At 30.8% G+C, this 57671-nt stretch carries 53 protein-coding genes, 2 tRNA genes and 2 pseudogenes (1 of these 57 only partly in view); 35 read left to right on the forward strand and 22 right to left on the reverse strand.

The features are described from left to right. Nucleotides 1–167: 167 nt before the first annotated feature. Nucleotides 168–332, reverse strand: a complete 165-nt coding sequence (locus RHP49_01015; protein WNH12850.1) for a hypothetical protein — start codon at nt 330–332, stop codon at nt 168–170. Between the two features lie 372 nt (nt 333–704). On the opposite strand from RHP49_01015, the gene thrS reads away from it, so the two are divergent. The 4 genes from thrS (at nt 705) to rplT (ending at nt 3951) form a co-directional block, all read left to right on the forward strand. After that, complete coding sequence (gene thrS / locus RHP49_01020; GenBank protein WNH12851.1) at nt 705–2639, forward strand: threonine--tRNA ligase; 1935 nt, start codon at nt 705–707, stop codon at nt 2637–2639. 68 nt (nt 2640–2707) lie between these two features. Next, nucleotides 2708–3217 (forward strand): translation initiation factor IF-3, encoded by a 510-nt coding sequence (gene infC, locus RHP49_01025; protein ID WNH14360.1) that lies wholly within the window; start codon nt 2708–2710, stop codon nt 3215–3217. Between the two features lie 85 nt (nt 3218–3302). Further along, nucleotides 3303–3500 (forward strand): 50S ribosomal protein L35, encoded by a 198-nt coding sequence (gene rpmI, locus RHP49_01030; protein WNH12852.1) that lies wholly within the window; start codon nt 3303–3305, stop codon nt 3498–3500. A 106-nt stretch (nt 3501–3606) separates the two neighbouring features. Then, a complete protein-coding gene (gene rplT / locus RHP49_01035; protein WNH12853.1) occupies nt 3607–3951 on the forward strand; it encodes a 50S ribosomal protein L20 in 345 nt (114 codons plus the stop codon). Nucleotides 3952–4021: 70 nt separating this feature from the next. Here the strand turns inward: rplT and RHP49_01040 are convergent, their stop codons facing one another. After that, the gene (locus RHP49_01040; protein WNH12854.1) at nt 4022–4444 is read right to left on the reverse strand and encodes a secondary thiamine-phosphate synthase enzyme YjbQ; all 423 of its coding nucleotides are present in this window, start codon (nt 4442–4444) and stop codon (nt 4022–4024) included. A 124-nt stretch (nt 4445–4568) separates the two neighbouring features. On the opposite strand from RHP49_01040, the gene RHP49_01045 reads away from it, so the two are divergent. Next, nucleotides 4569–5003, forward strand: a complete 435-nt coding sequence (locus tag RHP49_01045; protein WNH12855.1) for a hypothetical protein — start codon at nt 4569–4571, stop codon at nt 5001–5003. 2 nt (nt 5004–5005) lie between these two features. Here the strand turns inward: RHP49_01045 and RHP49_01050 are convergent. The 6 genes and pseudogenes from RHP49_01050 to tgt form a co-directional block, all read right to left on the reverse strand. Then, nucleotides 5006–6192, reverse strand: a pseudogene (locus RHP49_01050) (asparagine synthetase B). A 203-nt stretch (nt 6193–6395) separates the two neighbouring features. After that, nucleotides 6396–7937 carry a replicative DNA helicase gene (gene dnaB / locus RHP49_01055; protein WNH12856.1) on the reverse strand — a complete coding sequence of 514 codons (1542 nt, stop codon included), beginning with the start codon at nt 7935–7937 and terminating at the stop codon, nt 6396–6398. Between the two features lie 168 nt (nt 7938–8105). After that, nucleotides 8106–9059 carry an acetyl-CoA carboxylase carboxyltransferase subunit alpha gene (locus RHP49_01060; protein WNH12857.1) on the reverse strand — a complete coding sequence of 318 codons (954 nt, stop codon included), beginning with the start codon at nt 9057–9059 and terminating at the stop codon, nt 8106–8108. Between the two features lie 71 nt (nt 9060–9130). After that, on the reverse strand, nt 9131–10027 hold the full coding sequence (locus tag RHP49_01065) for a DMT family transporter (protein WNH12858.1): 897 nt from the start codon (nt 10025–10027) through the stop codon (nt 9131–9133). Then, nucleotides 10014–11090 carry an LptF/LptG family permease gene (locus RHP49_01070; protein ID WNH12859.1) on the reverse strand — a complete coding sequence of 359 codons (1077 nt, stop codon included), beginning with the start codon at nt 11088–11090 and terminating at the stop codon, nt 10014–10016. Before RHP49_01070 ends, RHP49_01065 begins: the two co-directional genes overlap by 14 nt. Further along, entirely contained in the window at nt 11091–12221 is a 1131-nt protein-coding gene (gene tgt / locus RHP49_01075) for a tRNA guanosine(34) transglycosylase Tgt (GenBank protein ID WNH12860.1), read from the reverse strand. A gap of 125 nt (nt 12222–12346) precedes the next feature. Here tgt and RHP49_01080 point away from each other — a divergent pair, with 125 nt between their 5' ends. Beyond that, nucleotides 12347–12982 (forward strand): outer membrane beta-barrel protein, encoded by a 636-nt coding sequence (locus RHP49_01080; GenBank protein WNH12861.1) that lies wholly within the window; start codon nt 12347–12349, stop codon nt 12980–12982. A 69-nt stretch (nt 12983–13051) separates the two neighbouring features. Here the strand turns inward: RHP49_01080 and RHP49_01085 are convergent, their stop codons facing one another. Continuing rightward, nucleotides 13052–13984, reverse strand: coding sequence for a hypothetical protein (locus RHP49_01085; protein ID WNH12862.1), 933 nt, complete (start codon nt 13982–13984; stop codon nt 13052–13054). A gap of 169 nt (nt 13985–14153) precedes the next feature. On the opposite strand from RHP49_01085, the gene RHP49_01090 reads away from it, so the two are divergent. Further along, nucleotides 14154–14537: an RNA-binding S4 domain-containing protein gene (locus RHP49_01090; GenBank protein ID WNH12863.1), complete on the forward strand. Its 384-nt coding sequence runs from the start codon at nt 14154–14156 to the stop codon at nt 14535–14537. A 114-nt stretch (nt 14538–14651) separates the two neighbouring features. Then, nucleotides 14652–15146, forward strand: a complete 495-nt coding sequence (locus RHP49_01095; protein ID WNH12864.1) for a phosphoribosyltransferase family protein — start codon at nt 14652–14654, stop codon at nt 15144–15146. Here the strand turns inward: RHP49_01095 and RHP49_01100 are convergent. Continuing rightward, nucleotides 15138–15659: a shikimate kinase gene (locus tag RHP49_01100; GenBank protein ID WNH12865.1), complete on the reverse strand. Its 522-nt coding sequence runs from the start codon at nt 15657–15659 to the stop codon at nt 15138–15140. The two genes, RHP49_01095 and RHP49_01100, sit on opposite strands and share 9 nt — an antisense overlap. A 144-nt stretch (nt 15660–15803) precedes the next feature. Here RHP49_01100 and RHP49_01105 point away from each other — a divergent pair. The 9 genes from RHP49_01105 to RHP49_01145 all read left to right on the forward strand — a co-directional run bounded on the left by RHP49_01105 (nt 15804) and on the right by RHP49_01145 (nt 24597). Further along, nucleotides 15804–15876, forward strand: a tRNA-Lys gene (locus RHP49_01105). Nucleotides 15877–15935: 59 nt separating this feature from the next. Further along, nucleotides 15936–16021 (forward strand) — tRNA-Leu (locus RHP49_01110). A gap of 480 nt (nt 16022–16501) precedes the next feature. Continuing rightward, nucleotides 16502–18886: a TonB-dependent receptor gene (locus tag RHP49_01115; GenBank protein ID WNH12866.1), complete on the forward strand. Its 2385-nt coding sequence runs from the start codon at nt 16502–16504 to the stop codon at nt 18884–18886. A gap of 66 nt (nt 18887–18952) precedes the next feature. Then, the gene (locus RHP49_01120) at nt 18953–20023 is read left to right on the forward strand and encodes a PepSY-associated TM helix domain-containing protein (GenBank protein ID WNH12867.1); all 1071 of its coding nucleotides are present in this window, start codon (nt 18953–18955) and stop codon (nt 20021–20023) included. A gap of 173 nt (nt 20024–20196) precedes the next feature. After that, on the forward strand, nt 20197–21096 hold the full coding sequence (locus tag RHP49_01125) for a MerR family transcriptional regulator (GenBank protein ID WNH12868.1): 900 nt from the start codon (nt 20197–20199) through the stop codon (nt 21094–21096). A gap of 46 nt (nt 21097–21142) precedes the next feature. Beyond that, on the forward strand, nt 21143–22606 hold the full coding sequence (crtI, locus tag RHP49_01130) for a phytoene desaturase family protein (protein WNH12869.1): 1464 nt from the start codon (nt 21143–21145) through the stop codon (nt 22604–22606). A gap of 1 nt (nt 22607) precedes the next feature. Then, nucleotides 22608–23447, forward strand: a complete 840-nt coding sequence (locus RHP49_01135) for a phytoene/squalene synthase family protein (GenBank protein WNH12870.1) — start codon at nt 22608–22610, stop codon at nt 23445–23447. A gap of 10 nt (nt 23448–23457) precedes the next feature. Next, nucleotides 23458–23910, forward strand: a complete 453-nt coding sequence (locus RHP49_01140; protein WNH12871.1) for a sterol desaturase family protein — start codon at nt 23458–23460, stop codon at nt 23908–23910. Further along, a complete protein-coding gene (locus RHP49_01145) occupies nt 23911–24597 on the forward strand; it encodes a lycopene cyclase domain-containing protein (GenBank protein WNH12872.1) in 687 nt (228 codons plus the stop codon). It abuts the gene before it with no gap. A gap of 3 nt (nt 24598–24600) precedes the next feature. Here RHP49_01145 and RHP49_01150 read toward each other — a convergent pair whose 3' ends face one another. The 8 genes from RHP49_01150 to RHP49_01185 all read right to left on the reverse strand — a co-directional run bounded on the left by RHP49_01150 (nt 24601) and on the right by RHP49_01185 (nt 29964). Further along, nucleotides 24601–25566 carry a D-2-hydroxyacid dehydrogenase gene (locus RHP49_01150; protein ID WNH12873.1) on the reverse strand — a complete coding sequence of 322 codons (966 nt, stop codon included), beginning with the start codon at nt 25564–25566 and terminating at the stop codon, nt 24601–24603. A 34-nt stretch (nt 25567–25600) separates the two neighbouring features. Beyond that, nucleotides 25601–26161, reverse strand: coding sequence for a redoxin family protein (locus RHP49_01155; GenBank protein WNH12874.1), 561 nt, complete (start codon nt 26159–26161; stop codon nt 25601–25603). Nucleotides 26162–26249: 88 nt separating this feature from the next. After that, nucleotides 26250–27107 (reverse strand): anti-sigma factor, encoded by an 858-nt coding sequence (locus RHP49_01160; protein ID WNH12875.1) that lies wholly within the window; start codon nt 27105–27107, stop codon nt 26250–26252. Nucleotides 27108–27192: 85 nt separating this feature from the next. Next, on the reverse strand, nt 27193–27864 hold the full coding sequence (locus tag RHP49_01165) for a Crp/Fnr family transcriptional regulator (GenBank protein ID WNH12876.1): 672 nt from the start codon (nt 27862–27864) through the stop codon (nt 27193–27195). Between the two features lie 119 nt (nt 27865–27983). Beyond that, a complete protein-coding gene (locus tag RHP49_01170) occupies nt 27984–28409 on the reverse strand; it encodes a DUF5606 domain-containing protein (GenBank protein WNH12877.1) in 426 nt (141 codons plus the stop codon). A gap of 57 nt (nt 28410–28466) precedes the next feature. Then, entirely contained in the window at nt 28467–29057 is a 591-nt protein-coding gene (gene def, locus RHP49_01175; protein WNH12878.1) for a peptide deformylase, read from the reverse strand. Nucleotides 29058–29126: 69 nt separating this feature from the next. Next, on the reverse strand, nt 29127–29537 hold the full coding sequence (gene ruvX / locus RHP49_01180) for a Holliday junction resolvase RuvX (GenBank protein ID WNH12879.1): 411 nt from the start codon (nt 29535–29537) through the stop codon (nt 29127–29129). A 109-nt stretch (nt 29538–29646) separates the two neighbouring features. After that, entirely contained in the window at nt 29647–29964 is a 318-nt protein-coding gene (locus RHP49_01185; GenBank protein WNH12880.1) for a hypothetical protein, read from the reverse strand. Nucleotides 29965–30294: 330 nt separating this feature from the next. Between RHP49_01185 and RHP49_01190 the strand changes: the two genes are divergently transcribed. From RHP49_01190 to RHP49_01205, 4 genes are all read left to right on the forward strand, one after another. Next, entirely contained in the window at nt 30295–31110 is an 816-nt protein-coding gene (locus RHP49_01190) for a 2,3,4,5-tetrahydropyridine-2,6-dicarboxylate N-succinyltransferase (protein ID WNH12881.1), read from the forward strand. A gap of 112 nt (nt 31111–31222) precedes the next feature. Next, the gene (locus RHP49_01195) at nt 31223–31903 is read left to right on the forward strand and encodes a phosphocholine cytidylyltransferase family protein (GenBank protein ID WNH12882.1); all 681 of its coding nucleotides are present in this window, start codon (nt 31223–31225) and stop codon (nt 31901–31903) included. Then, nucleotides 31903–32949 carry a CDP-glycerol glycerophosphotransferase family protein gene (locus tag RHP49_01200; GenBank protein WNH12883.1) on the forward strand — a complete coding sequence of 349 codons (1047 nt, stop codon included), beginning with the start codon at nt 31903–31905 and terminating at the stop codon, nt 32947–32949. The genes RHP49_01195 and RHP49_01200 overlap by 1 nt, the downstream gene beginning before the upstream one ends. Before the next feature lie 54 nt (nt 32950–33003). Then, a complete protein-coding gene (locus tag RHP49_01205; GenBank protein ID WNH12884.1) occupies nt 33004–33735 on the forward strand; it encodes a glycosyltransferase family 2 protein in 732 nt (243 codons plus the stop codon). On the opposite strand, the gene RHP49_01210 is transcribed toward RHP49_01205, so the two are convergent. Beyond that, nucleotides 33732–34493 carry a lipopolysaccharide kinase InaA family protein gene (locus tag RHP49_01210; protein WNH12885.1) on the reverse strand — a complete coding sequence of 254 codons (762 nt, stop codon included), beginning with the start codon at nt 34491–34493 and terminating at the stop codon, nt 33732–33734. The two genes, RHP49_01205 and RHP49_01210, sit on opposite strands and share 4 nt — an antisense overlap. 114 nt (nt 34494–34607) lie before the next feature. Between RHP49_01210 and RHP49_01215 the strand changes: the two genes are divergently transcribed. From RHP49_01215 to RHP49_01235, 5 genes are all read left to right on the forward strand, one after another. After that, entirely contained in the window at nt 34608–35168 is a 561-nt protein-coding gene (locus RHP49_01215) for an L-threonylcarbamoyladenylate synthase (GenBank protein ID WNH12886.1), read from the forward strand. Nucleotides 35169–35194: 26 nt separating this feature from the next. Next, nucleotides 35195–35569 (forward strand): GxxExxY protein, encoded by a 375-nt coding sequence (locus RHP49_01220; protein ID WNH12887.1) that lies wholly within the window; start codon nt 35195–35197, stop codon nt 35567–35569. A 55-nt stretch (nt 35570–35624) separates the two neighbouring features. Continuing rightward, entirely contained in the window at nt 35625–37043 is a 1419-nt protein-coding gene (locus RHP49_01225) for an HD domain-containing protein (GenBank protein WNH12888.1), read from the forward strand. Between the two features lie 86 nt (nt 37044–37129). Beyond that, nucleotides 37130–38146 (forward strand): COX15/CtaA family protein, encoded by a 1017-nt coding sequence (locus RHP49_01230; GenBank protein ID WNH12889.1) that lies wholly within the window; start codon nt 37130–37132, stop codon nt 38144–38146. A gap of 36 nt (nt 38147–38182) precedes the next feature. Further along, complete coding sequence (locus RHP49_01235; GenBank protein ID WNH12890.1) at nt 38183–38698, forward strand: hypothetical protein; 516 nt, start codon at nt 38183–38185, stop codon at nt 38696–38698. A gap of 7 nt (nt 38699–38705) precedes the next feature. Here RHP49_01235 and RHP49_01240 read toward each other — a convergent pair. Further along, nucleotides 38706–39768 (reverse strand): annotated as a pseudogene (locus tag RHP49_01240) (hypothetical protein). 123 nt (nt 39769–39891) lie between these two features. Here RHP49_01240 and RHP49_01245 point away from each other — a divergent pair. The 5 genes from RHP49_01245 (at nt 39892) to uvrB (ending at nt 51470) form a co-directional block, all read left to right on the forward strand. Next, nucleotides 39892–40788, forward strand: a complete 897-nt coding sequence (locus RHP49_01245) for an ABC transporter ATP-binding protein (protein WNH14361.1) — start codon at nt 39892–39894, stop codon at nt 40786–40788. A 20-nt stretch (nt 40789–40808) separates the two neighbouring features. Next, on the forward strand, nt 40809–41633 hold the full coding sequence (locus RHP49_01250) for an ABC transporter permease subunit (protein WNH12891.1): 825 nt from the start codon (nt 40809–40811) through the stop codon (nt 41631–41633). A gap of 24 nt (nt 41634–41657) precedes the next feature. Further along, complete coding sequence (locus tag RHP49_01255; GenBank protein WNH12892.1) at nt 41658–44390, forward strand: T9SS type B sorting domain-containing protein; 2733 nt, start codon at nt 41658–41660, stop codon at nt 44388–44390. A 129-nt stretch (nt 44391–44519) separates the two neighbouring features. Further along, nucleotides 44520–49439 (forward strand): choice-of-anchor L domain-containing protein, encoded by a 4920-nt coding sequence (locus RHP49_01260; protein WNH12893.1) that lies wholly within the window; start codon nt 44520–44522, stop codon nt 49437–49439. A 27-nt stretch (nt 49440–49466) separates the two neighbouring features. Continuing rightward, nucleotides 49467–51470 (forward strand): excinuclease ABC subunit UvrB, encoded by a 2004-nt coding sequence (gene uvrB, locus RHP49_01265; GenBank protein ID WNH12894.1) that lies wholly within the window; start codon nt 49467–49469, stop codon nt 51468–51470. A 71-nt stretch (nt 51471–51541) separates the two neighbouring features. Here uvrB and RHP49_01270 read toward each other — a convergent pair whose 3' ends face one another. Further along, complete coding sequence (locus RHP49_01270; GenBank protein ID WNH12895.1) at nt 51542–51955, reverse strand: TerB family tellurite resistance protein; 414 nt, start codon at nt 51953–51955, stop codon at nt 51542–51544. Between the two features lie 370 nt (nt 51956–52325). Between RHP49_01270 and RHP49_01275 the strand changes: the two genes are divergently transcribed. Beyond that, nucleotides 52326–52586 (forward strand): DUF1456 family protein, encoded by a 261-nt coding sequence (locus tag RHP49_01275; protein WNH12896.1) that lies wholly within the window; start codon nt 52326–52328, stop codon nt 52584–52586. Between the two features lie 36 nt (nt 52587–52622). Here the strand turns inward: RHP49_01275 and sucC are convergent, their stop codons facing one another. Beyond that, the gene (gene sucC / locus RHP49_01280) at nt 52623–53813 is read right to left on the reverse strand and encodes an ADP-forming succinate--CoA ligase subunit beta (GenBank protein WNH12897.1); all 1191 of its coding nucleotides are present in this window, start codon (nt 53811–53813) and stop codon (nt 52623–52625) included. A gap of 199 nt (nt 53814–54012) precedes the next feature. Here sucC and lysA point away from each other — a divergent pair, with 199 nt between their 5' ends. The 3 genes from lysA to RHP49_01295 form a co-directional block, all read left to right on the forward strand. Beyond that, the gene (lysA, locus tag RHP49_01285; GenBank protein ID WNH12898.1) at nt 54013–55248 is read left to right on the forward strand and encodes a diaminopimelate decarboxylase; all 1236 of its coding nucleotides are present in this window, start codon (nt 54013–54015) and stop codon (nt 55246–55248) included. Nucleotides 55249–55377: 129 nt separating this feature from the next. After that, nucleotides 55378–56313 (forward strand): sterol desaturase family protein, encoded by a 936-nt coding sequence (locus RHP49_01290; GenBank protein ID WNH12899.1) that lies wholly within the window; start codon nt 55378–55380, stop codon nt 56311–56313. A gap of 298 nt (nt 56314–56611) precedes the next feature. Then, nucleotides 56612–57671: the 5' portion of an MFS transporter gene (locus RHP49_01295; protein WNH12900.1), read on the forward strand. Its footprint extends 293 nt past the window's final position; only the first 1060 of its 1353 coding nucleotides appear in the window; the start codon lies at nt 56612–56614; its stop codon lies off the right edge, out of view.

Consider the following 57671-nt stretch of genomic DNA (forward strand, 5'->3'; position numbering starts at 1 on the left):
CCTTTCAAACAACCTTTTTTTATTCTTTTTTTTTGCCTTTTTTTTCTCCGCTTTTAATTAGCTTGTTTTCTGTACTTTATAACTCAAAATATTTTGGATTTTTTAAAAAAAGAAACTCTAACTTTTATAATAAAGAGATTTGTTTAATTACTCGTGCTTGATGATCCTTATTTCTCTTTATAAATAGATGCCGTTTTCTTTCTTTTTATATAAACATAACACCCCTTATTTATTACATCGTTTGTTTTGTTATCTATATATAGGTTGCTACACAATACCTCCTCCTTATTATATAGTATGACTTCTATTGTTGGAGTCTTGAGATCTTTCATTATTTAGGGAACAGATTACTTGTGCTATCTTACTTTATAAAGTTACCTGTTGACATATTTAATCTATCTATTGGAATCATACACATTATATATACAACATGGTTAGTAAAACAACTCTGGGTTTTTTTCTCCCTAACCTTGAAGCTAAACCAATGCTTAAGGATTATACAGGTTCCACTGCGCTATCCAAAAGTTATATATTTAAACTCTTTTAATAATAACCAGCTGCTGATAGCAAAGGGAGTAGTGAATGCCTAACACACACAATAGCTATCGAAGAAGAACAACATAATACTTCAAATTATAACTACATATATATTGTATGTGTTTGTTTATACTATTATCTTTGCAAACTGAATTTAATATATTTTAATGATACATATAACTTTACCTGACGGCAGTGTTAAAACGTTTGAAGAAAACGTTACTCCTATGGATGTTGCTAAGAGCATTAGCGAAGGATTTGCTAGAAATGTAATTTCGGCTAATTTTAATGGTACAACGATTGAAACAGTTACACCTTTAACCACTGACGGCTCTTTAGTTTTATACACCTGGAACAATGACGAAGGTAAAACTGCTTTTTGGCATAGTTCTGCTCACGTATTAGCTCAAGCCATTGAAGAGTTATATTCTGGAGCAAAACTTACTATTGGTCCTGCTATTGAGAATGGATTTTATTATGATGTAGATTTTGGTGAGCATACTGTTTCTGAAAAGGACTTTAAGGCTATTGAAAACAAAATGATTGAAATCGCTCGTGGAAAGCATGAGTTTAAAATGCGTGCTGCTAGTAAAGCTGAAGCCTTATCCTTATATAAAGGTAATGAGTTTAAAACGGAGCTAATTGAAAATCTAGAAGATGGCACAATTACTTTTTGTGATCATTCTACGTTTACAGATTTATGCCGTGGCGGTCATATACCAAATACTGGTATTATTAAAGCCGTAAAAATACTAAGTGTTGCGGGTGCTTATTGGAGAGGAAATGAAAACAATCCACAACTTACTCGTGTTTATGGTATTTCGTTTCCTAAACAAAAAGAGCTTACCGAATATTTAGAAATGCTTGAAGAAGCTAAAAAACGAGACCACAGAAAACTTGGTAAAGAGTTAGAACTTTTTACATTTTCTAAAAAAGTTGGACAAGGTTTACCGCTTTGGCTACCAAAAGGTGCTGCTTTACGTGAACGTTTAGAAAACTTTTTAAAAGCTGCACAAAAAAAAGCAGGTTACGAAATGGTGGTTACACCGCATATTGGCCAAAAAGAATTATATGTAACCTCTGGGCATTATGCTAAATATGGTGAAGACAGTTTTCAACCTATTAAAACACCTAAAGAAGATGAGGAGTTTTTGTTAAAACCGATGAACTGCCCGCATCACTGTGAAATTTATAACAGCGCTCAATGGAGTTACAAAGATTTACCAAAGCGTTATGCAGAATTTGGTACAGTTTATAGATACGAACAAAGTGGCGAATTACATGGTTTAACTCGTGTTAGAGGATTTACTCAAGATGATGCGCACCTTTTTTGTATGCCAGAACAATTAGACAAAGAATTTAAAGATGTTATTGATTTGGTTCTTTATGTATTTGGATCGTTAGGATTTGAAAACTTTACAGCACAAGTTTCTGTAAGGGATCCTGAAAATCCAGACAAATATATAGGTGATGTCGCAAATTGGGAGAAAGCAGAACAAGCCATTATTAATGCTGCCGAAGATAAAGGATTAGATTATGTTATAGAAACTGGTGAAGCTGCCTTTTATGGACCTAAGTTAGATTTCATGGTGAAAGATGCATTAGGGAGACGTTGGCAATTGGGAACAATTCAAGTAGATTATAACCTTCCTGAGCGTTTTGATTTGACATACAAAGGTAGTGACAATGAGCTACACAGACCAGTTATGATTCACCGTGCACCTTTTGGAAGTATGGAGCGTTTTGTGGCATTATTACTAGAACATACAGGTGGAAATTTCCCGCTTTGGCTCATGCCAGTGCAGACTATTATATTGTCAATTAGCGAGAAATATGAAAAATACTCTGAAAAAGTTTTAAATTTGCTAGAAAATGACGAAATTCGCGCCCTTGTAGACCATAGAAATGAAACTATAGGGAAGAAAATTCGTGAAGCAGAAATGCAGAAGCATCCTTATATGATTATTATAGGGGAACAAGAAGAAAAAGAAAATAAAATAACTGTGCGTAAGCATGGTGGAGAAGATTTAGGGATGATTTCAATAGAAGCATTCTCTGAAATTATAAAAACAGAAATAAAGAAAACGTTAAAATCGTTTTAAAAATAAGTCTAACTTAAAAACATAAAGTCATAGCAATACGTAGAAGAAGACAACCCAATAGAAGGGTAATACAAGAAGATAAACACAGGATTAACTCTAAAATTTCATCACCAAAAGTACGTCTAGTTGGAGAAAATGTTGAAATTGGTGTATATGATACTCGCGATGCATTAAAAATAGCAGAAGAGCAAGGATTTGATCTTGTAGAGATTTCTCCTAATGCCGATCCTCCTGTTTGTAAAGTTATGGACTATAAAAAGTTTCTTTACGAACAAAAGAAACGAGACAAGGCTATTAAGTCCAAGGCTACTAAGGTAATTGTTAAAGAAATTCGTTTTGGACCTCAAACTGATGACCATGATTACGAATTTAAAAAGAAGCATGCCGAAAAGTTTTTAAAAGAAGGTGCTAAATTAAAAGCATTTGTTTTCTTTAAAGGACGTTCTATTATTTTTAAAGAACAAGGACAAATTTTATTATTGCGTTTAGCGCAAGACCTTGAAGAATTAGGAAAAGTAGAGCAAATGCCAAGACTAGAGGGGAAACGTATGACTATGTTTATCACTCCAAAAAAATAATTAAAATATATCTTATATAAATAAGATGCTGAAATAAATTCAGCACAAAGTAATTAAGCGAAATAATTAAAACTAGGAGAAGAAAATGCCTAAAATGAAAACCAAATCTAGTGCCAAAAAACGTTTTAAGTTAACAGGTACTGGTAAGATTAAAAGAAAGCACGCTTTTAAGAGTCACATCTTAACAAAGAAATCGAAAAAGCGTAAGCTAGCTCTAACCCATGATGGCTTAGTCCACAAGGCAGATGAGAATAACATTAAAACAATGATGCGTTTAAAATAAACGTTTGTTTTAATCGGTTAAATTAAATTATAAACCCTGGAGTTAGGCAAAAAATAAAAAGTGTCTATTATTATAGATCGCCTACTACAAAAAAACAATTAAAATTATGCCAAGATCAGTAAATTCTGTAGCAAAAAGAGCCAGAAGAAAAAAGGTTCTTAAACAAGCAAAAGGTTACTTTGGACGTCGTAAAAACGTTTGGACAGTAGCAAAAAATGCGGTTGATAAAGCGATGCAATACTCGTACAGAGACCGTAGAAACAAAAAGAGAACATTCCGTGCTTTATGGATTACGCGTATTAACGCTGGAGCCAGAGAACATGGTTTATCATATTCTCAATTCATGGGGAAATTAAAAGCTAATGATATTGAATTAAACCGTAAGGTTTTAGCAGATTTAGCTATGAATAACCCAGAAGCTTTTAAAGCTGTAGTAAATAAAGTAAAATAAGGCGTTTCGCCTATTGTTAAACATATTATTCGCTTAATTAAAAAATCCGATTCGAAAGAGTCGGATTTTTTTATGTTCCAAAAACTGTAATAACAATATTTCGGCTACCTCCATAATTTCTATGCTCACATAAATAAACACCTTGCCAAATTCCTAAATTTAATTTTCCATTGGTAATTGGTATTTGTACTGAAGAACCAAGTAATGAAGATTTTATATGTGCAGGCATATCATCAGAGCCTTCATAAGTATGTTCGTAATAATCCGCATTTTCTGGAATCATAACATTAAAATGACTTTCAAAATCGCTTCTAACGGTATAGTCGGCGTTTTCGTTAATCGTTAAGCTTGCCGAAGTATGCTTAATAAATACTTGTAGCTGACCAATATTTATTTGACTAATCTCGGAAATTGCTTCCACAATAGTATCTGTTATTAAATGAAACCCTCTAGGAAATGCCTTTAATTTAATTTGCTTTTGAAAAAATTTCATGTTGTATTTACAATTTAGTTCCAATTTAAAAATTTCAAGATAATAATAACTATTTTTTCTTTTATAATGCGCAACCTTTTTAAATCTACTGTATCTAATATAAAAAACTAAAACTACAAGAAAGATGAAAAATTATATACTAATAGCCTTTTTTACTCTTATTACTTTTACAAACTGTAGCATTGATGGGAATGAGACTTCTGAAGTAATAACAAAAACGTATTGGCATTTAAGAAATGTTAGCGGTGGCATAGCAGGCGTTGACAATAACTTTAACCTTGACGAAATAATTTGGTCTTTTAATGAGCTAACTGGAAATTTAACAGTTACAAATAACAATACAGATGATACTGTTGAAGATGCTTTAGAATCTGGTAACTATTCCTTTTCTGTTACTACTGATAACACAAATAAGTACCTAATAATTAATGATAATGAATATGGTGGTTTATTATTTTCTGAAACTGAATTAATAATTGATCAAAACATAACATCAAGTGGATCTGGTGCAGATGGTTTTATTTACACCTTCCAAAGAGTACTCGTTATTGAAGATTAAAATTATGTTTTCTGCTTCTTTTTCTTTGCCGCAGGAAATAAGACATTGTTTAAAATAAGCCTGTATCCAGGAGATGTTGGATGCAAATCTAATTCGGTTTTTGCATCCCCTACTCTATGCTGATAATCTTCTGGATCATGGCCACCATAAAAAGTAAAAAAACCTTTTCCTTTTATACCGTGAATATATTTTGCTTCACCGTTAGATTTTGTTTCTCCTAGCACTAATACATTCGATTTTATTTCATCTCTAGTAAACGACGTGGTTTGTCCCATAAATCCTTTAACCAAAGCTGTATGATTTTGACATAACATGGTTGGAATAGGATCCCATTTTGCAGAAAATTCCATAAGAGAAAAATAGTCTACTGTTTTAGAAATCATCATTCGTTTTCTTGTCATATCTATAGAAGAAAACTCATAAACTGTAGGACTAGCTTCTAATCTATAATTAATAAATGCAAATGTTTTATTGTAATCTATTTTGTTTTGATACCCTGGATCACTTCCATCGCCATCAAACATAGGCTCACAAATATCAATACCTTCAGCTGATAGCGCAATATCAAAACTATCAGTAGCACTACACATTGCAAACATAAAACCACCACCAACAACATAGTTTCTAATTTTTAAAGCCACAGCTAGCTTCTCTTCCGAAACTTTAGTATAACCTAATTTTGTTGCTAAACCTTCAGCTTCTTTTTTTCTTTAATATACCATGATGCCGCTTTGTATGCGCCATAAAACTTCCCATATTGTCCTGTAAAATCTTCATGATGCAGGTGTAACCAATCATAAAGTAGCAAGGCATCATTTAAAACTTCTTCATCATAAACAGTCTCGTAAGGTATTTCAGCATACTTTAAAACCATAGTTACTGCATCGTCCCAAGGCTGTTTGCCTGATGGCGTGTACACAGCAATTTTAGGTGCTTTTTCTAAAACTACAGCTTCCATATTTTTACTTGGACTACTTATTTCTTCTAAAATATTTTCGGCTTTAGCATTAGAAATAACTTCAAATGAGACTCCTCTAATTTGGCATTCTCTCTGAATAATATCAGTATCCGGCAACAGAAAAGAACCACCTCTGTAATTAAGTAACCATTTAACTTTTAATTCTTTACTAAGTGTCCAATAAGTTATTCCATAAGCTTTTAAATGATTATTTTGACCTTCTACATCCATTGGGATAAGTACATAGGAAGCGTAGGTTTTAAAACCAAAACAAATAAATAGTAATGTGATGAATATCTTTTTCAATTGAGGCTATACTTTATGTGATTTCACAGTCGTTCCTTCTTCGAAATGACTAAGAAATTATAATTACTGATTTTGAAAGATACTTAAAAAATAGTTTTATGTAATAGTGTTTAACAGGAGTTTAGTTATTAAAATGGGACATCATTATCGTCATCATCATTAAAAGAACTACCAAAAGCTTGATCTGGACTTGCTTTAAAGTTATCAGCTTTAAACGTATCATCATTAGCAGCAGCATTCATTTTAGAATGAAACTCGAAAGGCGAATCAAAATCGTCCAAATTATCAAACTTACCTAAGTTTCCAATGAACTTTAAACGAATATTTTCCAAACCACCATTACGGTGTTTAGCCACAATAAACTCACCTTGCCCTTCAGTAGGAGAACGTTCATCATCATCCCATTCATCAATTTTATAATATTCTGGTCTATAAATAAAACTCACAATATCGGCATCTTGTTCTATTGCTCCAGATTCACGTAAATCTGAAAGCAAAGGACGCTTACTTCCTCCACGAGTTTCAACAGCACGCGATAATTGTGATAATGCAATTACGGGAACCATCAACTCTTTTGCTAAAGCTTTTAAGTTTCTAGAAATCATTGAGATTTCTTGTTCACGATTTCCTCCATGATTACTACCACCTGTCATCAATTGCAGGTAATCAATCATAATTAATTTTATACCATGTTGTGATGATAAACGACGTGCTTTTGCACGTAAATCAAAAATGGAAAGTGATGGTGTATCGTCAATAAATAAAGGTGCTTTTTCTAAGCCTTTCACTTTAACGTTAAGCTGCTCCCACTCGTGCTTTTCTAATTTACCTGTACGCAATTTTTCAGAAGACAAACCTGTTTCACTTGAAATTAAACGTGTGATTAGCTGTACTGATGCCATCTCTAATGAGAAAAAAGCAACAGGAATGTTTTGATCTACAGCAATATTTCTTGCCATAGATAGCGTTAAAGCTGTTTTACCCATACCAGGACGAGCAGCGATAATAATTAAATCGGATGGTTGCCAACCCGAAGTTAATTTATCTAATTTTGTAAACCCTGTTGGTATACCACTTAAACCTTCTTTATTAGAAATTTCTTCAATTTTCTTTTTAGCTTGGATTACTAAATCTTGTGCAGTTTCACTTGATTTTTTTATATTACCTTGAGTAACTTCATATAATTTAGATTCTGCTTGGTCCAGCAAATCAAAAACATCTTTGGTTTCGTCATAAGATGCTTCAATAATTTCATTTGAAATTTTAATTAAACTACGCTGAATAAATTTTTGCAGAATAATACGTGCATGAAATTCTATATGGGCTGAAGAAGATACTTTTTGAGTTAAGGAAATAAGATAAAAATCGCCTCCTGAAAGTTCTAATTTTGCGTTTTTCTTTAATTGAGTAGAAACGGTTAATAAGTCGACTGGTTCGCTGTTTTCAAACAATTGAAAAATAGCATCAAAAATATGTTGATGCGCTTCTTTATAAAAAGCATCAGGACTTAAAATATCAATAACTTCATCCACCCCTTTTTTATCAATCATCATTGCTCCAAGAACAACCTCTTCTAAATCAATAGCTTGAGGAGGTATTTTTCCTTTTTCTAAACTAATAATAGTACTTTTATCTACTTTATATCCTTGAACGGGGTTGGGTTGTTTCATGACTACGAAGTTAATTAAAATTGAAACCTATTTAAATATTAATGCCCTTATGATTGTTAACCACTAGTTAACAATTTAACTGTTAATAACTTAAAAATATTGTCGATAAGCATAAAAAAATCTGAAGTTAAAAAACTCCAGATTTCTTATGATATGGTTTTAAATGGATTACCCTTTATAGACACCCATTTGAGTATATTTTTCCATACGTTGAGATACTAAATCCTTTGGTGATAAGTTTTTAAGTTGGTCAAAAGATTTAGAAATAGCATTTCTTACTGCTAAAAATGTTTTCTCTCTATTTCTATGTGCACCACCTAATGGCTCTTTTATAATTTCATCAACTAACTTAAGCTTCTTCATGTCTATAGCTGTTAATTTTAAAGCTTCTGCAGCTTGTTCTTTATATTCCCAACTACGCCATAAAATTGACGAACAAGATTCTGGAGAAATAACAGAATACCAAGTATTTTCTAGCATAAGTACCCTATCTCCAACTCCTATACCTAATGCGCCACCAGAAGCTCCTTCTCCTACAACTATAGTAATAATAGGAACTTTTAATCGTGCCATTTCTAATATATTCCTAGCAATAGCTTCTCCTTGTCCGCGTTCTTCAGCTTCCAATCCTGGGTATGCACCTGGTGTATCTAATAGTGTTACAACAGGAATCCCAAATTTCTCGGCAGACTTCATTAATCGTAATGCTTTACGATATCCTTCTGGATTAGCCATTCCAAAATTTCTATATTGACGTGTTTTTGTATTATAGCCTTTTTGCTGACCAATAAACATATAACTTTGGTCTCCAATTTTACCTAAACCACCAATCATGGCTTTATCATCTTTAAAACTTCTATCGCCGTGTAATTCTAAAAAAGATTCACCACATAGTGCTTTAATATAATCTAAAGTATAAGGTCTATCTGGATGGCGAGACATTTGTACACGTTGCCAAGCAGTCAAGTTTTTATAAATATTTTTTTGAGCTTCTTTAAGCTTTAAGGCTATTTGTGCACATGTTTCTGTAACATCTACTTCACTCTCTTCCCCAATTACTTTACATTTTTGAAGCTGATCTTCAAGTTCTTTTATAGGGAGTTCAAATTCTAAATATTCCATAAGAATTTTGTTTTGCTATTTAAATCATTTGGTTAGCCTACAAATATAAAAACTTTAATTTTGATTCACGGCTAAGATTGTTTTCTTTTTACAATACTACTATTTTTTATCAGACCATTTAACAAAACAATAGCAATGATAATGCTTGCGCCATAGTAAAAAGCTGCACTCATTCTTTCTTTTTCGGGAAATAGTATAAACGCTATTATTATACCATAAACAGGTTCTAAATTATAAGTTAAAACAACTGTATATGGGCTAATTAACTTCATTACATATACGGAAGCAATAAAAGCATAGGCCGTACAAATAGATGCCAATATAAAAAGGTAAACAAAGTCTAATTGACTTAAATTAAAGAATTCAAATGAAAAACCTTCTCCAAAAAACAATATATAAAGAGAAATAAATAAAACACCACTTAAGAACTCATAAAACGAAATAACTGTCGCAGTATGACGTTTTAAAAACACACCATTAAGTACTGCAAATAATGATGAAAAAAAAGCTGATAAAATACCTAACATAATGCCTTTTAGATATCTTATTTCACTTTGTAATATTATAAACACTCCGATAATTACAATAATTCCGAAAAGAATTTCATACCAAATAATGGTACGTTTATATATAATTGGCTCTATCAATGAAGCAAAGAAAGCACCAGTTGAAAACATAGCTAAAGCAATAGATATATTGGACTCCTTTATTGAAGCAAAAAAAGTAATCCAATGCAAGGCTATAATTACACCCGCAATAGATAACCTAAGAACAGATTTTAAATTAATTTTTAATTTAATGCTAGATATTTTAATATAAATAAACATTAAAACAAAAGCAATAACCATTCTAAACCACACTAAAGGGATCGCTTCTAGAGAAATAAGATCTCCTAAAATGGCTGTAAACCCAGCAATAAAAACCAGAAAATGTAAGTGAAAATAATTTTTAAGCTTAGCGTTTAGCATTATACAGAAGGTAAGCTGCTAAAATACCAAAAATGACATTAGGAAACCAAACAGCTACCAATGGTGAAAAATCAGATTGTTCTGCCATAACCCCAAAAATTTTATCGAAAAACACAAAAACCATAGCAATACAAATACCAACAGCTAAATTAACCCCCATACCTCCTCTTCTTTTCATTGAAGATACTGCGACTGCTATAATTGTTAAGATAAATACCGATGCAGGTAAACTCCATTTTCTATATAAAACTAATTGAAAGCGCCCTACATTTGATGAACCACTCATTTTTTCTTTCTCAATAAACCGTTTTAATTCGCCATACATTTTTGTTTCAGCTGCATAAACTTCAGGTATTAAATCATCAACTTGAAAAGTAAAAAGCGTATCTTTTGTCTTTATAATTTCTAATTCATCTTCTCTTTCAAGAATATCTCTTTTTACATAATTGGTTAACCTATAAGTGGTATCAGCCTCCACGTACTTTATATTACTCGCTGAAATTTTATATTTAAGTTCGTTTCCTTCAAAATGCTCTAATGTAAAATCATGACCAATACTATTTTTTACATCAAAACGACTAACATATACTATTTCATTATCATTTATCTGTTTGAACACATTCCTGTTTTCTACGGCACTTTTACCTGTTTTAAAATATTTAAAAGAAAAATCATTAAAACCTTCACTCGCTTTAGGCGCTAAAAACAAACCAAGAATAATAGCAAGTATGGCGACTATTGAAGATCCTATTAAATAAGGCCTTAAAAACCTAGTAAAAGATACTCCAGAACTAAGAAAAGCAATAATTTCTGTATTGTTAGCTAGTTTTGAAGTAAACCAAATAACAGATAAAAACAAGAATAATGGAAATAACAAGTGTGCAAAATAGATAGTGAAATCTAAAAGATACCAGAGCACCTCATTCAACGGCACGTCCTGCTCAAGAATTTTACCAATTTTTTCAGCTAAATGAACCGTAATTCCAATAGGAATAAACAGTAAAAGCATCATAGTAAATGTGAATAAATAGCGCTTTAATATATACCAATCTAGAATCTTCACTTATAACCTATTATTCATTTGTTTTACCATTTTTTCTTTCCAAGCATAAAAATCTCCTGCTAATATATGTTTTCTTGCTTCTCGAACCAACCATAAATAGAAACCTAAATTATGTATGGTAGCTATTTGTTTACCTAACAATTCATTAACTGTAAACAAATGTCGTAAATATGCCTTACTATATTCGGTATCTACAAATGTAATTCCCATTTCATCTATAGGTGAAAAATCTTCGGCCCATTTTAAATTTTTAATATTTATAGAACCATAAGCTGTAAATAACATACCATTTCTTGCATTACGTGTGGGCATAACACAATCAAACATGTCTACACCTAACGCTATATTTTCTAAAATATTGATTGGCGTTCCCACACCCATTAAATACCTTGGTTTATCTTCTGGTAAAATGTTGCAAACTATATCGGTCATCGCATACATTTCTTCTGCTGGTTCTCCAACAGATAATCCGCCAATAGCATTACCTACAGCTCCAGAATTTGCAATATATTCAGCCGATTGCATACGTAAATCTTTATAAGTGCTCCCCTGCACTATTGGAAAAAAAGCTTGATTATAATCGTATTTTAAAGGTGTTTTTTCTAGATGATTTATACAACGATCTAACCAACGATGTGTCATGTGCATCGATCGTTTTGCATAATTATAATCACATGGATATGGCGTACACTCATCAAAAGCCATAATAATATCGGCGCCTATACTACGCTGAATTTCCATCACATTTTCTGGTGTGAACGTATGATAACTTCCATCTATATGGGATTTGAATCGAACTCCTTCTTCCTTTATCTTTCTGTTAGCAGAAAGCGAATACACTTGATAACCTCCAGAATCGGTTAAAATATTCCTATCCCAATTCATAAATTTATGTAGCCCTCCTGCTTTTTCAAGAACAGTAGTTTGTGGCCTTAAATATAAATGATAGGTATTTCCTAAAATAACATCTGGATTTATATCATCTTTCAACTCACGTTGATGTACACCTTTAACTGTAGCTACCGTACCAACAGGCATAAATATAGGGGTTTCTATAACACCATGGTCTGTTGTTATTTTACCCGCTCTTGCTTTACTTTGAGGATCTTTAGCTTTTAATTCAAATTTCATCTGTATCACCGTATAAGTTGGCAAAGATAAATAACTAAAAATCGATATCAATATTAATAAAAAGGAAATAATTTTTGTTTGGCAACGTTTTTGATATAGTTAACTAAATCTTAAAACGAACATTTATGAACAATTTAAAAAACTTCCACAAGTACTTTAGAATCAACAGTGGTGTAAGCAAAAATTTATTTTACATTTTAATGATTGCCATTTGCATACCAGCTGCTACAATGGCTCAAACTACTGAAGGTGTTGGAGTTAAAGCTGGTTTAAATTACAATTCTAACGGTAATTATTTTCAATCTATTAGTACAAATGCACAAAACCCAGACCGAAATGTTGGCTACCACTTTGGTTTATTTGGAAAAATAGGAAAAGAAATATACTTTAAACCAGAGCTCGTTTACACTAGTACTAAGAGTGATTATAATGATGATAGCTTTAAAATGCAAAAAATTGATGCGCCTTTATTAGTAGGTATAAAGGTTTTAGGACCTATTAGTGTTTTTGGAGGTCCGTCATTTCAATATATACTAGATTCAGAATTTGATGGTATAGCCATAAATGATATTGAAAACGATTTTTCTGTTGGTTTAAACTTTGGCATAGCATTAAACCTGAATAAAATTGGTATTGATTTAAGATATGAAAGAGGATTTAGTAAAAATGAAGCCACTTTTCTGCAGAATAACTCTATAAATCCAGACAGACTAGATACCCGTCCAGATCAACTAATTTTAAGTTTATCTTTGATTTTATAAACAACATAAAAAAGCATTTAAAACAAAAAACCTCGCTACTGCGAGGTTTTTTGTTTTATGAATTCGGCATTAAATCTTTGAAGCAGTATCGTCAGGATCTAAATAGTTAGGAGTACCATCTCCATCTGTATCATCATTTGTAGGATCTCCATCATTATTAATATCTTCATTTATTGTAAGCACCCCATCGCCATCATCATCTACATCAGCATAATTAGGTGTTCCATCCTCATCAGTATCATCATCAGCTAATTGATCTAAAGTAATAAGTTCTCCATTACTATTTATATCTTCAAGGTAAGTTGGTACGCCATCGCCATCATGATCGTTTTCTGTCATTTGTAATAACTCAAATTTAAAGCTTATTGGTGTATATGAAGGAATTCCTGTTGTCGCATTAGAAAAATATGCTAATCCAGAAGGCACAAACATTACACCCAATCCATAATTCATATAATTTACAGTACCATCTGCACCATCTGAAAATGACTCTGTTGTATTAAAATCTGGTAAAACTTTTCTCCATACTGGTATTAAAGTAGTTAAATCAAAATCTACAGGTGTTACAGCACTATCAAATACCGAATGACTTAATAAAAAGCCCTCATATCTTACACGAACTACATCTGCAAAATTAGGAGACTCTGTTCCACCTCCTTGATTTAATCTTAATATATATATTTTATATTCTGTATCTGCATAAACTAAAGTCTTTGTTTCAACTGCTTCTTTTAATACAGTATTGCCGTCAGGCACAGTACCTGTTCCAAATTTAGTAATAACAATATCTTGAATACTTGGATTATCATTAGTTGCTAATTCACCAGAATTATAATAATGTGTCTCTAAATATTTAACAATAGAGTCATTATCAGCTATTTGTTGCTCTGCTCTATCTCTAATTTCAATAACTACTGGATCTGTAGTATCATCATCTTTATTACAAGAGACAAAACCAATCAATACTATTAAAACAACTAAAGTTATTTTTCTAATTCCCATATACTTCTCTTAACTTTTTCTTTATCTAAAATAACACCTCTAAATAATAACTTCTTTTAAGTCGTTACATTACTATAAATGTTACTTTAATGCTTATTTTTGAGGTCGCAAGATACAATTTTAATATAATCTTGCATAACAACATTAACGTAGTTTTTACAATAATTATATGCGTATAGATAAGTATTTATGGTGTGTTAGATATTACAAAACTAGAACACTTGCTACAACGGCCTGTAAAAAAGGACAGGTAAGAGTAAATAATGAAATTGTTAAACCAAGCAGAGAAGTTTTTGCCCAAGACATTATTGGCATTAGAAAAAATCAAATAAACTACAGATTAACCGTAAATGATATTCCCGATAGTAGAGTTGGCGCTAAATTAGTTGATCTTTATAGAACGGACACCACGCCTAAAGAACAATTTGAAGCACAAGAGCTTTTAAAATACTCTAAAGATTATTATAGAAAAAAGGGTGTTGGCAGACCTACAAAAAAAGATAGAAGAGATATTGATGATTTTACTGACGAAACCTCCTTTACTGATACTTGATACATTTAATTAACTTTATATAGATGTTAAATCTCACCTTTTAAAAAAAAGTAAAATAAACAGATAAAAATGAGTAATTTTATCCTTTAAATAAAACATAAGCCACTATATGTTATGAATAATGTGATATTAAACCATAGCGAAATTAACCATAAAATAAGACGCATTGCTTTCCAGATATATGAAAGTAATGTAAATGAATCAGAAATTATTATAGCTGGTATTGACAGTAATGGTTATATCCTTGCAAAGAAACTAAAATCAGCTTTACAAAAAATATCAGATATTAATCCGATACTTTGTAAAGTTATTATTGATAAAAAAAACCCTTGGAAACCTATTAAAACATCAATAAAAGCAGAAGAATACAAAAATAAATCTTTAGTTTTAGTTGATGATGTTTTAAATTCTGGCACCACTTTAATATATGGTGTAAAGCACTTTTTAGATGTACCTCTAAAACAATTTAAAACAGCTGTTTTAGTAAACAGGAATCATAAAAAATATCCTGTTAAAGCAGATTTTAAAGGTATTTCATTATCTACCTCATTACACGAACATGTAGAAGTTATTCTTGAAGGAAAAGCTTATGAGGTGATTTTAGAATAATTTCAAAATTAATTCTTCAACTATATTTTTTTTTGATTTACTCCCTGTATTAATAATTAATTGGGCTTGACTGTAATATGGTAAACGTTCAAACAAATGTTTCCCAATAAATTCTGTTAACGCTTCTTCTGTTTCTATATGAGCAATTAAAGGGCGTTTATCTTTTTTCTTTATAAGCTTTTTAACTAGTTTAGGTATTGAAGCCTTTAAATAAATACTTGTAACGTTTTTAGACTCTAATATCATTTCCATATTATTTCCAAAACAAGGCGTACCGCCTCCAACAGACAATATAATGTTATTACTATTTTCTAACTTTTCTTTCAGGTAAAACGACTCTTGCTTTCTAAAATATATTTCTCCTTTAGTCTTAAAAACATCAGAAACAGTCATTTTTTCTATTTCTTCAATATAATCATCTAAATCAACAAACTCATAATTTAACTTTTTAGCCAACATCTTTCCTAAAGTTGACTTTCCTGAAGCCATATATCCAATTAAAACTACTATCATTTTTACGTTATAAATTGATTATTAAAAACATACGTTTTAGTAGTGCAAAAAAACAAAAAAATATTTAAAAAAAGCCTTGTTTAATTGAAAATAGGTTTTATATTTGCACCCGCTAACAGGGATATATGTTAGTCCAAAAAAAATGACCTGGTAGCTCAGTTGGTAGAGCATCTCCCTTTTAAGGAGAGGGTCCTGGGTTCGAGCCCCAGCCCGGTCACAAAAAAAAAGTTAAGCTTTATTGCTTAACTTTTTTTATTTTTACTCACTTCATTTAATGCGCACGTGGCGGAATTGGTAGACGCGCTGGCTTGAGGGGCCAGTATCCGTTTTAGGATGTGGAAGTTCGAATCTTCTCGTGCGCACACTCAAAAACCTTGAACACCTTACAAATAAAGGATTTCAGGGTTTTTAAATTTTCATAATTCCCCTAAAAACGGATCAATCCCAATTGTTGTGTTTAAGCAAATATTGGATCAAGTCAAAAAGTTGTGAGATTTAGGGATCTTGCAAAAATAGATGTAAGTCTAAACAAGAAGAATTCTATATTTCTTAGCCCTCTGAATTGTGTTCTAAAGGCTTTGATTTTTTATCATTGAAACTTTACTTAAAGATTTACTTTTTATTAAAGAGATATTTAAAGTTTAACTTTTAGTGGTTCACTTTTATCCGCTAGCTATCCTCTCTCTAATTCAACTGTGAAAGGAAAACTATGACCCTTTTTTCAATCTCCTTGGGTATTATTATGCTGAAAATTATTTATAATTAATCTAAATAAAGATTGCTTGTCTTTTAAATAAAAAATATATTTGCAATCTATTTATAATTAATCTAAATAAAAATAAATGAAAATTATTACACTACTCACAACTTTTTTATTATCATTTTGTGCCATTTCCCAATCAAGTCTAAAAGGTAAGATAACGGATGAAATGAACCAACCGATTTTTGGTGCAACAATTTATATTCCAGCCTTGCAACAAGGTACAACAACAGATTACAATGGTAATTATGAATTGCCCAATATTAATGAAGGGACTTGGGATGTTAGTTTTAGAATGTTAGGGTATCAAACCGAAACTAAAAAAATTACTTTCACCAAAGATATTGCTATTGTCTTAACAATAATGTTAGAAGAAAATTTAAGCAATTTGGATGAAGTTGTGGTTTCAGCTAGCAGACGTTCTGAGTATCTTTATGAAATTCCTGCTTCAGTAAGTGTTGTTAATGAAGCTAAATTACAGGAACTTTCAAATTCGACATCTAACATCAGCGAAATATTAGAGTTTGCAGTACCTGGTTTAGCAGTTTCAACGGGTACGTTTTCCAATTGGGGGCAAACATTACGAGGACGTTCGCTTTTAGTGATGGTTGACGGAATTCCTCAATCGACTCCTTTACGAAACGGACAGTTAGGCATTAAATCCATAAGCCCAAACGATATTAGCAGAGTTGAAGTGATTAAAGGTGCTACTTCGATTTTCGGAAATGGTGGTAACGGTGGATTTATAAACTACATCACCAAAAAGCCAAATGCAACCAAAAAAATTGAAGGTTCAACAAATGTTTGGGGAACATCTAACTTGGTTAAAACTAAAGATGCATTAGGTTTTGGGATTTATCAATCTTTAAAAGGAAATTTGAATAAGTTTAATTACTATGTTAGTGGAAGCTACGAGAAAACAGGTAATAAACATGATGCCGATGGCGATATTATTCTTCCTACTTATGGGTTAGATAATACAAATATATATAGTGCTTTAACTAAATTAGAATATCAAATTTCTGATAATCAAAAAATAACATTAGGCGGAAACTTATACAAATCTGCTCAAGACACGCCTTTTGTTCCTGTTCCAGCAGAATTTGAAGTTTTTAATGAAGAAGGCGATTATACTTTAACTCCAGGTTATGGTATTAAAGGTTCTGTAGAAGGACAAGAACCTACAGGGTCGACTCTTTTTAACGGACAATTGCAGTACAGTTTAAGCAATATATTTTCGGGTACTACAGATTTCATGACTGATCTTTACTACCAGAATACCGAAAATATTTTCTTTTATTCGGATAAATTTGAAAACGGGGGGCAATCGGTAATCAATGCCGAAAAATATGGTTTAAGACCTAATTTTAATACAAGCATTAGCCCAAATAGCACTACTGATATTGCTTTAACATACGGTTTAGACTTGCTAAAAGACAAAACCAATCAAGGGCTTTTGGATGGCAGGTTATGGGTACCGAATATAGCCATGTTGAGTTGGGCGCCTTACTTCCAATCAACTATCAAGCTTAATGATGAATGGGTTGTTAAAGCAGGTTTAAGATACGATGATATGAATCTAGATATAGATAATTATAACACATTACCATATTCACCTCTAGGTGATGGAACCTTCAACCCTTCGGTGGCTGTTGAAGGTGGTAAAATAGGTTTCAACAACTTAGCCTTTAATGTTGGGATTCGTTATATTAAACATCAAGAGTTTATCCCCTATATAAGCTACTCTCAAGGGTTTTCCATTGCCGATTTAGGTTCTGTATTACGTTCGGCTACTGCAGATAATATTAATGAGATTCAATTGGAGCCAGCAGTAACAAAAAATTATGAATTCGGATTTTTATCTAAATTCGACAACTTTATATTAGAAGCGGTTGGATATTACAGTATTTCTAATCTAGGAACTGGTGTTAGGTTTGATGAAAACGTTAATTCTTTTGTACCTTCTAAACAGCCTCAAAATATTTTTGGTGGCGAAGTCGCTATCGATTATGCTGCTTTTAACAATAAACTACAATTGGGGACTTCTTATTCGTATGTTGAAGGTATTACGCATAGTGCTGACAACGAAAACAATTTAACCTATTTAGGAGGTGATGTTATTGCTGCGCCGAAGTGGACAGCCTATGTTACCTGGAAACCTATTGCCAAAATAAATACGTCTCTGCGAATGACCAATTTAGGTAACAGAAACCGATTTGACCCGTATTTAGATGCCAATGATAATTACACCTTCAGACATACTCAATTTCCAGTTTCAGGATATACTTTGCTTAATTGGTCTCTAACGTACCAGTTAAAGTCTAATATGTCTGTATCTCTTGGTGTCAATAACCTACTGAACGAATATTACTTGCCAGCAAGATCACAATGGGCGGCACCTTTAAGAACCTTTACGGGTACAGGCGAAGGGGCAAACGCTAAATTAAGTATTCACTATAACTTTTAATTTTATACAAGACCCAAAGCTGGTAAATTTACTAGCTTTGGGTTTTGTAAATTTTAATCCATATCATTGCTATCACTTAATAAAATAATACGTAAAACACATCTTTGGCTGGGTTTAACTTGCGGACTAGTAGCTTCTTTTTCTGGACTTACTGGGGCGTTGTACGTATGGCAGCCAGAAATTACAGCATTACTTAATCCTCATTTGTTAAAAGTTAAAAGTATTTCGGACATTGATGAAGCAACAATCTTAAAATCTGTTGCTACTTTAACCGAAAACATAAAAGACAGTATTGATAAAATTTACCTGCCCTATCGAGAACAGCAAACCATCTCCATTCTGTTTAAAAATGGAAAAACAAACTACTATCACCCAGTAAACCAGGATCTTTTAGGTAGTAAATCAACTTCCATTTCCTTTTTTGAAAACTTATTGAATTTACATCGTACCTTAGGGATTCCTAAAATAGGCAATTATATTGTAGGGACTAGTGCTGTTTTATTCTTCCTTTTTATTTTAACTTCAGGTATCTATATTTGGTGGAAAATGTTCGCTCATAATTTTCGAAAAGGATTTAAAATAAAATGGAAATCAAAAAAAAAGAAGTTCAATTTTTCTTTACATAAAGTATTAGGCATTTATTTTTTCACACCTCTTTTTGTAATAGCCTTTACGGGTGCTTATTTCACTTATAATACATTCTATAAATCTGCCTTAAAATTTTTTGATGAATTTAAGAACACACAAGTAAACGAAACAATAAAGACTAGCGAAGACTTCTTAGAGTTTAGTGACGTATTAAATAACTCGAATGAAACTTATGCTTTACGTGCCATTTATTTCCCTAAAGATAGCACCAGTGATTATAGATTTAGATATATAAAAGACCGTTTTATAATAGCTGGATTTCGAAAAACAAAAGAAGTAGAATTAAGCTTAGATGGCAAAAAAACTACTTTGTCCAATTTTAAATTTGATACCAATAGCAAACGTATTGCAGCACAATTTTATCCTATTCATATTGGTGAAATTGCAGGGTTATTCGGAAGGGTTTTGGTATTTATTTCTGGGCTTGTTCCAATTCTACTATTTATAACGGGCTTTAAGGTCTATAAAGCAAAAGGAAAAAGAGCTTAAGAATTGAGTATTTTCTCGACAATGAAACTATTGCGATTCTCCTGTGCACTTAAAAACTTCTAACTTACTTATACTCTTTATACAACATTTCAAAAAATTTGAATTAATCAATAACTCTTTATAGCTTATTAAATTAATTATATTTATTTTTGTTTAAAGATAAAACATAAAAAGTGAACAATATTAGAACTAACTTTAGCATTAAAGATTTAGAAAACCTTACTGGTATTAAAGCACACACCATAAGGATATGGGAAAAACGCTATAATTTACTTAGTCCAAATAGATCTGAAACCAATATAAGAAACTACAGTATAACTAGCTTTCAAAAACTTTTAAATATATCTTATTTAAACAACAATGGACTTAAAATTTCTAAAATAGCAAGTCTTAAAGAAGATGAAATACCTATAAAAGTTAGAGAAATAGCCTCCAGAGCTAAAGTAGAAGATCATGCCATAAATGCATTAAAAATGGCTATGATTAATTTTGACCAAGTTTTATTTTATAATACTTATAATAACTTAATTGAAAACAAAACATTCAGCGACATTTTTTATACTGTTTTTCTACCGCTTCTAAATGAAATAGGTCTTTTATGGCAAACCAATACTATAACGCCAGCTCACGAACATTTTTTATCCATTCACATTAAGCAAAAAATTCTTTTAAATATTGAAAAACTTCAAAGCTTAGAACCAAAACCCTTATCTAAATCTTTCGTGCTTTTCTTACCAGAAAACGAAATCCATGATATAGGTTTATTGTTTATCAACTACCAACTACGAAGCAAAGGCTACCATACTATCTTTCTTGGTGAAAGTGTCCCTATGGAAAGCTTAACAGATTTGCTTGATTTCTTTGAAGAAGTTACATTCATCTCTTATTTTACAGTATATCCAGAAGTAGAAAATATTCCTAATTACATTAATAAATTTAGCGATTTATTGCTCAACAAAGAAAACACGAACTTATTCCTTTTAGGTAATAAACTAGCAGATATAGATATATTTAATTTACCTAAAAAAGTTAAAACTTTCACTTCAATAGAAAATTTGGTAAAAGATTTATAAATACACTTTTTATTTGTTTAACTTTTTGCTATATTTGTTAAACAATATGAATAAAACTGTAAATATAATTGGTTCAGGATTCTCCTCTTTAGCAGCATCATGCTATTTAGCTAAAGCGGGATACAACGTTACTATATTTGAAAAAAACAAGACTATAGGTGGTCGTGCAAGGCAACTAATTAAAGAAGGATTTACTTTTGATATTGGTCCAACATGGTACTGGATGCCAGATGTTTTTGAACGATTTTTTAATGACTTCAATAAAAAACCTTCAGACTACTACACTTTAGAAAAATTAAACCCTGCTTATAGTGTTTATTTTGATAAAGACGACTTTATAACGATTGAAGATACTTTAAGTAAAATTAGCATAGCTTTTGAAAAAGAGGAATCAGGTAGCTCCATAAAATTAAATAAATTTATTGAAGAAGCTAAAAGCAATTATGATGTTGCTATTAAGGACTTAGTTTACAATCCTGGTATCTCTCCAACAGAGCTCATTACACCTACAACGATAAAAAAGATTAATCAATTTTTTAGCACTATAAAAAGAGATGTTAGAAAAGAATTTAAAAACCCTAGACTCGTAAAGATTCTGGAGTTTCCGGTATTATTTCTAGGCGCAAAACCAAGTGACACACCTTCATTTTATAGCTTTATGAATTATGCTGATTTCGGACTTGGTACATTTCACCCTAAAAAAGGTATGTATCAAGTTATTCTTGCTATGGAAAATTTAGCAAAAGAATTAGGCGTAAATATAAAGACTGAAGAAACTATTGAAAAAATAATTGTTGAGAATGGTGTTTCAAAAGGGATTATTTCCAATGGAAAAGCATATAAATCTGATGTAGTTGTTAGTGGCGCTGATTACCATCATACTGAAACACTTTTAGAGAAACCAAACAGACAATATTCTGAAAACTATTGGAATAAGAAAACATTTGCCCCATCTTCTTTACTTTTCTATGTGGGGTTTGATAAGAAACTAAAAAATGTAAATCATCATACTCTATTCTTCGATGTAGATTTCGACATTCATGCTCAAGCCATTTATGACAATCCGAAATGGCCAGACAACCCTTTATTTTATGCCAGTTTCCCAAGTAAAACAGATAAACATGTTGCTCCAAAAGGAAAAGAAGCTGGTATTTTTTTAATCCCACTAGCGCCTGGGCTTGAAGACACTCCTGAATTAAGAGAGACTTATTTTAATAAAATTATTAATCGTTTTGAAAATTTAACGTCACAGAATGTAAAAGAATCTATTATATTTAAAGAAAGTTTTTGCATCAATGATTTCATAAAGGATTACAACTCTTATAAAGGAAATGCTTATGGTATGGCAAATACCTTAATGCAAACAGCTTTTTTAAGACCTAAGCTGAAAAGTAAAAAAGTGAAAAATCTCTTTTTTACTGGTCAGCTAACCGTTCCAGGACCAGGTGTACCACCGTCACTTATTTCTGGAAAATTAGTAGCAGATTTAGTAACCAAATACCATAAATGAAATGAAAGCAATTTTTGATACCGTTTCTTATAATTGTAGTAAGCTCGTTACTAAATCATATAGTACGTCCTTTTCACTTGCAACAAAAATGCTTTATAAAACTATTCGAACAGACATTTATAATATTTACGGTTTTGTTAGGTTTGCTGATGAAATAGTAGATTCATTTCACGATTATGACAAAGAAATGCTATTCAATAAATTTAATGACGACTTAGAAAGTGCTTTAAAAGATAAAATAAGCTTAAACCCGATATTAAATTCGTTTCAATATACATTTCATAAATATAATATTGAGAAAAGTTTAGTTGATGCCTTTATGAAAAGCATGCGGTTAGATTTATACAAAACAGATTATTTAACCAATGAAGAATATAAAGACTACATATATGGTTCTGCTGATGTAGTAGGACTTATGTGTTTAAAAGTTTTTGTAAAAGGAGATCATGAAAAATATGAAGAACTTAAAGAGACAGCTATGGCTCTTGGTTCAGCATTTCAAAAAGTCAATTTTTTAAGAGATTTAAAAACTGATTTTGAAGGTTTAAACAGAACATATTTCCCAAATACAGACTTAAAAAATTTAGATGAAAACTCTAAAAAAGATATTATTAATGATATTGAAAACGACTTTGAAAAAGGTCTTAGCGGTATAAAAAAACTACCCATTGAGGCCAAATTTGGTGTTTTTATGGCATATCGCTATTATAGACAGTTATTAAAAAAGCTAAAAAAGACACCCGCTTTAAAAATAAAAGATACGAGAATACGAGTTTCTAATCCTAAAAAAATTGAACTCTTAATGCGTAGTTATGTTAAATATCAACTAAATTTAATGTAAATTAAAAATAATGAGCACTTTACTTTGGATATTAGTTTTTTTAGCAACCTATTGTTTCATGGAATTTATGGCTTGGTTTACCCATAAATATATCATGCATGGTTTTTTATGGCGTTTACATAAAGACCATCATAAAAAAGATCATGACAGCTGGTTTGAACGTAATGACGCTTTTTTTATCTTTTATGCTATTGTGAGCATAACTTTTTTTCTTCTTTGGAAATATAACGACTTATGGATTGGTTTACCTATTGGTATTGGTATTTTCGCTTACGGTTTCTCTTATTTTATGGTACATGATATTTTTATTCACCAACGCTTTAAATTGTTTAGAAATGCTAATAATTGGTATGCAAAAGGCGTAAGACGTGCACACAAAATGCATCACAAACATTTAGGCAAAAAAGATGGTGAATGCTTTGGAATGCTATTTGTTCCTTTTAAATATTTCAAAAAACAATAGATGGATTCTTTATATCTTCTATTAGATTTAGGTTCATTATCAATTCCTTTTATTTTTAGCTTTCATCCTAAATTAAAGTTCTACACATATTGGAAATCTCTATTTGTAGGTATCCTTTTTAGTATGCTTATTTTTATTCCTTGGGATGTGTTTTTTACAATTAAAGGTATTTGGGGGTTTAATTCAACTTACTTATTAGACCTAAAAATTTTTCATTTACCTATTGAAGAATGGCTGTTTTTTATTTGTATTCCATATGCTTGTGTATTTACACATTACGCACTACTCTACTACTTTCCTAATTTAAAATTATCAAAAAATATTACAAAAATTATAGGACACACGTTGACACTATCCTTTTTAATAATATCTATTTATAATTATGATAAGTGGTACACCTTTATAAATTTTTCTTTAGCAACTATTCTAATATTTATTGTAACAAATAAAGCTCCTAAACTACTTCAATCATATTTTTTAACCTTTTTGGTTATGTTTATTCCCTTTTTAATTGTGAATGGTGTACTAACAGGAAGTTTTATAGAAAATGAAGTGGTTTGGTACAATAATGCTGAAAACTTAAATATCAGAATATTTACTATACCTATTGAGGATAGTATTTATGCATTTACACTTATTCTTTTAAATTTATTCGTTATAAGTTTAAAACAGAATTCAAAAAAATAAACTTTAAGCATTTACTATATTTATAGGATTTCCGTTTAAATAAGCCTTTAAATTTTCAACCGTAATATTCATTAATCGCTTTCTGGCTTCTTTAGGAGCCCAAGCGATATGTGGGGTAATTATACAGTTTTTTGCTTTTAATAATGGATTATCAGCTTTAATGGGTTCTTCTGAAACTACATCAACAGCGGCTCCAAAAACTTTTTCTGAATTTAGAGCATCAGCTAAATCTTGCTCTACTACCAAACCACCTCTTGCTGTATTTAAGATCATCACACCGTCTTTCATTTTCATGATATTCTCTGAATTAATAATACCTTGAGTACTTTCAATAAGTGGACAATGTAAACTTATAATATCTGATTTAGCAAACAACTCGTCGAGGTCTACTTGTTTACATGTAACAGATTCTAATTCTATTTTTTTACTTCTATTATTAAATAAAATCTTTAAACCAAAAGCCTGAGCTAATTTACTTGTAGCTTGTCCAATACTACCAAAACCAATTATTCCCAAAGTTTTACCTTCAAGCTCTATTAATGGAGAATTCCAAAAACAAAAATCTGGAGATTTTGTCCATTGACCATTTTTTACAGCCGTACTATGACCACCAATATGATGACACATTTCTAGAATTAATGCCATTGTAAACTGAGCCACAGAAATGGTACTATATGCAGGAACATTAGTAACTATAATTCCTTTTTCTTTAGCAGAAACAATATCAATAACATTATAACCTGTAGCCAATACTCCTATATACTTTAAATTTGGAGCCTTTTTTATTACTTCTTCTGAAAGTGGCGTTTTGTTGGTGTAAACAATGTCTGCATCACCAATTCTTTTTATAATTTCTTCTGAATCAAATGGCGTTCTATCATAAACTAACAAATTTCCATGCTTTTTCAAAGTGTCCCAACTAAGATCACCAGGATTTAAAGTATAACCATCTAAAATTACTATCTTCATATTTGCTTTGAATTTAATTAATAGCAACCATCTTTTAATTCAATAGATGATCTATTGTATCTCTAACTAAATCACTATTCCAGTTGGCAGCACCATTTTTATCTATAATGATATTACCCTCTTTATCTATTAAAAATGTTCTTGGAATAGATATAATATTGAAAAATTCTGGATATGCTTCCTGTGGTCTAACCACCTTAAAGGTGTAATTATTTTTCTTTAAAAACGGATTAATCTCACTGTAATAATCTGTTGTTATAAAAACAAAATCCACTTTATCTTTATAATCATTATAAAGCTTTTGCATACTTGGCATTTCTGCAATACAAGGTGGACACCAAGTTGCCCAAAAGTTTATTAAAACAACCTTTCCTTTATGCGCTTCAAAATTAAAAACAGTGCCACTTTCATCTTTCAGCTTCCAATTATAATCGACTAATTTCTTTTGATTTTTATCTGTTTCTATTGAAGGGCTTATTAAAGCAAATCCTTTTTGAAGAAATACTTGAATGGGTTGACGTGCTTGTGGAATAAAAAACAAAGCAATAACTATTAAGAAAATGATATTATTTCTTTTTTGTTTTGTGATTTTCATTTGTTCATTTTATAAATTTTAAATAAAAAAGCATAGTCTCTATGTCGAAACTATGCTTTTTATCTAACAAAACAAATTATCTAATTATTTATCTCATAACTTCTCCTGACAAACTTGCAACGGGTCCATCTCCCATTGCAATAGTCACATGATCTGCTGCATCTGATGGCACAACATGAGCCAAAGGTTTTAATGTAAATGGTGCTGGACTATTATCTGGATTAGGTTCAACAGAAATAACAATAGTTGCTCCTCTCAAATTTGTAGGAAAGGTTAACCCTGATGGTGCATTTTGCAGATAATCTTCTCCTGGAAATGCAGGACCATCTCCTAAATCACCTTTAAACAATGTTGTTGTTGCATTGTCGTCAAAGTCATCAACATCAGTAAATGTCCCTGAACTTACGGGTGTACCATTAATTACAGACCAGCCTTCATACTTCCATCCGTTTGGCAAAACAGGTAAGTCTAAACCAACTGCTGGAGTCCCACTTGAAAGATCCAAAAACCATACGCCACTTAATTCATCATTATCTGAACCATTAGTTGGAGTTGCTAAAATATATTTACCAGAAGATGTGCTAAAATCCGCTACAATTCCGTTAGAACTCACGTTTGCGGTGTCTCCAGAAAAATCACCTGCTAAAATTTTGGTGTCTGCTGGAGCAGGATCTGAATCTACAGCAGGTTCTATAGATAATACAAACTTTGTAGCATTAGCCAAATTATCAGCATCAACACTAAAAGATTGAGGGAATGTTACTGAAGTAAATGTTCCTGTTGAAATAGGAGCTCCATTAACAATAATCCAACCTTCGTAAACAAAATCATTACCTAAAGCCTCTAAACCTGACAAATTCAAAGTTAAATTAGCCGTTTTAGATACCGTATCATCATCATCACAAGATGCAGTTAAAATTCCTATTGCTATAATTGCAAAAAACATTTTTTTTATCATCACTATTTTTTTAAAGTTATTTATACTTCAAAAGTATAGCTAGATACTTTTATAAAATGTTAGCTAGCTAACACTAAGCAATGTTTTTATAAATTCTTATTTCTTTTCTGGAAAATTCGATGATTTTTTCTTCTTTTAATTCATTTAATAGAATGTTTAATGTCGGTCTTGAAGTTCCTATTAAACAAGCAATATCTTTTTGTGTATAAGGGTGAGGAATTACTTTATCTCCAGTTTTTTCACAATCGTAACCATAATCTTCACATAACTCCTCTAAAAAATCAAGAAGACGTGTTTTTGTGTCCTTAAACAACAACAACTGTAAACGTCTCTCTAGCTTTTTTAATTTAAAACCAATTATCTTATATATTTTAAAGCTAAACGCTTGATTATCTCTCATTAAACTATGCATAGTCTCTACTCCTATTGGGCAAATATTAGTCCCATTATCAATAGACTGAGCAAATTCTTCACGTTTAGTTTCTCCAAGAATAGCTGTTTCTCCAAATAATTCTCCTCGGATTAAAATAGCTTTAACAACTTCTTCTCCATCTTCACTATAGTAACCAATCTTTACTTTTCCTCTTTCAATTAAATATACCTTATTAGAGCTATCTTCTTCAAAATATATATAGTCCTTCTTTTTATAGGCATCAAAACTATGATTAGCTTTATAAGCCTTAAATTTATGCGGGCATAGTTTTCTAAAAAGATTTACATCATCAAAAAACCAAATAGATTTCATCTGTTTACTTATTGTTTAATTAGCCCTATAAATGTCGGAAAAAACACGAACAACTTACAAAAAAAAACATAAAAAAGCCTCCCTATTTAGGAGGCTCTTCAATATAAAATCATTCTATATTATTCTTCTTCATCAGAAACAACTTCTTTTTCTTCTTGAATACCATCTAACAAATTATGCTGTTGTAACAAATTATACCATTGCACAACCTTTTTAATATCACTAACATAAACCCTATCTTCATCATAATCTGGTAAAATATCAAAGAAATATTCCTCTAATTTATCTTTACTATCTTTAGGCTTAACAGATGTTTGTTCACCGTTTTCCTTTTTCATAATAGTTTCAAAAATTTGTTTTAGAGGCACTTCTTCTGTCAACGTATAAATAGCAATCTCACTTAATACACTAACATTTTGTCTAACACCAATAGATATACGTTTTTTATCTATTAATGATTCTGCAACAAAACCACCTCGCGTTTGAGTTACTAATTTGTACAATCCAGGTTTTCCTCCTATTGCTAATATTTTATCTAAACTCATAAATTATTCTTTATTAAAAGTCGCAAATATCATCTGTTTATTGATGCCTTGCAAATATTATCTTTTCTTTTTTTGAGCAGGAAAACGCATTCTGTAGTCTACATTTATTTTTCCTTTTGAAATATTACTCAATCGTCCTTTTATTAAGCGTTTTTTTAAAGTAGAAAGTTTATCAGTAAATAAAACACCCTCAATATGATCGTATTCATGTTGAATAACTCTAGCTATCAAACCATCAAAAACTTCTGTATGCGGTTTAAAGTTTTCATCCACATACTCGATTGTTATTTTTGGCTGTCTAAACACATCTTCTCTAACATCTGGTATACTTAAACATCCTTCATTAAAAGCCCACTCATCGCCTTCTTCTTTGGTTATTTTAGCATTTATAAAAACACGTTTAAAATCTTTTAAATTATTTTGTTCTTCTTCAGACAAATCTTCATCTTCAGAAAAAGGGGTTGTATCTACTAAAAACAAACGAATTGGCAAGCCTACTTGAGGTGCTGCCAGCCCTACACCAAAAGCATTATACATAGTCTCAAACATATTTTCGAGCAAACTATCCAGGTTAGGATATTCTTTATCTATATCAGCTCCAACCTTTTTTAAAACAGGATCGCCATAGGCTACAATAGGTAAAATCATTGTTTAATTTTAAATTTCAGCAAAAATACAATACTTATAATTTATTAAATGTATTAATTGCACAAAATATTACTTAGAATATAGGTAACTCTGTAGAATGAGTGTTGCACTAATTTCATCTACTAGGGCTTTATTTTTACGCTTATTCTTTTTTAAACCACTATCAATCATAGTTTGAAACGCCATTTTAGAAGTAAAGCGCTCATCAACTCTTTCTATTGGGATATTAGGGATTTCCTTTTTTAATTTATCAATAAAAGGAAGAATATATAATTCGCTCTCTGAGGCAGTATTATCCATTTGTTTGGGTTCACCAATTAAAAACAATTCAACCTTTTCTTTAATAATATAGGCTTTCAAAAACGGTATAAGCTCTTTTGTACTAACTGTTGTAAGCCCAGAAGCAATAATTTGTAACTCATCGGTTACTGCTATGCCTGTTCTTTTGGTACCATAATCTATTGCTAATATGCGAGCCATATATAAGTTTTAGGCAAAAATAATGTATTAAAATAAAAAAGACCGTCTTTTTAAGACAGCCTTTTCAATAGTTTAACCTTGAATATTAATATTTGAATAGTATTTATTTTTAAGCTTTAATAGCTTTATTAATTTTAGGGAATACCAATTTAATGTTATCCACATTTCTTACACGGTTTAAGTAAATTCTAATATCACTACTACTACGTGCTATAGATCTTTTTAATTGAGAAGCATCAATTAATAAAACTTCATTTTCACTTACTTCTACTGTTGAGTTTTCAACAGTTACAATAAGTTGGCTATCGTTATTAGAAACAGTTACAGTATCATTAGTTTCAACTTTAACTACTTCTGAAGTACTTTGTGCATTTGCAAAAGAAAAAGAAAGTAATAAAATTAATAATATGTAAAAATTTGTTTTCATCTGTTTATCATTGTTTGATGATTCAAATATATATCCAGATTAAGGGTTGCACACAAAATATTAGTTGTAACTCTTTGAATTTTCGATTAGTAGTGGAGTGGCAAATTTCTACCGACAAACAGATAAAACACTTATTTTATTCGATGAAACACTACATTCTTTGCATTTCATCTATAACCTAATTAGACGAAAAGATAAAAAGCATCATTCTATCTATTAAAAGCAACGAACAATTACTAGCATTTTACAGATAAACTATCTTATTATTATACCTATTTCCTTCCCATTTTTAATTGATACCTATTATATTTGTCAAAAATTAAATTACAAATGACTGAATTAAGAGATATTATAGAACAAGCTTGGGAAAACAGAGCCCTTTTAAAAGAAGAAAAAACTATTACAGCCATACGTAAAGTTGTAGATTTATTAGATAAAGGTGAGCTAAGAGTTGCAGAACCAACTAACGATGGTTGGCAAGTTAATGAATGGGTAAAAAAAGGTGTTGTACTGTATTTCCCGATTCAAACTATGGAAACTATAGAAGTTGGCCCATTTGAATTTCATGATAAAATTCCATTAAAAAAAGGATATAAAGAAAAAGGTATTAGAGTGGTACCACATGCAGTAGCAAGACATGGTTCATACATTTCTCCAGGCACTATATTAATGCCAAGTTATGTAAATATTGGTGCTTATGTAGATGAAGGTACTATGGTTGATACATGGGCAACTGTTGGTAGTTGTGCTCAAATAGGTAAAAATGTACACTTATCTGGTGGTGTTGGTATTGGTGGTGTTTTAGAACCATTGCAAGCAGCCCCCGTGATTATTGAAGATAATGTTTTTGTAGGCTCTCGTTGTATCGTTGTTGAAGGTGTACATGTAGAAACTGAAGCCGTATTAGGTGCAAATGTTGTTTTAACAATGAGTACTAAAATTATTGATGTAACTGGAGATGAACCTATAGAAATGAAAGGTAGAGTTCCTGCCCGTTCTGTAGTAATTCCAGGAAGTTACACTAAAACGTTTGCTGCTGGTGAATATCAGGTACCATGTGCTTTAATTATAGGAAAGCGTAAAGAAAGTACCAACAAAAAAACCTCATTAAACGACGCACTTCGTGAAAACGACGTGGCTGTTTAATTTTTTTAAATAGCTTTATTTCATTTTTACTAGTTTCATTTTTTTTAATTGATGAGAAATGAAACTAGTAATTCTCTGTTTTACTCTTATAAATAAATAACACATTTAAAATATGAAAATTGTCATTCTTGCTGCTGGTATGGGTTCTAGGTTAGGTAATCCTTTCCCTAAACCTTTAACACCTTTAAAAAATGGGAAAAGCATAATGAAAATGCAAACCGATAATATAGCTTCGAGATACAATATTGATGACATAAGTGTGGTAGTTGGTTTTAAAAAAGATTTAATAATGGAACGCTTTCCTGAGCTTTCATATGTTTACAATCCATTTTTTGACAGAACGAATACTTCAAAAAGTCTATTACAAGTTTTAAAAAAGAATAGAGATAAATCTGTACTTTGGTTTAACGGCGATGTTGTGTTTGACGAAAAAATACTCGATATATTAAATCCTTTCATAGAATCTAACCAATCATTTGTTGCAGTAAACACTAGTAAGGTTGCAGATGAAGAAGTGAAATATACTTTAAAAGAAGGTTTTATAGATGAATTATCAAAAACAGTAGAAAACGGACTTGGAGAAGCCGTTGGTATAAACTTCATTTCATCTAATGACATTCAAGATTTCATAAAACGACTAGAAGAATGCGACGCTAATGATTACTTTGAAAGAGGCTTAGAATTAGCTATTGAAAAAGATAATCTAAAAATAAAAGCAGTAGATATTTCTAAATACAATTGTATGGAAATAGACTTTATTGAAGATCTTGAAAATGCAAATAATTTGTTATAATGAAGGCCATTCTTTTCTGCCAGAATAATTATGCTTTTGGAATTCTAGAACCTATAAAACAAGTTTTAGAATCTAATAATGATAATTACATTTGGTTTATTAAAGAAAAGATTCTAAACGACTTTCCTCATAAAACAGATAATTTTACCACTAAAATCTCTGATTTGGAACATTACAACAGCGATGTTATTTTTGTACCAGGAAACGAAGTGCCTTACTTTTTAAAAGGCTTGAAAACTCAAGTTTTTCATGGCTTAGCTGGAGAAAAAAAAGGTCATTTTAGAATACGTCATTATTTCGATTTATATCTTACACAAGGCCCTTATTTCACAAATAGGTTTAATGAATTAAAGAATACTCATAAAAATTTTGAAGTTATTGAAACCGGTTGGCCAAAACTAGATGTTTACGGACAAGGAAAAAACAAATACAATACATACAAAACAGAATTGCTTGAAAAGCATAAAGCAAAAAAAGTTATTCTTTATGCACCTACGTTTTCACCAAAACTAACATCTGCTCCATTTTTAATTAACCAAATCAAACGTCTTGCTAATAATTTAGATTATATCATTCTATTAAAATTTCATCCATTAATGGATAACGATTGGATTAATCGATATAAAGAATTAGCCAATAAAATTCCAAATATCATATTCCAAGACGAAAAAAATATTATAAAATTTTTATTGATTTCAGATATATTAATTAGTGACACGTCGTCTGTTATTTATGAATTCATTTTACTTGACAAACCCGTAATAACATTTAATAGTATTTCTGAAAACATTAAATGGGAAGACACTAGTAATTATGATGAATTAGTAGAATTAGTAGACACCAATTTAACTAAAGACCCTTTTGCTAAATCAAGAGCCTTTATTGTTAAACAGTTTCACCCCTATAACGATGGTAAATCTGCTCAACGCATGGTCGAAGCTGTCAAATCATATATCAATAAAAATGGAGTTCCTAAAAAAAGAGAACTTTCATTTTTAAGAAAATTAAAAATACATTCCAAGTTTGGAAGACCTCATAAAAAATAGAACTCAAATCTATAATTATATTTGAAAAATATCAGCCCAAAAATATCAGCTCTAATGATAACTTTTAATGAAGTTAATCATATTGATGACGTTATAAAGAACATCAGTTTTGCTGATGAAATTATAGTTATAGACTCCTTTAGCACCGACGGAACCATTGAAAAATTAAAAAGTCATAAAAATGTAACTACTATTTGTCGTGAATTTAAAAACTTCACCGATCAAAGAAATTTTGCATTACAACAAGCTTCCTATGATTGGGTTTTATTTATAGATGCTGATGAACGCATAACTCCATTATTACAAAAAGAAATTATTACTGAAATTAATAAACCTTATAATGAAGTGGTTGGTTTTATGTTTAGACGCTTATTCTATTTTAAACAAAACCGAATACGCTTTAGTGGTTTTCAAACTGACACCACATATCGATTATTTAAAAAGGAGTTTGTAAAATATAATGAAACAAAGATTGTCCATGAAATGCCCTTAATTAATGGAAAAAGTAAAGTTTTAAAAAGTAAAATGCTACACTATTGTATTGATAATGCTAATCATTACAAATCTAAAATGGAACATTATGCTTCACTTAAAGCATTGGAACTTTTTAAAAAAGGAAAAAAACCTAATTTCTTTCATTTCTACTTTAAACCTTTTTATAAGTTTATTTATAACTATTTTATTAGACTTGGTTTATTAGACGGAAAAGAAGGTTTTACACTGTGTTATTTAAGTGCCTATGGTGTATATTATCGTTATGTAGAGTTAAAAAAGCTTTACAACTAAGGTTTCCAAAACTTAAGCTTCTGTTTTAATCTCTTTTTTCGATAATATCTTTCCTGAAAAGCTTCAGTTTCTTTCCACATTAAATTGAAGATTTTATTATAATCTTCACCTGTGCATTTTGCATACTCATCACTCATAACTTCCACCATAGATTTATGTATGGTAAGCCTTGTGAAATTTTTAATTCTAGTTTCAAAATCTAACGGTCCAAAATTCATTCTATTCAAATCAACTAAATAAAAATCATAAGTATCACCATTTTTTTTAATCAAAGTGTTTCCAGGAGAATGATCTAAAAAATTAATTCCCTTTTCGTGTAAAGTAAAAGTAAATCTTGTAAAGGCTCTCAAAATAGTATCATAGTCAGGAATACTAAAATCTGTTGTAAGTTCCCTATAGGTTAAATCACATTCTAATTGTTCGCTTACATAAAAACTCTTCTTAAAAAGTAATGGCGTTTTAAACTCAAAAAAAGCAATAGGTTTCGGAGTACCAATACCCATTTTTAGTAGTTTTTCAGCATACTCATATGACCGTTGCGCTTTACTTTTTCTGAAAAAATTATAAACTATTTGATTAACAATATTAGGAATTTTAAATGCTTTGATATTTAAATTAATAGTATCAATCTTAATTATTTTGATAATATTACGTTTACCAACACCGCCTTCTAAAGCATCAAAATCGTGAATTATTTTAGTTAAATCTTCATTAAAAACTTTATCTAAATCTTTACTAAAAACCGTTACTTCTTTCATTTAAAATAAAATAATATCAAATATTTTTTAAAACTCAATCTACTCTAGCTTAAAGTAAATACAATATAAATTTCTGTTGTAAATTTACACCGTTGCAAATATAAGATTCATAAAATGAATAAAGAAATAAACAAAGCTTTAGAAGTTTTAAAAGATGGAGGTATTATACTTTACCCTACAGATACCGTTTGGGGTATTGGTTGTGATGCTACAAATACCGAAGCAGTAAAAAAAGTATATCAATTAAAAGAACGCGAAGACAGCAAAGCTCTTATTTGTTTGGTAGCAGATGACAGAATGTTGAAAAAATACATAAAAGAAGTTCCTGAATCTGCTTTAAATATTATTGATATAACTGATAGGCCTACAACTATAATTTATGATGATGCACAAAATTTAGCCGATAATTTAATTGCAGATGACGGTTCTATTGCTATTAGAATTCCTGATGATGAGTTTTGTTATCAACTCTCTAGAAAACTTAATGGTGCTATTGTATCAACCTCTGCAAACATTAGTGGGCAACCCACACCAAAATCGTTTAAAGAAATATCTCAAGAGGTTTTAAAAGGTGTAGACTATATTGTAAATTTGCACCACGAAAAAATCTGTGATAAACCATCTTCAATTATTAAATTGAGTAATAATGGTGTTGTTAAGATTATACGTAAATAAAATAAGCCACGAATTCACAAATATTTATGTCTAATATTGTTTATAAAGATGAAAGTTATGCCATCGTTGGTGTTCTTTTTGAAGTATATAATAATTTAGGAAGTGGTTTCTCTGAAATAGTATATAAAGATGCTTTAGAATATGAGTTTAAGATTAGGGATATTCCTTTTCAAAGAGAAAAAGAATTCACTGTATCTTATAAAGACATTACATTAAAACACAAGTTTTATGCTGATTTTGTGGTCTTTGATAAAATTATTTTAGAAATAAAAGCAATAGAAAATTTAAATGATAAACATATATCACAATCTATCAATTACTTAAAAGTATCAAACTATAAATTAGCTATTCTAGCAAATTTTCATAAAGATTTTCTAGATCATAAAAGAATAGTTTTATAATAATTAGAAAAGCAATAGCTAAAAAGAAAACATTCGTGCATTCGTGGCAAAAAAAATGAATTACAAAGAAGCATTACAAAACCCTATTTTTAAAATTATATCAAAGTCTGCTAAAGAATTAAATTTAGACAGTTATGTTATTGGTGGATTTGTTCGTGATTTTATTTTAAAACGAGGTAATGCAAAAGACATTGATGTTGTTGCCATTGGAGATGGTATAAAACTAGCGAAACAAGTTGCTAAAAACCTACCAAATAAACCAAACGTTCAAGTTTTTAAAACTTATGGTACTGCCATGCTTCGGTATAACGACATAGAAATTGAATTTGTTGGTGCTCGTAAAGAATCTTATGATGAAAACAGTAGAAATCCGGCAGTAGAAAATGGCACTTTAGAAGACGATCAAAACCGTCGTGATTTCACTATAAATGCACTCGCTTTAAATTTAAATGAAAACTGTTTTGGAGATTTACTAGATCCATTTAATGGGATTCAAGATTTAGAGCATAAAATAATTAGAACCCCTTTAAATCCTGATATTACATATAGTGATGACCCTTTACGCATGATGCGTGCCATCAGGTTTGCCACGCAACTAAGCTTTAAAATTGAAAAAGAAAGTTTAGAAGCCATAAGTCGAAATTCAAGTCGAATTAAAATCATTACTAATGAACGTATTGTTGTAGAACTTCATAAAATTTTAGAAAGCAAAACACCTTCTATTGGTTTTTTACTTTTAGAACAAACGGGATTATTACAATATATTTTACCAGAACTTACTGCTTTAAAAGGTATTGATGAAGTTGAAGGACAACGTCATAAAGATAATTTTTACCACACTTTAGAGGTTGTCGATAACATTTCTAAGAACACTAATAACCTTTGGCTACGTTGGGCTGCTTTATTACACGATATAGGAAAGGCTCCAACTAAAAGGTTTAGTAAAAAAGTAGGCTGGACATTTCATACTCATGAATTTGAAGGTTCAAAAATGGTATATCATTTATTTAAAAGGCTAAAAATGCCATTGAATGATAAAATGAAATTCGTTCAAAAGATGGTGTTTATGAGCTCCCGCCCTATTGTACTCGCTCAAGATATAGTAACAGATTCTGCGGTACGTCGGTTGGTATTTGATGCGGGCGATTATGTTGAGGATTTAATGACACTTTGTGAAGCTGATATTACAACTAAAAATCCTAAAAAATTTAATAAATACCATAACAACTTTAAAATAGTCCGCGAAAAAATTGTTGAAGTAGAAGCACGCGACCATATTAGAAATTTCCAACCTCCAATTTCTGGCGAAGAAATAATTGCTGCTTTTAATTTAAAACCATCTCGAGAAATCGGTATTATAAAAGAAACGATAAAAGAAGCCATTTTAGAAGGAGAAATCCCTAATGAATATGAAGCTGCTTATGCGTTAATGATTAAAGAAGGAAATAGATTAGGGTTAAAAAAAGCTAAATAACACTTGTCATTCCTACGAAAGAAGGAATTCAAAAACAATAAAGTTTCAATTAATATGATTCCTGACTTCGCAGGAATGGGAAAGAAATGAAAAAAGACAACAAAAAAGTAATTTACTGGTTATTAACAGGATGCCTATTAATTTTCATTATGGTAGTTGTAGGTGGTATTACCAGACTTACCCACTCTGGACTTTCAATTTCAAATTATAAACTTATTTCTGGTACCATTCCTCCTATGAATGATGTTGAATGGCAAGAAGCCTTTGAATTATACCAACAATATCCAGAATATCAAAAACTAAACAATCATTTTTCATTACAAGATTTTAAAGATATTTACTTCTGGGAATGGTTACACCGTTTTATTGGTAGAATGATTGGATTAATATTTCTCATACCTTTTTTATATTTCTTAATAACCAAACAACTCAGCAAACCAACCATAAAAAAAGCTATTATTTTATTAGGAATGGGAGCCTTTCAAGGGTTTATGGGTTGGTACATGGTTAAAAGTGGCTTGGTTGACAATCCAGACGTAAGTCACTACAGATTAGCAGCGCATTTAACAACTGCTTTTGTAACGTTTGCTTATACGTTTTGGGTGGCTTTAGATTTAATGTATCCTTATAAAAAAGAAATTGATAATAAGTTTAGAAACTTTATAAGAATAGCACTTGTTGTTTTGTTATTACAAATTATTTACGGGGCATTTGTAGCGGGATTAGATGCTGGTTTTATTCATAATCACTGGCCGATGATGAGTGAAGGCAAATTTATGCATCCAACCGTATATATTGAACAAAATCCTTTGTACAAAAACTTTATAGAAGGCAAAAGCGGTGTTCAATTTGTTCATAGAATATTAGCTTTCATAGTCGTTTTATTTATTTTCTTTATTTGGAAAAAGTCTAAAACTATTGAAATCACAAAACTGCAATCTAAAGCTATAAAAAGTCTCTTAATTATACTAGGAGTTCAATTTATTTTGGGAGTGTTTACCATTTTATTACATGTTCCCGTTTGGCTAGGAGTAGCACACCAAGTGGGTGCTTTTTTCTTGTTAAGTGCGATGACATTTACCTTGCATCGCTTTAGTAAATAACTAAAATAGCATACATTTGCACTTTAATTTATTACCATGGTTTACAGATTTAGAGTTATACTTGACAACGACACCGAAGATGATGTTTTTCGCGATTTAGAAATTCGTGAATCTGATACACTCGAAGATTTACACAACATTATTACGCAATCATTTGGTTTTGATGGTACTGAAATGGCTTCATTTTACATAAGTGATAATCAGTGGAATCAAGGTGAGGAAATTTCGTTATTCGATTTAAGTGAAGATGCATCTGCACGTTTAATGAACGAAACTTCTATTGACAGTGTGGTTTTTGAAATGCAACCTAAACTTATTTATGTTTATGACTTTTTAAGTTTATGGACATTTTATGTAGAATTAGCTGAAATTGTTGAAGAAAGCCAAGAAGTAGATTACCCTAATTTAATGTTTGTTCAAGGGCAAGTTCCAGATACAGCTCCAAATAAAGTTTTTGAAGCCGATGATGAGCACGATGAATTTGATGAGTTTGAAGATGGTATTGATATGGATGATTATGATAACCTAGATTTTGATGAAAACTGGAATTAAACTCTTATTATCTAATTTTTCCAGGCTTAAAATTTTCGTAGTTATCAGTTAAATATTCTAAAGATTTTTTTAATATTTTGCCCATAGACCTACATTTCAAAAAGTCACCATCTAAAGTATATTCATAAATCTTAGATTTCAATAAATCTATATTTTCTGGTTTAGAAATAGTGTCTTCCATCATGGAATCTATCAATCTATCTATCCTTCCATGATAACTTTTCAAACGTTTAACAAGAATGGAACGCTCTTCTATTTTATATTGATCAATTGACAATTTTTGAAACATTTCTGAAACCAATGCAACCATTTTTACATTCTCTTTAAAAAACTGAGGTCTGTAAATATTAAACTTTCCTTCGTATGATTGTTGATCAAAATCTATAGCTCTAATTTTATAAACGACATGATCAAAATCATGCGTAGGCACAATAACATAGTTATACGACCTCATATCTCCCAAAAGCCTTATCATACAACGCTCATTAAACTTTACAAACTCTTTAGCTATTTGAGCTTTCTCAGACCTATCGCATTTAGGAAGAAAGTTTTTGATAAACTCATCACCAGGTATACCAGCAATATGCTCTTCAATTAAGGTGTCTTTATGAACTAAAAAATTCAGATTGTATGGAGACAACATATGCTCTAATTCCAAGCCATAGACACGAGAAGCGTCAGCTTTTTTTATATAAAAATAGGTGAAATTATCATTCAACACATTTCTAATCTTTATTCTAAAAGGCTTAGAGTTTCCAAACGTACAATAATCAATAGCATCTACACTTAAAAAAAGAAAACGTATTCTCATTACCGTCAGAATGCAGAATAGTATATATTTTTTTTAATGACTGTTCTATTTCTTGTCTTTCAAATTCATTATAGTAAACACGAATCCATAATGTATCATTATCATCTTTATCATAAACAACTATCGACCCTTGAAAACGTAATAAATCATCATAAAAAAGAGGAAGTATTATATTTCTATTATATCGCGCTAAGTAATTCTCTAACTTAGGAGTTACAGGATACGATGGTTTCTTTTTCGATATTTTTAAATCTTGCATAGGAATTTCTAACTTGTTCAAATTTAACATTTTTATCCTTAAGCTTGTAACAAAAATTAAAGAGTATCGTCATACTTTAATAACTAACTAATGTCATTTTTTTCGACATAAAACATGATAACATTGGATTCTATTCTTACCATTAATAATCTCACAAAAAAATTCGGAAGCTTAACAGCTGTCAAAAACCTATCGTTTACTATAAACAAAGGTAATGTTTATGGTATTTTAGGTCCAAACGGCAGTGGAAAATCTACCACACTGGGCATGGTTTTAAATGTTGTAAATAAAACTGAAGGTAATTTTTATTGGTTTGACGGAAACACCTCAACACACAATGCCTTAAAAAAAGTAGGTGCTATTATTGAACGCCCAAACTTTTATCCTTACATGACGGCTTACCAAAATTTAAAATTAGTTTGTAAGATTAAAGAAGTCGATTTTAATAAAATTGATGAAAAATTAGAAGTTGTTGGGCTATTAGACAGAAAAAACCATAAGTTCAAAACCTATTCTTTAGGCATGAAACAGCGGTTAGCAATAGCTTCTGCTCTATTAAACGATCCTGAAATTTTAATTCTTGACGAACCAACAAATGGCTTAGACCCTCAAGGCATTCATCAAATTAGAGGGATAATTAAACAAATTGCTGCAAAAGGTACAACCATATTATTAGCCTCTCATCTATTAGATGAAGTTGAAAAAGTATGCTCTCATGTTTTGGTACTTCGTAAAGGCGAAAAATTATATTCAGGTCGTGTAGATGAAATGATTTCTAGCCATGGTTTTTTTGAATTGAAATGTAATAATCAAGACAACCTCATTACATTTATTGAAAATAATACTGCTTTTAGAAAAATTAAAATTGAAGGTGACATAATTACTGCATTTTTAAATGAGCCGATGAAATCTGATGATTTTAACAAACAGCTTTTTGAAGCAGGTATTATTTTAACACATTTAGTACAACGCAAAGAAAGCTTAGAAGAGCAGTTTTTACAATTAACAGATAATAATTAGACCCAACCAAAACACACCACATGTTACGACTTTTAAATTTAGAATTACAAAAGCTTTTACTTAATAGAACAAGTAAAATACTCATTTTTGTATCTTTTATTTTACCTTTTTTTGTTATATTATTATCATCACTAAAAATTAATGTATTCGGTTTTTTTACTCTAGAACTTGGAGAATTAGGGATTTTCAACTTCCCTATAATATGGCACTTAACAACTTTTTTTGCTTCACAATTCAAGTTTTTCTTTGCAATTGTTGTTGTAAGTATGATAGGAAATGAATACAGTAACAAAACCATAAAACAAAACTTAATAGATGGTTTAAGCAAAAAGGAATTTATTCTTTCTAAATTTTATACCATTGTGTTCTTTTCTTTAGTTTCTACGGTATTAATAACTTTAATTTCGTTTTGCATTGGCATGTATTATTCTAGTTACAATGAAATAAATATTATAATAAGAGAAACAAACTTTTTAGTAGCATACTTTGTAAAGCTAGTTGGATTTTTTAGTTTGTGTTTGTTTTTTGGTATGTTAGTTAAACGCTCTGCATTTGCTTTAGCCTTTTTATTTATTTTATATATTTTAGAGTGGATTGTTTTCGGACTTATAACATGGCAATCAAATATTGAAGTTGCTGAAAAAATCCAGAATTTCTTCCCCCTTAAATCTATGTATAAGTTAATTGATCAACCATTTCAAAGAATTGCAATGACTAAGTTTCCTGATAAAGTTGACTTATCATACGATTACGCTGTGCATTGGCAAGAAATCATTATTGTGCTTGGTTGGACTGCTGTATTTATCTTTTTGTCGTACAGATTGTTAAAAAAGCGAGATTTATAATATCTTTTAATAGCTTTGCTGTTGATGAAAAAAATAATAGCAGTTTTTCTTTTTATTAATGGCATATTTTGTTTTGCACAAAAAGAAGCTTCTAATTGGTATTTTGGAAACAATGCTGGTATAACTTTCAACACAGATGGCAGTGTTACAGCACTAAACGATGGAAAATTAAGCACCATAGAAGGTTGCACTTCTATATCAGATACCAATGGAAACTTATTATTCTATACTGATGGTATTACCGTTTACAATAAAAACCATACGGTAATTGCAAATGGATTATATGGAGATCCTTCAAGTACACAATCGGCCATTATTGTTCCAAAACCAAATGATCCTAATATTTATTATATTTTCACTATTGATACATCTACTGGTGACGACCCTGACTTTGGATTTAATTATTCTATAATAGACATCTCTTTAAATGGTGGTTTAGGTGATATTACATTAAAAAACAGTAACCTCCTTCAGGATAGCTCTGAAAAAATATCAGCAGTAGTAAAAGATTGTAAAACACAATCTATTTGGGTTATTACTTTTGCTAACCCTACTGGAGCTCCTACAAACATCTACAATACATTTCATGCCTTTGAAGTTAGTAACTCAGGTATAAACACAATACCTATTTCTTCTACATTTGCAGATATAAATATCGAGGATCAAAGAGGCTATTTAAAACTATCACCCGATGGCACTAAAATGGCTTGTGCTAATAGTAGAAGTGGTTTATATTTATATGATTTCGATGCCTCAACGGGGATTGTAAGTAACCAAACTAAATTAACTATAAGTGGAAGAAACACAAATCCCTATGGTATAGAGTTTTCTCCTAATAGTCAATTACTTTACATTCATGCGTCTAACGATTTTTTTGATTTTGATAACCCTTCTAATAATAATATCCCTTCTAATCATACCTCATCATTGATACAATACAATTTACTTACATCTAACATTGGTGCTTCTGCAACTATTATTGATGATAGACAATTGTACAGAGGTGGTTTGCAACTAGGGCCAGATGGCAAAATATATAGAGCATTAAGCTCCACATATAATTCTGGCACTTCTTACCTAGGGGTAATTAAAGACCCTAATAATTTAGGTTTAGCATGCAATTATGTTCATAATGCTATCAACCTAGCTCCTAACTCTTCATCTCAAGGATTACCTCCATTTATAACGTCCTTTTTTTCTGAAAAAATTGATATTATAAATAATAATAGCAATATATTTTCAACATCTTTATCCTTATGTGAGGAAGAAACTTATACTCTAATCGCAGATGATATTAATGGAGCAACCTATATTTGGAAACGTAATGATGTCGTTTTACCGGAGGAAAGTGAGTTCTATTTAATAGTTTCTCAAGATGGATTGTATGAAGTCTTCATTGATCCAAACACTGGTGAATGTGACAAAAACCTTGAGGGACAAGCGAAAATAACATTTAACCCAAACCCCATGGCTTATGATTATACTTTAATTCAATGTGATGAAGATGGTATTTTTGGCGGATTTACAAGATTTAATTTAAATGAAGCTACTGCTTATTTAACAAATAATGTTACAGGTCTCTCTGTTAAATTCTACACAGATATTGCAAGAACAAATGAAATAACCAATACCATTTCTTATAATTATAATGCTGATAACCCAAAACCTATATACATAAAGGTTATTGATAATGTGACAAATTGTTTCGATGTATCTGAATTAACACTTGAACTTAACACGACCCAATTCAACAATTTTTCAGCAACAGCTTTATGTGATGAAATAAATTCTGAAGATGGAATAAACACATTTAATCTTAATGATATTACAACTGAAATACAATCTTTTAATAATATTGCATTCCCTATCAATTATTACAGAAATTATGATGATGCATTATTAGAAGAAAATAATTTAGGAACTTCTTTTATTAACACCAATCATCCATATAAACAAACTATTTACGCACGTATTGAAAATGATAATGATTGTTTCGGTATTAGTGAGGTATATTTAACTGTAAATAAATTACCTGAAATCGAAATTGAAGATTTAACTTATTATTGCTTAAACGACTTTCCTAAAGCCATCACGATAAATGCTGGAATTATAAACGATTCACCCAATAACTACACCTACAATTGGTCTACAGGTGAAAGCACCTATGATATTGACATAAACGAAATAGGAACGTATTCCGTTATAGTAACAAATACTAATGGATGCTCAAAAAAGAGAACAATTATTGTTGAGCCTTCTAATACTGCATCCATAGAAAACATAAACATCGTTGATGTTACTGAAAACAACACAATCACCATACTGGTCTCTGGAGAAGGTACTTACGAGTATAACTTAATTGATGAAAATAACACACGATCTAGACCGTATCAAGAAAGTAATATATTCGAAAATGTAGCTCCTGGAATATATACTGCTAATGTAATGGATATAAAAAATAATTGTGGCTCAATAAGCCAAAAAGTATCTGTAATAGGGTTCCCTAAAGTATTTACACCTAATGGTGATGGTTATAATGACACTTGGCAAGTTTATGGTATTTCTAATATGTTTCAACCTAACTCTAAAATACTTATTTTTAATAGATTTGGTAAATTGATAAAAGAGTTAAATCCTTTAGGTGAAGGTTGGAATGGTACATTTAATGGTAATATTTTACCTTCTGATGATTATTGGTTTTCTGTAAAATTACAAGATGGTAGAGTTTTTAAAAACCATTTCACTTTAAAACATTAAACATAAAACGGTGTACAAGCATCAAGGTAATGCGTTTTACCGTTGTTTCCTTGCATTTCGTCTAAATTATGTCTAATTTTCGCAACTTATTAAAGTTAACTAATAATTGTTTTACCCAAATAGAACAACATGAATAAATGCCTACATACATATTTCTTTTTAGTTATATTTTGTTGTAGCTTTTCTTTAGTGTTTTCTCAAAAAATAACTGTAGACAATTCAGCGAACTTAGAACAACTTATTCAAGATAACCTTGAAAAAGGTTGTGTTTCAATTACAAATATAACTTCATCTATAAATGGAAGTAGTTATGGTTTTTCAAGTTATGCTCAATTTAATAGAGGCAATTCTAACTTTCCGTTTCAAAGTGGTATAATGATGACTACTGGTAATGCTTTATCTGCTGGAAATTCAACAATTACACCAACACTTAGTGATGGTCCAACAAATTGGGGATCAGACTCAGATCTAGAAGCTGCATTAGGAGTTAATAACACATATAATACAACCGTTATAGAGTTTGATTTTGTATCAACTTCTAATCAATTACAGTTTAATTATTTATTAGCCTCAGAAGAATATGAAAGTGTAAATTCTTGTCAATTTTCTGATGGTTTTGCATTTTTAATAAAACCAACAGGAAGTGGTTCTGCTTATGATAATATAGCCGTAATTCCAAATACGACAACACCAGTAAACACAGGAAATATCCACCCACAAATAGGTTCCAATTGCCCAGCAATAAATGAACAATATTTTGAGGGCTATAACCTTGGAGACACAAATTATGAAGGGAGAACAACCGTATTAACAGCATCAACCGCTATAGTACCATATGCACAATACCATATTAAATTGGTTATCGCCGATCAATCTGATGAAACTTTTGATTCTGCCGTTTTTATTGAAGCTGATAGTTTCAAAATTTTAGATTTAGGTGATGATATTTCTACTTGTTCTGGGGCTGCTTTATTAAATGCTGATATTCAAAATCCATCAGCTACTTACAGGTGGTTTTTAAACAATAATGAAATTGATGGACAAACAAACTCAACACTTAATGCGATTCAAAGTGGCACTTACAGCGTTGAAGTTACCGTACCACTTAATGATAGTGCATGTGTAGAAGAAGATGACATTATAGTTGTACTAAATACCGAAGAAAACATCAGTCCCATATCAGATTATGAGATGTGTGATGATGTTTCAAATGGCGTTGGTGTAGAAAGCTTCGACCTTTCTCTTAAAGATTCAGAAATCATAACTAACATTCAAAACATACCGTTTACTAATTATACTTTCTCCTACCACTTATCTGATGCTGATGCTAGAAATAATAACGGCATTACTACAATAGAAAACACCATAAGTCCACAACCTATTATTGTTCGTATTGAAGATACAGATACAGGGTGTTTAGGATTTACACGTTTTAATTTAATAGTAAACCCTATTCCTAATATAACACCACCAACAACACTTAATGTTTGTGATAGTGATGAAAATCCAGATGGTTATTCAATCATAGATTTAACAGAAAAGGACGACGAAATAACAGGTGGACAAAATAATTTGATAGTAACTTATTATTCCAATCCAGATGATGCTGATATTGGTAGTGGCGATAATCAAATAATCACCTATACAAATAGTACGACCCCATCAGATACAGTTTTTGTTAGAGTTTATGATACTCAAACAGGTTGTTACAACACTACAACTTTAGATATCAACATGGACATAAGTCCTATCGTTAATACAGATACTCAATATATTGATGCCTGTGATCACGACCCCATAGATGGCTTTGCTACATTTGATTTAACAGAAGTTCTTGCTGATATTATAGGAACGTTAACAGGTGTTACACCTTCTTTTCACGAAACTTATTTGGATGCTGAATCTGGAAGTAATCCAATTGCTGATGCTACAAATTATAATAACATTCAACAAAATCTCCAAGAGGTTTATGTTAGAATTGAAGACGATAATACAAGATGTTATAGAATTGTCCCCATAGAAATTCATACAAATTTATTACTTACAGGAACATCAGTAGAAGATTTTGCCTTGTGTGATACCGAAGGTAGTGGTGGAATTATCGGCTTTCCTTTAAACACAGTTCAATCATTTATAGCGAATGGCTTACCTAACATTAAGGTTACGTTTTATGATTCTGAAGATGATAGAGATAATAGTAATAACCCCATACCCAAGGGTGTCCTTTTTGAAGTTAGTGCTACAAGCCCTAAAACACTATATATAAGAATAGATAATGGTGATTGCAATGAAGTAGCTGAAATTCGACTTATTGTAAATCCTATTTTATTATTTGAGCCGACAGCTCCTATTACTTATTGTGATAATGACGATGATGTTACAGATGGGAGCGTAAGTGTAGACTTATCCTATTTTGATGATATAGTAACTGGAGGAAACACAGACTTTACTACTAGATATTTTCTACAACAAGATGACACAAATAATGATGCACTCGCACTCCCTCCTTTTCATACAGTTACTGGAACAGAAACTATATATGTTCGGATTGAAAATGTAGATACAGGTTGTAAAACTGTTTCTAATTTTGATATTGAAATCATTCAAGCTCCAGAAACAACAAACCCGGATCCTATTATTATATGTGATAATGATCAGGATGGTTTTTCCATAATCAATTTAAATGATGTTATTACAAAAGTTGTTACAGATCCAACGCAGTTTAATATAGATTTCTATACGTCTTTAGATGATGCTGATGCTGGTAACAATCCCATTCCTGTTTCAGAAAGAGACACTTATAATTCTAATACACAAACTATTTATATTAAAGTAGAAAATACTACTTGTTATAAAATTACACCATTAGAGGTTATAATTAATACCACACCTGTTTTTCCTATTATTGAACCGCTTCAAGTTTGTGAAGACGACAATGACCAAATTGAAGCTTTTATATTATCTGATAAAGATGCTGAAATTTTAAACGGACAAATTGGAAAAGAAGTGTATTACTTTGAAAAGGAAACTGATGCTTTAACAGGAAATACAGCCAATGCTATCGACAAATACAATGACTTTTTTAATACATCTCCAACCCAAACCATATACGTACGTGTTGAAAATATAACGGCCCCTGATTGTTATGGAACTGATGCATTCACCATTAGAGTATCATCAAACCCGATATACAATACTGCTTTTGAAGATTATTTCCAATGTGATGATGAAAGTAATGATGAAAAGCATCTGTTTGATTTAAATGAAAAAATTACTGAGATAAAGCAAGGAGCACCAAATCCAGATGATTTAGAAATCTCTTTTCATTTATTTGATGATGATGCTCAATTTGGGAACTTGCCTGTGTCGCTTCAATATACTAACATAAGTAATCCACAAAAACTATATGTAAGGATTAAAAGCACAAACACCCAATGTATTGTGGTAGATGAATTTGATATTAAGATCATTCCCGCACCAAACCTTACAGATGCCAGTCCATTTAGAGTTTGCGATAATGATTCAAATCGCTATGACGGCGTGACTGAATTTAATCTAGATGATGCAGATTACCAAAATTTAGATAGAATACAAACAGGCGTTGTGGTTCATTATTTCGAAAACTTTGATGATATTAATCAAGATGATGCTTTAGATAATAGTCTTGCAATTGCAAATCCCACAAACTACATTTCTAACACCAAAACAGTGTATATAAAAGTAACGAATACTTTAACAGAATGTTTTACAATAATACCTTTGGATCTGGTTGTAGAATCGCCACCAGTTATTAACAACATAGGCACTATTCTTATATGCGACAATGACACTAATACTTATGATTTATTACAAGTAAATTATATGCTTTTAACAGACCCAAGTACTGCCAGCATATCGTATTATAATTCTATAGATGATGCAAAAGATGATAATGCGACTCCAATAGGGAACATCTTTAATTACACATCAAGTATTCACACCATTTTTGTAAGGCTTGAAAACACCGATTTCAATTGCTTTGTCACCACATCATTCAACTTACAAATAAACCCCAATCCTATAGCCTATACGCCTGAAGATTTAACGGAATGTGATGATGATTATGATGGTGTTTTTGAATTTGATTTGTCACAAAATGATGATGACATAGTAGGAACTCAAAACCCAACACTATTTACAGTTACTTACTATACCGATTTAACAAAAGCCGAGGCAGGAATAGCCGAAATTAATTATTCGCATCCAGCGATTAATGGCGATATCATATTTGCCAGAATAGAAAACAAAGACACACGTTGTTATGATATTACACAATTCACGGTTTTTGTAAATCCATTACCGGCTATATATATAAATGACGTTATACCTCTATGCGTTAATAACTTACCATTGATTATAGATGCCCAAACAGAAAACCCTGCCGATACGTATTTGTGGTCTACTGGAGAAACCACACCTCAAATAGAATTGGATCTTGGAGATATTGGAAATTACTGGGTAACTGTAACAAGAGCTTATACCAACGCTCCTAGTTGTGAGTATACAAAATCGTTTTCAGTAATTGAATCGGCTATTGCAGATATAAACTTTACAACAACTGTAGATTTTGCTGAGCCAAATAAAATAACCATTGATGCAAGCGGAATTGGCGATTATGTTTATATTTTAGATAATGGTGAACCTCAAGTTTCTAATGTTTTTGAAAATGTAACGCTTGGTCCACATACTGTTACAGTTAGAGATTTAAATGGTTGTGAAGATATTTCTCAAGAAGTAACTGTTTTCGACATACCAAAATTTGTAACTCCTAATAATGATGGGTACTTTGACACTTGGCATGTTGTTGACCATAATCAATTACCAGGAACCATCGTTTATATTTACGACAGATATGGTAAACTTATAAAAACCTTACCACACACATCCATTGGTTGGGATGGCACATATAATGGCTATAACATGCCAGCAGATGACTATTGGTTTGTAGCAAACATTATTCAACAAGGTAATGCTTTTACAATAAAAGGACACTTCGCTTTAAAAAGATAACCCATATATTTTGTTTAATTTTGCAATATGCAATTCAAAATTGAATCCGAATTTAGTCCTACGGGCGATCAACCGCAAGCTATAAAAAAGCTTGTTGCTGGTATTGAATCCAATGAAACCTACCAAACCCTGTTAGGGGTTACAGGTTCTGGAAAAACCTTTACAATAGCAAATGTTATTGAAGAAGTACAACGCCCTACTTTAGTTCTAGCTCATAACAAAACGCTGGCAGCTCAGTTATATTCAGAATTTAAACAGTTTTTCCCTAATAATGCTGTAGAATATTTTGTATCCTATTATGATTATTACCAACCCGAAGCATACATTCCTGTTTCAGGTGTTTATATTGAAAAAGATTTATCTATAAATGAAGAAATAGAAAAAATGCGTCTAAGCGCAACTTCTTCTTTACTATCAGGACGTAGAGATGTTTTAGTTATTGCCTCTGTTTCTTGTATTTATGGTATAGGAAATCCTGTGGAATTTCAAAAAAATGTGGTTAAGCTAAAACGCGATCAAGAAATTTCAAGAACAAAATTATTACATCAACTCGTGCAAAGTTTATATTCTAGAACCGAAGCCGATTTTAAACATGGGAATTTCAGAATAAAAGGCGACACGGTCGATATTTTTCCTAGTTATGCAGATGATGCCTTTAGAATCCACTTTTTTGGAGATGAAATAGAAGACATAGAATCCTTTAATATTCAAACCAACCAAGTCATTGAAAAATATGACCAACTTACTATCTATCCTGCAAACATGTTTGTTACTTCTCCTGATGTATTACAGGGTGCAATTAAAAATATTCAAGACGATTTAGTAAAACAACACGATTACTTCAAAGAGATTGGTAAGCATCTTGAAGCAAAACGTCTTAAAGAGCGAACCGAATTCGATTTAGAAATGATTAGAGAATTAGGATACTGCTCTGGTATAGAAAATTATTCGCGCTACCTAGATGGCAGAGAACCTGGTACGCGACCGTTCTGTTTATTAGATTATTTTCCCGACGATTATTTAATGGTTGTAGATGAAAGTCACGTAACCATTTCTCAAGTACATGCTATGTATGGAGGTGATCGAAGCAGAAAAGAAAACCTAGTTGAATATGGTTTTAGACTTCCAGCAGCAATGGACAACAGACCACTAAAATTTGAAGAATTTGAAGCTATACAAAATCAAGTGATTTATGTAAGTGCCACACCAGCAGATTACGAATTACAAAAAACAGATGGTGTATATGTAGAGCAAGTTATTCGTCCTACAGGGTTGTTAGATCCTATTATTGAAATTCGCCCAAGTTTAAACCAGATTGATGATTTAATTGAAGAAATCCAGCAACGTGTTGAAAAAGACGAAAGAACACTTGTAACAACACTTACTAAGCGTATGGCTGAAGAACTGACTAAATATTTAGACAGAATTCAAATTCGTTGTCGTTACATACACAGCGATGTTGACACTCTAGAACGCGTTGAAATTATGCAAGATTTGCGTAAAGGTTTGTTTGATGTTTTAGTAGGTGTTAATTTATTACGTGAAGGTTTAGATTTACCCGAAGTATCTCTAGTTGCTATTTTAGATGCTGATAAAGAAGGTTTTTTACGTTCGGCACGTTCACTAACACAAACTGTTGGTAGAGCTGCTAGAAACCTTAATGGAAAAGCCATAATGTATGCTGACAAAATAACAAGAAGCATGCAAAAAACGATTGATGAAACTGAATACAGACGCGAAAAACAAATTGCTTATAATACGAAACACAATTTAAAACCTAAAGCCTTAAATAAAAGCTTAGATAATGCTTTAACTAAAAACTCGGTAAGCACATATAGTTATGAATTGGAAGCCTTAAAAGCTGCAGAACCAGAAAGCGAATACTTAAGTAAACCTGATTTAGAAAAGAAAATTAAAGAAAAACGTAAACTTATGGAAGCAGCTGCAAAAGCCTTAGATTTTATTATAGCTGCAAAACTAAGGGATGAAATTAAAAGCTATCAACAAAAACTAGAAAAGCTAAAAGTATAAACTTTTAGCTTTTCTAGTTTTTCCTTAAAAAAGGGTAAACAACACTTCAAAATTGATCCTAGCAGTAGTTTTTAATTATATTGAGTTTTAAATATATCTATCAATACATCTGGTGGCACTATTTTATTTGGAAAACTTTCCATTAAGTATAAGACCTTGGTTATAGACTCATGACTCAGTCCCATACGCAAACCAAAATTGTATAACTTTATAACACCTGCAGAATTATTTTCTTCTCCAAATTCTTGTTCTATATTCATTAATAATACTAATCTATGAAATTGAACAATACGCTCACTATGAGATTTTAAATGTGTATATGTAACAGGATGCTCTATTAAATAATCAAAATCTTCACGTGTTATTTCTAATTGTTTAGCAACACCTAACAAAAAATTATACTCTATATTCCTTATATCTTTATCGTACTTCGCAAAGGCTATCATTTCAGATAAAAGACTTAATTTTTCTACTCTATTAACCATTCTATTGAGGGATTAAATAATTACAATATAAAGTTACATACAAAAGACATTTAATAATCGTAGATATAATGTAACTTATCGAAAAATGGATAGTATTTTATCGTCATTTTTATTTACTTTATCAATAACACTTATTTTTTCAACTAATAAAATTGCATTTCATCATTTTTTATACTTTAAAAAAAAACAACCATTTTTACGTAAACAACTAATTACAAGCGAGTTATAATCTAATTATTTAATTAAAAGTACTATAAATCAAAACCAATAATTAAGGTATATTTGCATAAGTTTCTAAAACGCTAGAAACATATATGCTTTAAATTAAATCGACAAAATGCAGTCGTTTAAAAAGCTAAAATATATAGATATGACAAACAATGATATTTTAAAAAAATTACGAGTTGCTTTAAAACTTAGAGACGATGATATTGTAAAAATATTAGGTCTTGTAGATTTTAGAATTTCTAAAAGTGAATTAGGTGCTTTTTTCAGAAAGGAAGATCACCCAAAATATATGGAATGTGGCGACCAAATTTTACGAAATTTTTTAAATGGCTTAGTAATTCATTTAAGAGGACCAATGCCTAAAAAAGGAGAAAACAAACCACAAAAAAAGAGCAACGATTAACGTTGCTCTTTTTATATAAATAAAATAAATACTATTTTAAGCTAATACTTGTTGTACTTTATCTGCAGCTTCTTGAAATTCTGTAGCACTCATAACATCCAATCCTGAATTGTCTATTAATTCTTTTGCTATGTCTGCATTAGTTCCTTGTAATCGCACTATAATTGGTACGTTAATAGTCCCCATATTCTTATAAGCATCAATAACACCTTGTGCTACACGATCGCAACGAACAATACCTCCAAAAATATTTATTAAAATAGCCTTTACTGCAGGATCTTTTAATATAATTTGAAATGCTGCTTCTACACGAGCTGCATCTGCAGTACCACCAACATCTAAAAAGTTAGCTGGCTCGCCACCTGCTTGTTTAATTAAATCCATAGTTGCCATTGCTAAACCAGCACCATTCACCATACATCCAACATTTCCTTCTAAGTCAACATAATTCAAACCTAGTTCTCCTGCTTCAACTTCAATAGCACTTTCTTCACGTACGTCACGTAAATCTACATAATCTTTATGTCTGTAAAGCGCATTATCATCAATAGTTACTTTAGCATCAACAGCCAAAATTTTATCATCACTCGTTTTTAAAACAGGATTAATTTCAAATAAAGAAGAGTCAGATTTCACATAAGCAGTATAAAGATTAGCAACAAACTTTGTCATTTCTTTAAAAGCTAATCCTGATAAACCTAAATTAAAAGCAATACGTCTTGCCTGAAATGGCATTAAACCAACAGTAGGATCTATTTCTTCTGTAAATATTAAATGTGGTGTTTCTTCTGCAACCGTTTCAATATCCATGCCTCCTTCTGTAGAATACATTATCATATTACGTCCTGTACCTCTATTTAATAAAACAGAAACATAAAACTCACTTGTTTCACTTTCTCCAGGGTAATAAACATCCTCTGCAATTAATACTTGATGTACACGCTTTCCTTCTGCTGAAGTTTGTGGCGTTACTAAATCCATCCCAATTATTTGTCCAGCAATATCTTCTACTTCTTGTAAATTTTTAGCAAGTTTTACTCCGCCACCTTTACCACGACCACCTGCATGAACTTGAGCCTTAATAACATGCCAACTTGTGCCTGTTTCAGAAGTTAATTGTTTTGCAGCTGCGACAGCTTCTTTTGCATTTTGTGCAACAATACCACGTTGTATACGTACACCAAAACTGCTTAATATTTGTTTTCCTTGATATTCGTGTAAATTCATAATTTGCTTAATATTTAAGTAGAGCAAATGTAAATAATAGCAATTAATTAATCTAATTTATTTTAACTAAGAATATTGACATGTATGTTAAACCAACTCAGATGTTAAATATTTAACAAAATGTTTAATTTGTATAATTTTTTATTTATTTATTTTTTATAAGTATTAAAAAAATATCTTTGCCAAAAATTTAAAAACTATGTTAGAAAGTCAATTGCTTAAAATTGCCGAAGATTTTGGAAGTCCAGTTTATGTATATGATGCTAATAAAATAGAAGCTCAGTACAATAGATTAACAAATGCTTTTAAAAATGTAAAAAAACTTAAACTTAATTATGCTGTAAAAGCATTATCAAATATATCTATATTAAAATTATTTAAATCTTTAGGATCTGGGATAGATACTGTTTCTATTCAAGAGGTTCAACTTGGTTTAGCAGCTGGTTTTTCACCAGAACAAATCATTTTTACACCAAATGGTGTTTCATTATCTGAAATTGAAGAAGCTGCAAATCTAGGTGTAAAAATTAACATAGATAACCTTGCTATTTTAGAACAATTTGGCACAAAGCATCCTAATGTTCCCGTATGTATTCGTATTAACCCACATGTTATGGCTGGTGGAAATGCTAATATTTCTGTTGGACACATAGATTCTAAATTCGGAATTTCAATTCACCAAATACCACATATTCTTCGCATTGTTGAAAATACTAAAATGAATATTAATGGTATACACATGCATACAGGTAGTGATATTTTAGATATTGAAGTGTTTTTATATGCTAGCGAAATTTTATTTGAAACAGCTAAACAATTTAAAAATTTAGACTTTATCGATTTTGGTTCTGGGTTTAAAGTACCTTATAAACCAGGTGATATTGAAACTAATATTGAAGAATTAGGAAAAAAACTATCAAAAAGATTTAACGATTTCTGTAAGGAATATGGGAAAGAGTTAACGCTAGCTTTTGAACCAGGCAAATTTTTAGTAAGTGAATCTGGATATTTTCTAACTAAAGTAAATGCTGTAAAACAAACAACCTCAACAGTATTTGCTCAAGTTGATTCTGGTTTCAATCATTTAATACGTCCTATGTTTTACGGGTCGCATCATGAAATTTCAAACATTTCTAACTTAAAAGGACGCGAACGTTTTTATACCGTTGTTGGATATATATGCGAGACCGATACCTTTGGAAATAACCGCCGTATCAATGAAATTAACGAGGGCGATATTTTATGCTTTAAAAATGCTGGAGCCTATTGTTTTTCAATGGCTAGTAATTATAACTCACGTTTTCGTCCTGCCGAAGTATTATGGTACAATGATAAAGCACATTTAATTAGAAAAAGAGAAACATTTGAAGATATTTTAAATAATCAAGTTGAAGTTAATTTTTCTTCAAAAAAAGAAACAGCAATAGCTAAATAACACCCTTTGTTCATAATTAATTCTCTTTAGAGCAATATTGTTTTAAAGAGGATTTTTTTTTAAATAAATTCATTTAAATACCGTTAAATAATATAATCCATTTACTTTTGGAAGCTAACAATATTTTTAATGAATTTCACAAACCCATTAGTATACGGTGTTCCTTGTTTTTTAGGACTTATCTTAATTGAACTAGTCTACAGTAAACATCATAAAAAAGAAAAAAACAAAGACTTATACGATTGGAAAGATTTAACTGCTAGCCTTACTATGGGTATTGGTTCTGCTATATTAGCTCCACTTGCTAAAACAATAGCATTTATATTAGTTTTTAGCTTTACCTATGAAATCTTTAATCCAGAAATAAACGGGGTTAGAACTAATATTATGGGATACCAATCTTTTGGTTATGCTTGGTATATCTGGATACTTTGCCAATTAGCTGATGATTTTAGTTACTATTGGTTCCATAGACAAAATCATAATGTGCGTTTTCTTTGGGCTGCACATATTGTACACCATTCTTCTGATAATTTTAATTTAGGTACTGCCGTGAGAAACGGATGGTTTACTATTTTCTATAAACCATTCTTTTATATGTGGATTCCTGCTATAGGTTTTCCTCCAGAAATGCTTGTTGTTTGCTTAGGTATTGAAGCCCTTTGGCAGTTTCAATTACATTCAGTATATGTTCCAAAAATGGGATTCATTGAAAAATTCATGAATACTCATACCATGCATCAAGTACATCATGCTCAGAATATTGAGTATATGGACAAAAACCATGGAGGTTTCTTAAATATTTTTGATAAAATTTTTGGCACTTGGAAAGAACTTGATGAAACTATTGATATTAAATATGGCGTTACAAAAGCACCAAATTCATACAATCCTTTAGTTATATTAACTCATGAATATAAAGATATTTGGAATGATATGAAAAAATCTAAAAACTGGTATCATAAATTCATGTATGCTTTTGCTGCTCCTGGATGGAGTCATGATGGTAGCACACTAACTATAAAGCAACAGCAAAACTTAAAAAAAACAAATAAAGCCACTTAATATAGGCTAAGCATTTTTCTTCGATTGAGCTATTTTCGTAAAAATAATTCAAAATAGTTGTTAATATTATATATTTTATTTAATATTATAACATATTCCCCTAAGTCTTTTTCAATAATAGCATTATAATAAAAAAAGACGACATGCCTAAATGCATTTTAAAATTCTTTAAAAAGCTTAATAAACCAATTTCTGGTAAGCACTTCATTTTGCAGAGGCATTCCATATTATAGATTAAAAGCACACAAATGTAAGACCCTCAATTTCATTTTCATTATCCAACCATATGCCAATTCATATGAAATTAATAAAAGGAGAAAACAATTTTAAAAAAAATCTATTTCTATCAGAAAATAGCTTTTTAAGATATTTAAACTTTTCAATACTTTATTTGGCACAAGGGGCACCAGAAGGAATTACTTTTTACGCCATTCCTGCATGGTTAGCTATGAATAACAAAACACCAATGGAAATTGCAAGTTATGTAGCAGTTATTGGAATTCCTTGGAGCTTTAAAATCCTTATTGCCCCACTTATGGATCGGTTTACTTTTTTATCGATGGGAAGAAAAAGACCATGGGTTATCTTTGGGCAATTAGGTTTAATAATCAGTTTTTTAGCTATTGGATTGGTACAAGACCCTTTAAATAATTTAGATAGCTTAATGATAGCTGGGTTTTTTATTAGCTTTTTTGGAGCCTTCCAAGATGTTGCAACAGATGGAATGGCTATAGAAGTTGTTCCTGAAAATGAACAAGCACGTGCTAATGGTCTTATGTGGGGATCTAAAACAATTGGCGTTTCGCTTACACTTGTTGCTGGAACAGCATTAATTAACGCCTTAGGGTTTTCTATAGCAATTCCTTTTTTATCTATTGCTTTTGCCTTTTTCATACTAGTTCCTATTTGCTTTAGAGAAAGACCAGGAGAAAAATTAATGCCTTGGACTAAGGGTAAGCCTTCCGAGTATGCAAAAACGATTCAACTTGATAGTTGGAAAAAAATATTTAAAGGTCTTTTAAAAGTAATTATTCTTCCTTCAAGTATATTCATAAGTATTGCCATTTGTTTTAACGGTATGTTAAATGGGGTAATAGATACACTATTACCAATCTATACGATCCAAGAATTAGGGTGGACTAATACTTCATTTTCTCAAGTTTATTCTACAACCACTCTAATAAGTGGTTTATTTGGGATGTTTGCAGGTGGTGCATTAGTTGACTTTTTCGGAGAAAAAAGAATGCTTTCAATTTATCTCATATTAACCATAGCAATACTTTTTATTATTGGCTTATCATCTTCACTTTGGGGGTTTAATTCTTTCATTTTTGGATTTATTCTTATATCAACCTTAC

This window comes from Flavobacteriaceae bacterium HL-DH10 (assembly GCA_031826515.1).
Taxonomy (GTDB): Bacteria; Bacteroidota; Bacteroidia; order Flavobacteriales; family Flavobacteriaceae; genus Thalassobellus; species Thalassobellus suaedae.

What these genes read in the sequence shown, in the direction of transcription:
- rpmI (WNH12852.1), top strand. Translation starts at nt 3,303, where the DNA reads ATGCCTAAAATGAAAACCAAATCTAGTGCCAAAAAACGTTTTAAGTTA.
- RHP49_01145 (WNH12872.1), top strand. Translation starts at nt 23,911, where the DNA reads ATGGATTCTTTATATCTTCTATTAGATTTAGGTTCATTATCAATTCCT.
- rplT (WNH12853.1), top strand. Translation starts at nt 3,607, where the DNA reads ATGCCAAGATCAGTAAATTCTGTAGCAAAAAGAGCCAGAAGAAAAAAG.
- sucC (WNH12897.1), bottom strand. Translation starts at nt 53,813, where the DNA reads ATGAATTTACACGAATATCAAGGAAAACAAATATTAAGCAGTTTTGGT.
- RHP49_01065 (WNH12858.1), bottom strand. Translation starts at nt 10,027, where the DNA reads ATGCTAAACGCTAAGCTTAAAAATTATTTTCACTTACATTTTCTGGTT.
- uvrB (WNH12894.1), top strand. Translation starts at nt 49,467, where the DNA reads ATGCAATTCAAAATTGAATCCGAATTTAGTCCTACGGGCGATCAACCG.
- RHP49_01275 (WNH12896.1), top strand. Translation starts at nt 52,326, where the DNA reads ATGACAAACAATGATATTTTAAAAAAATTACGAGTTGCTTTAAAACTT.
- RHP49_01095 (WNH12864.1), top strand. Translation starts at nt 14,652, where the DNA reads ATGAATAATGTGATATTAAACCATAGCGAAATTAACCATAAAATAAGA.
- RHP49_01085 (WNH12862.1), bottom strand. Translation starts at nt 13,984, where the DNA reads ATGGGAATTAGAAAAATAACTTTAGTTGTTTTAATAGTATTGATTGGT.
- tgt (WNH12860.1), bottom strand. Translation starts at nt 12,221, where the DNA reads ATGAAATTTGAATTAAAAGCTAAAGATCCTCAAAGTAAAGCAAGAGCG.
- RHP49_01205 (WNH12884.1), top strand. Translation starts at nt 33,004, where the DNA reads ATGATAACTTTTAATGAAGTTAATCATATTGATGACGTTATAAAGAAC.
- thrS (WNH12851.1), top strand. Translation starts at nt 705, where the DNA reads ATGATACATATAACTTTACCTGACGGCAGTGTTAAAACGTTTGAAGAA.
- RHP49_01190 (WNH12881.1), top strand. Translation starts at nt 30,295, where the DNA reads ATGACTGAATTAAGAGATATTATAGAACAAGCTTGGGAAAACAGAGCC.
- RHP49_01040 (WNH12854.1), bottom strand. Translation starts at nt 4,444, where the DNA reads ATGAAATTTTTTCAAAAGCAAATTAAATTAAAGGCATTTCCTAGAGGG.
- RHP49_01270 (WNH12895.1), bottom strand. Translation starts at nt 51,955, where the DNA reads ATGGTTAATAGAGTAGAAAAATTAAGTCTTTTATCTGAAATGATAGCC.
- RHP49_01220 (WNH12887.1), top strand. Translation starts at nt 35,195, where the DNA reads ATGTCTAATATTGTTTATAAAGATGAAAGTTATGCCATCGTTGGTGTT.
- crtI (WNH12869.1), top strand. Translation starts at nt 21,143, where the DNA reads ATGAATAAAACTGTAAATATAATTGGTTCAGGATTCTCCTCTTTAGCA.
- RHP49_01195 (WNH12882.1), top strand. Translation starts at nt 31,223, where the DNA reads ATGAAAATTGTCATTCTTGCTGCTGGTATGGGTTCTAGGTTAGGTAAT.
- RHP49_01100 (WNH12865.1), bottom strand. Translation starts at nt 15,659, where the DNA reads ATGATAGTAGTTTTAATTGGATATATGGCTTCAGGAAAGTCAACTTTA.
- RHP49_01090 (WNH12863.1), top strand. Translation starts at nt 14,154, where the DNA reads ATGCGTATAGATAAGTATTTATGGTGTGTTAGATATTACAAAACTAGA.
- RHP49_01150 (WNH12873.1), bottom strand. Translation starts at nt 25,566, where the DNA reads ATGAAGATAGTAATTTTAGATGGTTATACTTTAAATCCTGGTGATCTT.
- RHP49_01185 (WNH12880.1), bottom strand. Translation starts at nt 29,964, where the DNA reads ATGAAAACAAATTTTTACATATTATTAATTTTATTACTTTCTTTTTCT.
- RHP49_01290 (WNH12899.1), top strand. Translation starts at nt 55,378, where the DNA reads ATGAATTTCACAAACCCATTAGTATACGGTGTTCCTTGTTTTTTAGGA.
- RHP49_01255 (WNH12892.1), top strand. Translation starts at nt 41,658, where the DNA reads ATGAAAAAAATAATAGCAGTTTTTCTTTTTATTAATGGCATATTTTGT.
- def (WNH12878.1), bottom strand. Translation starts at nt 29,057, where the DNA reads ATGATTTTACCTATTGTAGCCTATGGCGATCCTGTTTTAAAAAAGGTT.
- RHP49_01215 (WNH12886.1), top strand. Translation starts at nt 34,608, where the DNA reads ATGAATAAAGAAATAAACAAAGCTTTAGAAGTTTTAAAAGATGGAGGT.
- RHP49_01165 (WNH12876.1), bottom strand. Translation starts at nt 27,864, where the DNA reads ATGAAATCTATTTGGTTTTTTGATGATGTAAATCTTTTTAGAAAACTA.
- RHP49_01080 (WNH12861.1), top strand. Translation starts at nt 12,347, where the DNA reads ATGAACAATTTAAAAAACTTCCACAAGTACTTTAGAATCAACAGTGGT.
- RHP49_01160 (WNH12875.1), bottom strand. Translation starts at nt 27,107, where the DNA reads ATGTTTTTTGCAATTATAGCAATAGGAATTTTAACTGCATCTTGTGAT.
- RHP49_01225 (WNH12888.1), top strand. Translation starts at nt 35,625, where the DNA reads ATGAATTACAAAGAAGCATTACAAAACCCTATTTTTAAAATTATATCA.
- RHP49_01170 (WNH12877.1), bottom strand. Translation starts at nt 28,409, where the DNA reads ATGAGTTTAGATAAAATATTAGCAATAGGAGGAAAACCTGGATTGTAC.
- RHP49_01230 (WNH12889.1), top strand. Translation starts at nt 37,130, where the DNA reads ATGAAAAAAGACAACAAAAAAGTAATTTACTGGTTATTAACAGGATGC.
- ruvX (WNH12879.1), bottom strand. Translation starts at nt 29,537, where the DNA reads ATGGCTCGCATATTAGCAATAGATTATGGTACCAAAAGAACAGGCATA.
- RHP49_01235 (WNH12890.1), top strand. Translation starts at nt 38,183, where the DNA reads ATGGTTTACAGATTTAGAGTTATACTTGACAACGACACCGAAGATGAT.
- RHP49_01060 (WNH12857.1), bottom strand. Translation starts at nt 9,059, where the DNA reads ATGGAATATTTAGAATTTGAACTCCCTATAAAAGAACTTGAAGATCAG.
- RHP49_01045 (WNH12855.1), top strand. Translation starts at nt 4,569, where the DNA reads ATGAAAAATTATATACTAATAGCCTTTTTTACTCTTATTACTTTTACA.
- RHP49_01200 (WNH12883.1), top strand. Translation starts at nt 31,903, where the DNA reads ATGAAGGCCATTCTTTTCTGCCAGAATAATTATGCTTTTGGAATTCTA.
- RHP49_01260 (WNH12893.1), top strand. Translation starts at nt 44,520, where the DNA reads ATGAATAAATGCCTACATACATATTTCTTTTTAGTTATATTTTGTTGT.
- dnaB (WNH12856.1), bottom strand. Translation starts at nt 7,937, where the DNA reads ATGAAACAACCCAACCCCGTTCAAGGATATAAAGTAGATAAAAGTACT.
- RHP49_01115 (WNH12866.1), top strand. Translation starts at nt 16,502, where the DNA reads ATGAAAATTATTACACTACTCACAACTTTTTTATTATCATTTTGTGCC.
- RHP49_01135 (WNH12870.1), top strand. Translation starts at nt 22,608, where the DNA reads ATGAAAGCAATTTTTGATACCGTTTCTTATAATTGTAGTAAGCTCGTT.
- RHP49_01250 (WNH12891.1), top strand. Translation starts at nt 40,809, where the DNA reads ATGTTACGACTTTTAAATTTAGAATTACAAAAGCTTTTACTTAATAGA.
- RHP49_01140 (WNH12871.1), top strand. Translation starts at nt 23,458, where the DNA reads ATGAGCACTTTACTTTGGATATTAGTTTTTTTAGCAACCTATTGTTTC.
- RHP49_01155 (WNH12874.1), bottom strand. Translation starts at nt 26,161, where the DNA reads ATGAAAATCACAAAACAAAAAAGAAATAATATCATTTTCTTAATAGTT.
- lysA (WNH12898.1), top strand. Translation starts at nt 54,013, where the DNA reads ATGTTAGAAAGTCAATTGCTTAAAATTGCCGAAGATTTTGGAAGTCCA.
- RHP49_01210 (WNH12885.1), bottom strand. Translation starts at nt 34,493, where the DNA reads ATGAAAGAAGTAACGGTTTTTAGTAAAGATTTAGATAAAGTTTTTAAT.
- RHP49_01015 (WNH12850.1), bottom strand. Translation starts at nt 332, where the DNA reads ATGAAAGATCTCAAGACTCCAACAATAGAAGTCATACTATATAATAAG.